Source organism: Pantoea sp. Fr-CA_6, assembly GCF_024520895.1.
Taxonomy (GTDB): domain Bacteria; phylum Pseudomonadota; class Gammaproteobacteria; order Enterobacterales; family Enterobacteriaceae; genus Pantoea; species Pantoea agglomerans.
Window position 1 is genome coordinate 228453 of the sequence record NZ_JALNPO010000003.1, and the last position, 57349, is coordinate 285801.

The following is a 57349-nucleotide window of genomic DNA, read 5'->3' on the forward strand; positions in this document are numbered from 1 at the left end:
CCGTTGAGCGTATCCGGCCCCACGAGATTGAGCGTTTCGACCGGTAATTCTTCGCTGGCCTGGTCGCGCCTTATCAGTTCAATTGCCGCTACTTCAGCAATATTCCGTGTTTCGATGATTACAGTTACGGATTATCAGATCTCTTTACGGCCCAGATAACACTCTTTCATCAGTGACAGTTTTATGCCGATATCCAGCGCCGGCGATGGCGGCATAAAACTGGCCTTACCCAGCGACAGCATATCCGCGATATGCGGGTTGTCATGTTTCATCATGTAATCAGCCAGCAGACTGCCCGCTACGGTCTGTTTTGAAACACCTGCGCCGTTACAGCCACCCGCCGTACAGATAAATTTGTTCAGCATGCCCCATTCAGGCGCGCTGTTTCGCGTAACGCTGATGGTGCCGGACCAGGTGTGGGTTATCTTTACGCTGCTGAGGGTCGGATAGACTTTATGAAATAAGCGCTGATGCAGCTGGGTTGCCTGCCAGGTCTCTGCGGCATTTACCTGACCGCTGAGTGCGGGTATCACGTGCTGGCGAATCAGGAAACGGCGGTCTGAGGTAAAACGGAAGGTTGCACCGGCAATCGCATTAACCGGCGTAAGCCCCCAGCTCTGCATGGGGGGCAGGGTGGCCAGTTGTTCATCCGTCAGCGGATCGGTAATGCTGGCGAAGGTCGCCATTGCTGCCTGACGCGAAAGTCCTGGTCGCAACTCTGGCGATAATGCGTTGGTGGCCAGCATCACCTTTGGCGTTTTGATGATGCCAAACGGTGTCAGCACTTCAGCCATGCTGCCGTAGCGAATCCCCAGCACTGGCGTATTATCGAAGCGTTGAATATTTTCAGGTAAAGAGTGTTTTAGCCCGGCGATCAACTGCGCCGGATTAACCAGCACACAGCCAGGTGTATATATCCCTTTGCTGTAAAAGCGCGTGCCGAGTTTAAGGTAAAGCTCCTCGCTGTCTGACATCTGCCATGGCTCATCCATTAAATCGAGCTGGCTGGCGTACTCTTTTAAAATACGATCACTGCCACGTTCAGCCTGGCAGTGATATTTACCGACCTGTTCCCAGTCGCAATGAAGATGATGCTGAGAAATAACCTGCTCCAGCTGACGAATGCCTTCCTGAAGCAGGTTACGGTAAGCGTTGGCCTTTTTTAATTCAGCTGTGGAGCTGCCAATATTATGAGGCAGACCGATAACAAACCCGGAATTACGTGCCGATGCGCTTTCTCGTGTGCTGTGCGCGTCGACGATGATAATTTTCAGGCCAGGATTGATTTCAGCCAGGCGGCGCGCAAAGGCAACACCTGCAAATCCCGCGCCGACGATAACCCAGTCGGCAGTGATATCCTCTCGCAGCATGGGCTGCGGCGTAAAACAATGCTCACCCGCAGGCCAGCCCAGTTGATTGTGATTAAATGGTATCGATGCGTAGCGCAATTCCCTGTGCCCTTATATGAAAAATAAAGCAATTTTATAAGTTAAAGCGGGATATCTGTGCCAGCGGTAATCTGATTATTGTTGATTTCAGACAAGTAAAATTCAGGTGGATGATTTTTGAGTTAACAACCAAAGGTGGCGCGAATTTTCGAAGAAGAGATGATAACGCGACTGTTATGTGTTTTATTTGCTGGTGTCAAAGACCGAAACCAGTGATCTGCAAAGCGGTATTCATAAAGCGCGAGCAGGGGAGAGCGAAACGGAACAGGTCACGCTGTTAACTGGCAATTTCGAGTGAGAATCAGCCCCTTAAACCAATGCATGCACGGCATCAAAGCGTTTTATAGATTTCAGCAATGACCTGCATCGTTGCCTCTTCTACGGTTCCTTCATTGCGACATAAAAACCAGCCGTGGTTGGTCATCTCCTGCTCGAACGCTCTGGTGCAAGCGACATGCTCTTCCAGCCGGTGAATCACTGTACTCCCCAGCCCACGCGATCGTGCCGCGGCTCGTTCCCATGAAATCTCAGGTGCCGTGACCACCCCGACATGCAGATCTGGCGCTCGCACATTGAGCTTAATGTTTCGCTGCAAAATCTCTGCAAAGGGCACCATCCGCCGAAACGCGGCATCAGACGGATACCAGCGATCCATCAGGATAATGCAGTTCCCGGGCTGTTTAGTGAGTACATTCTGTGAAATCCAGGCACGGCTAACGGCAAAACGTTCACAAATTTCCCGTTCAAGATCCACTGAGGGATTTCTGGCGAGCCTGTTAACCAGCGCCATTGTTTCCGACCTGAAGGGATCGCTTTTTTGCTCGCTAAGTCGGATCACCTTCCTGTTATCTGCTCTTAGCACTTGCGTAATGGACTCCAGCAGGGTGGTTTTACCGGTTCCCTTGGGCCCATCCAGAGAAACAAACAGCTGACGACTCATGCCTGGAATGAGAAGTGAGGAAAGATTTTTGTGAATCGTGCATCCGGTAAAAACATCTTATTTTCCTGGTTTAATAGCTGAAGTTACATCGTTCTCTGTAGCAGTATGGCATGTCAGCGTGAGCATGATTTTAAACAAATACTGATAAACACGCTGGTAACGGTTCTGACTCACGAGTTTATAGAACAGGATGTTAGTCAGATAAGCTTAATAGTTGAGGCCTGTGCGGTGTAGTTTAAGGGAAGCGTCTGGAAAACGGAAAAGATCGTGCCTGTTCTGCCATTTACTCATTCAAACGCATGTCCTTAATCGCAATAACGAGCCCTCAAAGGCAATCCTCCGGTACGTGCAGGAATCTGGCGAGTAGAAATTATCTATATTATGCTCATAAGCCCTTGTTAAATTGATCCTAATCCAATCCTGCCTAAGGTGGTTAAATGTCTGACGAAAGGGAAATCAAACTGGAGACTGCTTTAAAACTGGCGGCCGATCATCCAGCAGAACGACCTGAGTTTTACCGGGTACTGTTAGATTCATCTCTTTACGTCCTGGGTAGTTCCGGAGGGGCAACGGGTGATGGTGAGGTCGAACTAAAGGCGGGTGAGAATATCTCGATTCAGCACTGGGAAAAACCGGATGGAACGCCTGTCATTCCGGTATTCACCTCGCTTGCCATCCTGCAGCGCGCCATCAGCCAGGAAAGTAAATACATGAAGTTGCCTGCCAGAGCCTTTTTTGAAATGACGCGGGGAGAGGGTGTGTTTCTTAATCCCAGGTCGGATTACGGAAAGGAGTTTGTGCCGGAAGAAATAGAAGCCATGCTGGCGGAAGGAACGGGTCGCCTGCCGCAGACAAGGGTGGTTGAGGAAGAAACACAGGTATTAGTGGGAGTACCTGCCGTTGTTCCGGACAGGCTTCTGAAAGAGTTATCTGCCTGGTTTGCAAAATGTCCCGGGGTCAGCCGTGCATTCCTGGTTTTAATGCACGACCCGTCAGTCGATGATAAACCGCATTATCTGGTGGGGGTGGAAATGAGCGGTGATGTGCAAGAGGTGATGCGTGGTGCGGGTCTTGTCGCAGCGGATACCTCTCCGGATGGGCAGGCGGTGGATCTGATGCGCCTTGGCCAGAACGACAAAGGTCTGGACTCACATATCAGGTCGCAGTTTACGCCATTCTATGTTCGGAGCATGAAGCAAAAACTAAAGGGCATGTTTGGACGCTGAGCGCTGAACGGCTTCTGAATGTTGTCTTGTAACCAGCGTAGTAAATCGGGGGTGACTTTGATCTCCGGTTTCAACAGTGCCAGTGATAGTGACTGAAATACGTGATCCAGGGCGGATTTATCTATGTCCGCTATGAGCGAGAAGGGGACTTTATGCTTCGGGCTTAATGAGGCGTAACAGAGCGGCCCTGCACATACGCCTCGTCTATCTGAGTACGTGCGTGAAAGCTCACGGATCAAAGGCTCAGGCCTCGTTAAACCCCTCAATTCGTAAAAATTCTTATCAGCAGTTACCGATCACCGGGTAAATGAAAATCAATAAGACCCACATTAATTGACGATTAGTGCGCTTATGCACAGGATAATCCCTTTATAACTATACGTTGATTGAACAACATTAATCTTTCTTAATACATTCACATGCCTTTACTATTTGCATGAAAGTTGCACTCTTTCCACAGTGTTACAAAGTTGTTTTTCCCTCCGCATTCACCCCGTTTATAACTTTATGGCGGTAACAAAAATAATACCGTTTATAAAAAGATTCTTAAGAGGGATGAATATGAAAACACTGACAAGAAGACATTTTATGGCTTTTGCGGCAGGAGGAACGGTCGCGCTTGCGGCGGGTCAGGCCATGGCACATGACAACGGCGTAAAGACGTTTCCGGCAGGGAGCGGAGGACGAGATCCCGGACCACATGATCCTATTCGTGAGGCAGAAAGTCCGGACATCGTAAATCCGCCCGTTACCGACAGCGGAACGCTGCCAAACCTTCACTTTTCTTTCAGTGATGCGCACGTACGCAAGGGAAGCGGTGGCTGGACGCGTCAGGTGACGCAGCGGGAGCTGGGCATATCTACGACGATTGCGGGTGTGGACATGCGCCTCAATGCCGGAGGTATTCGCGAACTGCACTGGCATAAAGAGGGGGAGTGGGCTTACATGACTTATGGCAACGCGCGGATTACCGCTTTTGACGCCAGCGGAGGATGGTTTGTTGATGATATCGCTGCAGGTGACCTATGGTATTTTCCGCCCGGTATTCCCCATTCGATTCAGGGTCTCGGTCCCGACGGCTGTGAATTTTTACTGGCTTTTGACGACGGAAATTTTGATGAGGATAGTACTTTTCTGCTGTCAGACTGGTTCAGGCATATTCCCCCGGAAATTCTCGCCAAAAACTTCAGGGTTCCGGTATCTTCATTTTCTCACCTGCCTTCACCTGATGATGAGTACATTTTTGCCGGCAACGTTCCGGGCAGCCTGGAATCAGACAGTATAAAAGGCGGGGTGAAGTCGAAAATCCGCTTTACCCACAAGATGCTGGCTCAGGATCCGGTACGCGCGCCGGGAGGAACCGTCAGGATTACGGATTCATCTAATTTTCCGGTTTCAAAAACGATTGCTGCCGCACTGGTAGAAATTGAGCCAGGCGGACTGCGCGAGCTGCACTGGCATCCTAACAATGATGAATGGCAGTATTACCTTGAAGGAGAGGGACGGATGGGGGTCTTTGCATCATCCGGTCAGGCAAGGACTTTTGACTACCGCGCCGGCGATGTGGGATATGTTCCTTTTGCTATGGGACACTACATCGAAAACACCGGTAAGGGACCACTGCGTTTTCTAGAGCTTTTTAAAAGTGATTACTATGCCGATATTTCGCTTAACCAGTGGCTCGCCAGTACACCAGCTGAACTTGTCCGGCAACACCTGCACCTGGATGAAGAGTTTATGAACATGCTTTCACTTAAAAAGAACCCGGTGGTGAAGTAACTGGCTCAGTCGTTACCTGATTAATAAGGATTGACGCTGACTTATTCCTGTTTAAATTAAAGTGTCCGCTTTTAGCATAAAGCGGACACTTATATCGGTAATGCAATATCCCACCTGCCACTTAAAATGGTGCAATAGCATCAGCATTGCTCTTACAGGGATGGGGAAGTCGTTACTAAGCTGAGACAGCAGGGCAGTTAAATCATCAGGAAGCATCTGCTATTAACAGGGGACATTTCCAGATTTTACCTGGTAGCCAGACATGAAAACGAAGTTTAGCTTATGTCTATCCAGCATCAACTATTCACTTTTCCTGACGATACGTCGTTGAAGTCAGTAAAGGTTAATTGAGCCGATGCCCGGACTCTTGCAAAGAATGGTACTTTTTATTTTGCCAGCAGAAATAATCTGTTTTCAAAAACGAATATTTAATCTGGCTCTGGTTATGCCCTTTATTGTTGCTACGAATTGCGTTTAATGCGTTGAGTGCCGGCTCTGCCTCAGCACCTTTATTGGCGCTGGCCGTTGCGTGCCTGAAATAAGTAAAGCGTCGCTTTATTTCCAACGGCATTGCCTACTTAATAACTGGTATATAAGGAGATTTCCATGGCATTTTCAGGAACGGGCCGCGCCACGGTCATATCGCTGAAAAGCGGTCACCCATTGTCTCAGTCCACTGAAGGAAAATCACAATCTATTCTGAGCGAACCCGCTCTTATCACGCTGCAAAGCTCACCTTCTCAGATTTCTTCTTTTCAGAAACAGGGTGACGATCTCATTCTTAACCTGCACGAGAGCGATACGCTTCGCTATCAGAATTTCTTTACTGAGGTTGCAGGCCAGCAGAGTAAAATGCTTTTCCAGCAGGGAAGTTTATTTCAGGAGGCACAGTTCAGCACAGACGTTTCCGGCGATGCTCAGACTGTCACCACGCTGACACCTGTCTGGCAATCTCCAGCTTCTGCAACATCTCCAATGCCATTCCCTGCCAGTCCAGAGTCAGATCCCGCGTTATCAATCGTAGAGTCTACCCAAAGCCAGATTCTGATCCCGTCAGGCACGCCGTTAAACGGAGCAGCTGTCGCCCTGAGGGCGACGACCAGCGAAGCTGATTCAACCTTAACGCTTACGCCCCAGGTTGAGTCAGCAACAGCTTCAGATGCCCCCGCCACCTCCGACGCTATGAAGGCCAGCGCCATTCCATTACCGGCGCTGACTCTTGATCCGGTTACCGGCGACAATGCGGTCAGTTACCAGGAGGGGATATACGGCATTATCTTCACCGGCTCCGCCGCCCATCTCCCCTCCGGCACGCCGGTTGAACTGACCCTTGACGGCAGAACCTGGCAGGGCAGCGTCTACCAGGATCAGTGGCAGGTTCAGCTCTCTGACAGCGACGTGAAAACTATCAAGGACGGCAACCACACCATTCTAGTCAGTGCAACGGATCTGAATGGAAGCAGTACCAGCCTCAGCCAGAATCTGCTGCTGATTACCCACTACAACAGCAGCAACCCAAAAGTCACCGTTAACGACATCACACTGGCGGATGCGGTCCAGCATGACGGTCAGACCTGGTACGTTATCAGCGGCACGCTTGAAGCGCCGCTGCCGCTTAAGACTTTTGCGGTGCAGGTTTCTGATACCTTCCACTGGAATTATGCCGTGGTAGAGGCAGATGGCAGCTGGCGCGCGGAAATCAGCGCGTCGGAGCTTTCCCAGGGCGGCAACTTCTTGTCGTTTGGCGTGCTGGATGGTGCCGGAAACTGGTTTGAGCAGAGTGGCAATGTCACAGCCGACCTTATTACGCCCGTTAAAGGCGGCAATGGGGTTCCGCCGGTTATCGATGACAATCCAACGGATGGTGGCAACACGCCACCCGCCGATGGTGGCACACCGATTCCGCCTGTCAGCACGCCCCCTTCTTTAACCATTAACAGTTTTACTGGTGACGGCGTGTTAAGCGCTGAGGAGAAGCTCTCCCCACAGACGTTCAGCGGCACCACAGCGAACCTCGCCGCAGAGAGCACGCTGACCATAATGCTGAACGGTCAGACCTATACCACAACGCTGGCCGCTGACGGCAGCTGGAGTGTTACCCTGCCGTCTGCCGATCTGCAGGTGCTGCCGGTGGGGTCTAACCACATCAGCGTAACCTTTGAAAACAGCGTTGGCGGTACGACCACCGCAAACAAAGTCATTACCGTAGAGGCGTCAGCACCGCCATCAGACGCTATCCCGCCACAGCCGACTATAGACACGCCGTTTGTCGACGGGTTTATGAACGCACATGAACGCTTCGAGCCTGTTACGCTGAGCGGCTCCACTGGTGTGACCGGGGCGGGCCAGAAGATCGATCTGACCGTAGATGGTGTTCACTATGCGGGCGCTGTGGACAGTCTGGGCAACTGGCTTGTCTCACTCTCCACCGGGCAGCTGATGGAAGCAGATTTAGCCGAGGGGAGTCATTCCGTTACGCTGACCGCCACCGATCGCTGGGGCCAGTCCGGTATCACGGAGACGACGTTTATTACCGATACGCAGGATCCTCTTGTCACGATTAATACCCTGGCAGGGGACGGGGTGATCGACAGTCATGAAATCAGCAGCCCGCTGGTGATCTCCGGCAGAGGCGAAGCCGGCAGCACGATTGAGGTTAGTTTTGGGGCCTCCCACTGGAGCGGCATCGTCGATCAAAATGGCCAGTGGCAGTTCTCAGTTCCCGCGGAAACGCTGCAGGGAATGGAGGAAGGGAGCTACCGTGCCATTGCTGAAACAACCGACGAAGCGGGCAACAAAGGTTATGCCTCAGCAGGTGTGCAAATCTTCGCTACTGAGGCGTTGCCGCAGCTGACCCTTGATCCGATCACCGGCGACAATGCGGTCAGTTACCAGGAGGGGATATACGGCATTATCTTCACCGGTACCGCCGCTCATCTTCCCTCCGGCACGCCGGTTGAACTGACCCTTGACGGCAGAACCTGGCAGGGCAGTGTCTATCAGAATCAGTGGCAGGTTCAGCTCTCTGACAGCGACGTGAAAACTATCAAGGACGGCAACCACACCATTCAGGTCAGCGCAACGGATCTGAATGGAAACAGTACCAGCCTCAGCCAGAATCTGCTGCTGATTACCCACTACAACAGCAGCAACCCGAAAGTCACCGTTAACGACATTACGCTGGCGGATGCGGTCCAGCATGACGGTCAGACCTGGTACGTTATCAGCGGCACGCTTGAAGCGCCGCTGCCGCTTAAGACTTTTGCGGTGCAGGTTTCTGATACCTTCCACTGGAATTATGCCGTGGTAGAGGCAGATGGCAGCTGGCGCGCGGAAATCAGCGCGTCGGAGCTTTCCCAGGGCGGCAACTTCCTGTCGTTTGGCGTGCTGGATGGCGCCGGAAACTGGTTTGAACAGAGTGGTTACGTCACAGCGGATCTGACTTCTCCGGTCAGTGATAACAGCGGCGATCCGTTGCCACCGGTCACCCCCGATAATCCCACCGATGGAAGCAATACTGCGCCAGTGGTCGATATTCCAGGTCAGCCTGCACCTGAAATTGATACGCCATTTGGTGACGGCTGGCTGAACCGTGCGGAGAAAAAAGAGGGCTCGATGCTGACCGGCACAACGGGCGTCACCGGCAGCAGTCAGACGGTATCGGTGATTATTGGTGGTAAACATCACAATGCGGCAGTAAGCGACGACGGTCACTGGAGCCTGCCACTGGCGCCGGGGACGATGAAAACAGGTTTCGGCAAGGGGCAGCATGACATTGTCGTGACTGCTAGCGACGCGGCTGGCCATACGGCTACGATAACGACCAGCTATCAGGTGGATGTCTGCGCACCCAAAATCGCTTTTACTCACCTCACAGAGGGGCAGCAAATCAACCTTGCCTCCAGCCATGATCAGCATGTATCAGGTACGGGTGAAGCCGCTGATATTGTTACTGTCAGGCCTGGCGACCACGAGTGGCAAACCAGTGTGACCAGCAAAGGCACGTGGGCCGTGCAGCTTGAAACGCTGGACGCACTCACGCCTGAACCGGGCGAGCACAGGATAACCGCAACTATTCGTGATGCTGCCGGAAACGTTAACCTCGTTTCGCAAAACGTCGAGCTTTATATGGCCGAGCCGCAGCCGAAGCTGAGTATTGCAACCGCAGCGCAGGACAACCTGATCAATGCCACAACTGTGATCAGCAGCAACACAGAAGATGGCAGCAATTCGGAAAGCCATAGTGCTATCACACTGGAGCACGCGTCTCTTCATCCTGATATGGCTGACAATCTCCATCTCTCTGGAACAGTAAACAGTGAAACGCTCTCGCTTTTATATTCAAATCTGCACACCAGCCTGAACGGTGCTGCCGATGACGATTCGTTTCAGCTGAATGGTGCGCATGAGGCGTTTGATTTTGCCACGCTTGGGCTGAGATCAGGCAACGCTGAGGTCATTAATCTGGGCGCTTTCAGCAGTAATAGCGTCAATCTGGGGCAAAAAGAGCCGTTGCCAATGAACGACAATGCGAGTGAGGCGCCGACGATAAAAGACGCGGACGGCAATGTGGTTACGCTAAGTAACATTGAAGGCGGCGTCTGGAGCGAGGATGGGCAGCGTATTAGTAACGGTCAGCAGTACGACCTGTATCACAATGCCTCTGCCAGCCATGAAGGTTCGCTGGCTGATATCCTGATGCAACATAATCTTCACTTACAACTGGCTTAAATCAGATGGCCGGGGCGGATTTTCTTCCCTGGCCATTTTCCGCAATTAAGATTGCCAGTGAAGCGCATACGAGTGCCCAGCGTAGCTATTCTCTAATGGCGTGCGAACCTACGCTGCCGGTATAGGGAAGACTAACGTCAGGCTAATTTCCGCTATGAGCGAAAAGCGGACATTATGGCCAGATAAAATTCTGCTATCCCAATACATTGATAACTACCAGATATGTTGAACGATGCAGTTCAGATCTTTAGGTAAATAATCAAAAGCATAACCTGTTGAGAATCGATACTATATCTCGGTATCACTTTCTTAAGATGTTGATAGATGGGCGCGTGTAAACAGGAGAAGGATGATGATTTCAAAGGAAAATGCAGAGCATTATTTCTGGGGCGACAATTGCGATGGTTGGTATCTGGTAAACCGTCAGGATATGCTGGTTATTCATGAGAAAATGCCTGCCGGCACTTCTGAAAAGCGACACTTTCACTCCGTTTCCAGACAATTTTTCTTTGTTCTCGATGGTGTTCTTTCAATGGAACTGGAGGGTAAGATGCATAATATTAAAGCCCTGCAGGGGCTAGAAATTCCACCGGGGTCAAAACATCAAGCCAGAAACGACACTGAGTTTCCTGTAGAATTTATTGTAATTTCGCACCCAACGACGCGAGGAGATCGTTCTGACCTTCCTTCATCCTGCTGACGAATTATGAACACCGCAATGGCTTGTCTTAAGGTAAGGACTGCGCGCCAGGTGTTAACTTAACTGAGTATTTGCAACGCCTGCTTCAGGCACAAACCTGACCTGCATTCCGGTAGGTCCGCTATGAGCGAAAAGCGGAACAATAAAATAATGACATTGCTCAGACCCCATGTCCGCAGCTGACTAAAGTGAAAATAAAATGAACAAAAGCAGTCTTAAAGCGTTTTCCCTGTTACGTGTTCTGACGTTGACGTGTGTGCCCATGTTTTTACTGGGTTGCGCCAGTGCACTTTGCCCTTTTGGCACCACTGAAGGCACGATTCCGGACTTGAAAAATAGTTACTGGAGATCCACTGAAAAAAAACCGGCTAAGACTAATGAACAAGTCCTGGAGGAATGCACCCATGCTGCCGATGCTGAGGAGCAACGCCTTTCGCAGATCTATCTGCAGATGTGTAAAACCGGACGTTTAACCACGGAAAATCAACGATTTGCACAGAAATTACTCGGCAATCCACTCTATTCTGGCCTGGAACCAGTAAAAGCCGTCCCCCAGCATCAATCAGATGATTCAGTTGAAGTTCAGCTGAAATGGTCGATGTCTTATAGCGATAATTCTCAGGAGTTCAAAGAAAATTGTGGCTCTTACATTGAAAATAACGCAGCGGAACGGTCCAGCACCATGCTGGGTTTACAGGCGGGCCGTTACAAAGAGCAGGTTTTTAAACAGTGCATGGCAGAAAACCATATGGCGCTCATTGTACCAAGGACTGAATTCAGTCAATGCAAGTTGATAGGGTGGTAATTTACTGGACGAGTAAAAGTAATTATGAGTACGCTCTTTGCATCTGTGGCACGGAAGATGCTATAGGTTTAATTTATACTATTATCTCCTGGGGTTTTTTAACGGAAAAGCCGATGTAAATGGGGTAAATAGAAAAGCGCTATCTTTATTCAGTGGCAAAATACTCCTCAGGTTGGGAATGATGTCATCTTTTTACAGCCCGAAGTGATAAGTCGCTTCTCAAATATGGTTTCACCAGACATGTTTATGTTTGCGTCATCCGAGCGTATTTATCTGTATACTTACAGTAAATTTTACGAAGTGGTTGAAGATGAGACAGGATTACAAAAGAAACTTGTCGAGATGGATAAACAGTATTTCGAGCAGAATCCATGATTATCTGGCAGGCAAAATGTGATCACGTGTTGTCACGTGAACATTATCTAATTAACATCCAGGTGAGTCTGTAATTAAAATTGCTCACATAGGGTTGGAAAACATGGGAATTCCGACACCCTGGACTCACCTGTTTCCATATGTCTGGTTGAAAAATGATACCATTAGTTCTTTTCATTAACGGTCCTGCTGCCCCGATCCTGATTGATATGATACGCATCAATCCCAGTAAACCAGATAAGCAAGTGCGGCAGCTGAACAGAAGGCATAGGGGCTTAAAAGCAAAATATCCGAATAAGGCGTTTCACATATCCTGATAACAGGCCATGCCAGTACAACCAGCCACATGAAGAGCGCAGAGCACACGATAAAAAAACTCCCCTTCAGGGCAGCGTCAGGATAAAATCGCTTTGAAATCATCGCTAATGGCATGCCGATTATCATTGAGCCCATCGTGGTGCCAATAATACTCACCATAACGATGAAAAAATAAGTAAAAATTAAACCCATTACGGGTGTACTGCTTTTTCCCAAGGAAAGATAGGTTAAAACCAGTAATGAACCCACGACACTACTAAATATTGCTGATATCACAGATATCCTAATCCAGTTGTCGTCAATAATGTTCGGCATAATTTTCTCTATGTCTGAGCAGCTATATTGATGCAGCTTACTCGCTTAAATTTTCGGCACGGGCTTGATCGCAAAACAGGCTTCCGGCACAGCATCCTTTTGCTGACCTGTGACGGGCATCCGGCAATAAGGACATTAAGGCCGCCTGCCAGGTTTTTGGGGCAGGTCAGTGAGCGTCTCACATCCTTAAGGCTGAATCACCTTACCCTGCTCATCAAGCAGATCCGTCAGGAGTGCTGTGCCATCGCTTCCCACCCGAAATGCCCCGTAACGCGCCTGCGCGAATCTGTCGGCATGACCTTCCTGAAAGAAATAAGCGTTAGTACCGACGGTCAGCGAGCCATAATGTTGATGGTATTTTACCCGTAGCTGATTCGGCTGCAGAGGTTCACCCTGATCAAAACGGGCCTGAGTCGCATGACGCTGCGCATCGAGGTCAACAATCAGGGTTCCGCTGGTGGGCAGGCATGACGCTGACAGGGTCGCGCCACAGGACTCAGCCTGTTGATACAACGTCAGTTCCAGTGGGCGGGTGAGGGCATAATTCAGCGCCATGTAATCACCCTGCATCAGGGATCGCGGGTCAACCGGGGCAAGAGGTAAAATCATGACCGCGCCTTGCTTCAGCAACTGCTCTTTTTGCCAGATGCTGACATTGACGGCTATCAGCGCCAGCGCTATCACAGCGCCAGCCAGCCATCGGCTCTGTTTATGCATTTTCACTGACACCTCCGATTTGTGCAGGTAATACTTTTTTGACTCCCCATGCCAGCCCCAGTAAAACCAGACCGCTGACCAGCAGCAGCAGGGATTTCTGCAGCAGAATTACCTCCAGGAAGTAATACCAGCCAATGACATATAGCACCATGAAACCGCCACTGACCACCAGCAACCCCAGACTTCCCTGATAACGTGCCATCAGAATTAACCACAATCCCAGCCCTATACCCGGTGCATAGAGGGCGGCAGCCCCGCAGATAAGTGCAGCGGGCAGCGTGATAATCGAAAACAGCGGCTGGCTATGCCTTTTCTGACTGAGCGCACTCAGCACTAAGCCAGCCGCGATCCCTGTGCCTGTCCCAGACTGAAGCGTGGAAAATTGCGATGCTGACCAGAGGAAATCCGTGAGATAAGCCGCGTTAATCCCAAGGAAACTCAGCAACATCAGACCACACGGGATGCCATACAGCAGAGGATGTACCGCGTCAGCATACGGCCCTGCCTGTAACCTCAACTGATGACTGACAGTCCACATCCACAAAAATATAACCGCCGCCACCAGTACGGACACAGCAAGTCGCGCAGCCATCGGAGACAGGCAGATCCGGGCCAGAGAGTAGCCCGCCAGCACCAGGAAAAAGGTCAGGGCAGTGATGGCCATAAACCGATAAGTGCGGTCGGGCATAGCCATCGCCATTGCGGCCAGGATCGGCAAGGCAGTCAGTGAACTCAGCATAATAAAGCTGACGTCATTGCTCTGAATTTGCAGCAGAACACCGGTTATCAGCCCGCACGTTGCCGCAATCGCCCATGCCAGCCCGAGGTGATGTTTACCGTCACGCTGACTGCTTAACAGGCCACGTGCAATGGCGGCAAGCAGCAGCGAAGGAATAATAAGGGTGGCAGCATTCGGGTCTTCCAGCAGATCAGTGGCATAGAGCATCAGTATCATCAATAACAGAATGATGATCGCTGCCACCCAGCCTCCGACGCTTAGCGCCAGCCTCAGATACCAGGGCAGGTCGGATGCGTGACCGCGCTGCTTAATTTCCTCAACCTGCGAGGCGCTCAGCAAACCCTGCTGACGCAAAGTGTCTGTCAGTAAGGTCAGCCTGGCCGGAGCCAGATCAATTGGCCCCTTTTCAACCAGTTTGCGTTGCCATTTCAGCAGAATTGAACCATTTACCGCCACCCATAATGCCATCAGGATGCCGGTTAAAAACAGATCACCGGTATCGTAGGCTAAAAGAAATAACTGCATGATTAGCGCACAGCCAACCACGGTCAGGCTGGCGATGCCCAGCGTCAGCATGCAGAGATCCGGATAGCGGTAACGGTACAGGTAATAACCTGCCAGCAGGGTGATCACCCAACCGCCGGTGATATAAGGAAGGTGGTCACCGCCGCCCCAGTCAGAGAGGTTTTCGGCCACAATGGCGGTCAGCTGAAGCAGTAAAAATCCCGCCATGATTCGCGAGAACCAGCGGCTTGCCAGCCAGCTCTCGGGCTGATGCGTTATCGCGCGCCACGCCAGCGCTTCCCTGACAATCAGGCAGGCTGCCAGCAACGCCAGATATGCGTAGAGCACAGTGGTCGGGAGCCTGGCTAAACTGTCAGACGCGGCGAGATCCAGCAGTGACGACGGCAGGGTGTTGTAATAGAGCTGGAACGCTAGGTTAGCGACCAGCCAGCTGCAAAACCACAGGCTGTTTTGCCGGGCAATCAGCGCCAGCGGCAGAAGAACGTATAACCAGGCCCGGAATAGCTCCCAGCTGTCAGCACCGGTCTGATAAATCTGTCCATACAGCGCAAAAAGGGCACCGAAGCTTAGCCCTGTCGCCAGTAATGCGTTGCGTGCCAGCGTGCTGTACCAGCGCCACCAGACAATCACCGCTAGCGCGACGATCAACAGCTCAGCCAGGGCAAATTTCGCCATTTTCGGCAGCCAGGCCCAGTTCCAGGCAATAAAGAACACCGCTCCGGCAACCAGAGACAGTAATCCCAGACAGGAAAGAACCGGGATAAGAAACTGACGCCACTGAGCATCTGACGGTCTGATTCCACAGAAAGCAAAGATACGCTGGCAGGTTTCCGGGGTCAGGCTTCCTCCTTTCAGCAGGCGTGCGATCTGGCGACAAAGATACTCTGCCGTCCGTGACGGCATCCCGGTGATGCCATCGGGTGCAAGCTCCCTCATTCTTTCCCTGCCTCTGTTAGCGGTATGACTTTGATGATGAAGTTAACGGCTGTTCTTCCCTGCGTTCAATCCGCGTGTCGGTCAGTGACGCTCTGCTAAGCGGCCGATAATTTTGCTGAACAAATGTAAACATCTTTTCCTGGATATAACAGCGTAAATCAAAGGCGAGGGGGGAACTCTGCGCAATCTGCCGCATTATTGTGATCAAGTAGTGTCGCGGCCGTATTTGTGCTGCATGAACATGACATCCGCCCCCGATGAACGCGATCCCCGTAGCCAGGCTTTACTGCTGTACTCTCAGGGGTACCGCATCACCCGCATTGCTGAAAGGTAAGAAGCGTAAAGATTATCGGGTGACCGAGCAGGGGACGCTTACGGTTGATGATAAGCTGATTGCCACGACTATTGGCCAGAAGCCGCTAAAGAAACCGCAGTCGGACAGCAAATTGTGGATTGTTAGCTGCCTGAACCGCTGAAATAAACGCTTTCCTGAACCGAGGTTTCACTCCTTTATCGCAGGTGATGATGAGACACGGCGTAATACTTTTACCCTGGCCCGTCGCGCATTGATTCAAAGGGGTGAGTTCCTGAGTGGAAAAGCACATACGCTACCGGACGCCGCGCCGCATTGGGCGCGCGTGCAGAAAACCGCCCATTCATTGAATCGGATTGCGTGCAGTTGCTATGCTGGCAGAGGTCCGAAGGCGCGGTATGAATCCACCAGTGAATCAAAAAGCGAGATATCTGAGCGACTTCTGGCGATAAGCTGGGCACCAGCAATGGCCGTGAAAATTGCACGTGCTCTGGATTCACTCTCACCTGAATCGCACACCTTCGCAGCCACCAGCAGTCTGTTCAGCCATGCAATGTTCACATCAGCAAACTTCTGTATTTCTGCATTCATTTCAGGAGGTAAGGTCTCTTTTTCAGCGCCCATGAAACTGCCCAGGCAGAGACGATTTTCGGCCTCAAGTGATCTTCGGAAGATTTCAGGAAAGCGACGCAGCGCGTCAATGGGTGATGGGCTTTCTGATTCGATCATCTCGAGTGCGAGCGCACCGTCCTCCCAGTATCGTCTGGCAACGGCAATACCCAACTCGGCTTTGCCTGGAAAATAGTAGTAAATACTCGCCGCTTTGATACCCACATCCTGCGCGAGGTCGCGGAAATTCAAACCGTTATAGCCCTGAGATTGGGCAATTTTCCTGGCCGCCTGCAAAATGGCTTCCCTGGTGTTGACGCTCATCTTGATGCCTTTGGTATTGGGATGATCTCTTAAATAGAGAACGCTAATTTACAGCAAACGCTTACCGGGTTACAGGGTGATTGCCATGGAAAACAGTAAGTTCAATGCATCCAGGGTGCTCAGGCAGACGTCATTGCATCATGGTTTAGCAAGTAACATCGACAGCCGACGCTATCATAAGCACTCTGGTCACCGGGAAAGTCAGTAGATAACTAACCCGGCGTACCGGAGTTTACATCGAGTGGTGCTATTACCGGGCTGGCGAATCCAGCTCAGGAATGCCGCTGTTGCGATCGGCGTAGGCCGCCTGGAAGGCAGGACGTTTTGTCCAGCGCTGCCAGTACGCATCTAAGAACTCAAAACGCTCGTCCAGTGGAGTGGCATTGACCGGGAATTTCGAGAAGGCGATCGCGGTCGCCAGAGTAATATCCGAGAAGGTCGGGGCATCGCCGCCGAGCAGCCATTCGCGGCCGTCTGAAAGATGGCGATTAACCAGCGCGGCGTGAGCCAAAGCTTCTTTACGGCAGTGTTCTCCCCAGGCCTCATTTTTGGTCAATTCCAGCCTGAAGCCGAGGCCGGTGTGCAACACGTGGAACGCTGTAACGATGCGGTACAGGATATGCACCCACACCCGGTTATCCCACATATTATCCAGCCCCTGTTCCAGTGCTGTTTCTCCCATAATCTTGCGGCCCGGATACTCCTGATCAAGATAGCGAACGATGGCAGCCGTTTCAGAAATATAACTCCCGTCAGCCAGTTCAAGGGTAGGTGTTTCGCCCCACGGATTCATATTCAAATGTCGCCAGCCACGCTGCTCTCCTCCAGGGGACATGTCATAGATGGTCTCGGCAAACTGGTCAGCGATGCCTTTTTCATGCATGAAAAGCCGCAGGCGCTGTGGATTAGGAAAGGCCGAAGGTGATGTGAAAAGCTGAAGTTTAGCAGTCATGGTCGATCCTACAGGTTGATGGTTGGGATGTCTAACTAACGTTAGGTAGGCAAACATTAGCGGGCAAATCAACACACGTCAACACCGGTCTAACACTTGTTAGGTTAATTTTTTGGTGACCTTCATGCTTGATACGATATTTCAGCGGAGGCATAGCTGAAGGAGGGGGACAATGACACCCGAGGGTTGAAAAATGCAAATGAGTGGAGAGGCTCGATTCAAACGGTTTTTCAGGTGAGTTACATACTGGCAATTGCTGCCGACTGGTTGCTGGCCAACAGGAAGAGCCGGCTGATAGTCCGGAAGCGCAAGGGCCACGGGGTGAGGTAGTAGCAGTTAGATCAGCCCATGAAGCCGACTGGTGTCGGCATCATCACTGGTCACAAAAATGAGCGGCCGCTGTGAGCCAGGAGCGGACGTGGGGATTTCAAATACCTTAAAACTGCATGTAAAAAGTAATAGGATCGGAAAAAGACTGTTTCATACAGCAAGCATTCTGTATTGACTCATTTAACTCTGATTTCTTTCATGTTTGTCGGGTATGACTATTTTCACCTGTGACAATCCTGGCGTTAAGTTAACGCTGGATATCGTGAAATTCCGTCTCTGACATTCGGTGATCGGTAAACTCCAGCAGGCACACTCTCTCCTGCTCTTTGGCACAGACAAACATAGGCCCAGTGTAGTGGTAAACCAGTGAATGACTATAATCTGAGAGGGAGCTGCGCCAGTGAGCCGCTTGTAGATGTAACCAAACCCACTCAGGGATTCGTAGCCATTGTCCAGTGCTACGTCAGTCGCCGCACGTCCGCTTTTCAGCTCCTGCAGGGCAATATTTACCCGCTGCATTCGCTGGAAGGCCTGAAAAGTGATGCCGTGCTGTTGCAGGAACCAGCGCCGCATCCGCTCCGGGCTGATTCCATGCTGACGAAGATCCGCGTCGGATATACGGGATTTGATATCGCGCCTGACAAGCGCAAGCGCCTGTTCGACAAACAATGGCGCACTGTGCCGTGGTTTTTCACATTATTGATTGTCAAACCCCTTACGATATCAGAACTCTTCGACTGCCCCGCGTAATGTCTCATCTTCTTTAGATGAAATTAAGCATTGCTTTCTTATAAATCTACTAATGATAATTTGCTATAAGCCAGATTGTTTCGTTGTTAGACAGGGGGCGGTGCGGCTTTTATCTTTCGTCATGATTTGTAAATTCCATACAAACATTTGATGAGGGAGCCATTTTGTCCATCCTACTGAAAAGCATAAAAACAAAACCCACGCGTTTTACTCTGGCGCTTAAAATCGCGTTACTCAGCAGTATGGTGGCTTTCTCTTCAGCCTCTTTCGCCGATGTACCCTTAAAAGAGGGCATTACACCAGCCACCGATGCCAGCCAGATTCCGGCAGTGGCTAAGCTGCGTAAAGACACTGTGGTGGCTGGTATCTCTGAACCGCAGGGTATTTTTAACCCTTATTTCTTTGTTAACGGCTGGGACGAAAACGTCACCAACGTGATTTTCTCACGTCTGATTGACTGGGATAGCCACGGCAAGCTGGTGCCAGGCCTGGCCGAAAGCTGGAGCGTTAGTCAGGATAACAATGTCTATACCATTAAGCTGCGCCCACACCTGACTTTCAGCGACGGCTCGCCCCTCACCGCCGAAGATGTGGCGTTTACCCTGACCGTGCTGCATGACCCGAAATATGATGGCGATACTGACATCACCCTCGCCAACATTGTGGGCGGCGCGGAGTATAAAGCCGGAAAAGCTGATAGCGTCAGTGGCCTGAAAGTGATCGACCCGCTGACATTACAGGTCACCACCGGGCAGCCTGGCGCGACAACGCTGGCGAAAATTGGCGGCCCGGTGTTGTCGAAAGCGTATTATGGGAAAGGGTATCAGCGCGGCAATCTCGACTATCTGCGCATGTTGCACGGTAAACCGCTGGGCAACGGACCGTATGTCTATGACAAATATATTCCGGGCCAGGAGATTCGTTTCCACGCCAATACCCATTTTTACCGTGGCACACCACCGACGCCGCGCTTTATCTACCGCGTAACCAACCCGTCCACTAACTTCCAGTTGTTCCAGACCGGCGAAACCGATTACGACTCGTTTACTTCTCGCCCTGATGATATCGAACAACTGAAAATGCTGGGCTTCGCCAATATCAACCTGTTTGGCTCCAGTGACTACAGCAAAGTGGAATTCAACGTACGTCGCCCGGCGTTGCAGGACGTGAAAGTGCGACAGGCGCTGATTTATGGTCTCGACCGCCAGAAGTTGATTGATGTGGTTTATCAGGGCTATGGAAAAGTGGCAATTGAACCTATTGCCCCGATTTCATGGGCGTATAACACAGATGGCGTGAATCCATACAAATTTGACCCGACACAGGCGAAGAAACTTCTTGATGAAGCGGGCTGGAAGCCGGGGCCTGATGGCATCCGCGTGAAGGACGGTAAACGTCTGGAGTTGACGCTGCTGGTGAGCAAGAAAGTGCTGAATGATGCGCTGATCCCCATCGCCAAAGAGAACTGGCAGCAGATTGGCGTGCTGTTGAAGCCGCAGGTGGTGGATTTCAACGCCCTCATGGCACAGCGTAAAGCCGGTAACTATGACCTGGCCTCTTTCAGCACCAGCACACTCAACGATCCACATGATGGCGTGTGGGATTACTACAGCACGGAAGCGAAAGAGTCCGGCTATAACAATCCGCAGGTTGATAAGCTGATCAACGAAGGTAATGCTGTGCTGGATGTGGAAAAACGCAAACCGATTTATCACCAGCTGTATAAAGTGCTGGCGGACGATCCGCCGGTGATTCTGCTGGGTAACCGCGAGATTTTATCGGCCAGTAGTGCCCGCGTCACCGGCTTTAAACCAGATATCTACAACGGGCTGACCGGTAGCCTGCCGGATGTGAAAATCATTAAATAACAGTAACAACTGCCGGGTCTCCCGGCAGTTGTCATGAGAAAGCTATGCGAAATTTTATCCTCAGGCGACTGCTGCAAACCCTGCCAACGCTGCTGCTCGCATCACTGATTATTTTTATGCTTTTCGCGAAAACGCCAGGCGACTTTATCGACGGTAACATTACCCTCACCGCTGCCCGCGCCGCCGAACTGAAAGCTATTTATGGACTCGATCAACCGATCCTTACCCGCTATCTGCATTGGCTCGGCCAGTTGCTGCGCGGCGATTTGGGGTTCTCGCTGCAATACCAAATTCCGGTGAGTCAGCTACTTAACCAGTACATCTGGAACTCGTTCCTGCTGGCAAGCGTTGCGCTGGTGTTTTACTGGAGCATCGGGCTTGCGGTGGGCATTGCCTCGGCGCTGAAACCCAATTCGCTGTTCGATCATCTGGTGAGCGTGTCGGTGTTCGCCGCCATGTCTTTCCCGACCTTCTTTCTCTGCCTGTTGCTTATTAAGTGGTTCGCAGTCGATCTGCACTGGTTGCCAGTGGGCGGCATGACCAACACCGGCAGCGACGATAACGGCTGGGTGTGGGTGATGCAGGTTGCGGCGCATCTGGTGTTACCGGTCATGGCGCTGGTGATGTTGCAGGCGGGCAGCCTGACGCGCTATTTCCGTGCCAGCATGCTTGACGTAGTCAAGATGGATTTTATCCGCACCGCGCGTGCTAAAGGGTTGCGCGAACGTACAGTGATCCTTAAACACGCGCTGCGCAATGCGTTGCTGCCAATCATCACCCTGTTAGGTTTTGAGCTGCCGGGGTTGTTTTCCGGCGCGATCATCACCGAAAAGGTGTTTAACTGGCCGGGCGCGGGGCATATTCATATTGATTCTCTGGCCGCCCGCGATTATCCGGTGCTGATGGGGTTCACCCTGTTTCTTGCGGTATTAACCATTGTGGGCAACCTGATTGCCGATATATTGTACGCGTGGGTCGACCCGCGCATTCGCGTGAGGTCGTGATGTTCGGTTCCCTTTTCTCTACGAATCGCCGCTTACGCAAGGCGGAAATTCCGGCGATGGCGCAGGCCACACCTTCTCCGTGGCACCAGGCGTGGAAAGCGCTGCGCCACAATCATCTGTCGATGCTGTGCCTGGTTCTGCTGGTAATCATGACCATCTGGTGCGTGCTGGGCCCGGTGTGGTCGCCGTGGAAAGATGACGCCACCGATGCGCTGATGATCAACAAACCGCCTGGCGCAGAACACTGGCTGGGCACCGATTTTCTTGGCCGCGATATTTATACCCGCCTGCTGCTTGCCGGTCGTATCTCGCTGATTATTGGCCTGATGACCATGCTACTTTCGGTGGCTCTGGGCTACCTGCTGGGTGCGGTATCCGGCTATGCCGGCGGCTGGACGGACAAACTGATTATGCGCATGGCGGATCTGGTGATGACGATCCCCAGCCTGCCGCTGCTGATTGTTGCCGGAGCGATGTTGTCTGAGCTGGATTTTTCGTCTGATTCGCGCATCTACATGGTAGTAGTGATGCTTAGCTTGCTGGAGTGGCCGAAGCTGGCGCGTCTGGTGCGCGGGCAAATCCTGTCACTGCGCGAACGCGATTTTATGCTGGCGACGCAGGTCCTGGGCCTCTCTTCGCGCCGCCGCCTGTTCGGTCATCTGTTGCCGAACACCATACCCATTCTGGTGGTGATGGCGACCATGGCGGTGGCCAACGCCATCCTGATGGAATCCGCGCTTAGCTACCTCGGCCTTGGCGTCGTACCGCCAACGCCCTCATGGGGCAATATGATGGACGCGGCCAACAGCCTGATCGACTTTCAGCGTCGCCCATGGCTGTGGATGCCGCCGGGCATTGCCATTTTTCTGACCGTCATCGCCATTAATGTGCTGGGCGATGGCCTGCGCGATGCGCTGGATCCGAAGATGAAACGGAGCCTGAAATGAGCGAGCCGCTAATTACCTTTAATAACTTATCCATCTCCTTCGCCAGCGAGCAGGGGCGTGTGCGCGCTGTACAGGATGTCTCCTTTACCATTCAGGCAGGGCAAACCATTGGCGTTGTTGGTGAATCTGGCTGCGGCAAAAGCGTTACCGCCATGTCGCTGATGGGACTGTTACCGCCGCAGGTTGCGCGTATCGACGGCGGAGAAATCCGCTTTCAGGGCACCGATCTGCTTGCCCTGAAGCCGTCGAAAATGGCCGATCTGCGTGGTAATCAGTTAGCGATGATCTTTCAGGAGCCGATGACAGCGCTCAATCCGGTGCTGACCATTGGCGAGCAGCTTTGTGAACCGCTGATACGCCATCGCGGCGAAACACCAAAAGCGGCCTGGACGCACGCCACGCAACTGATCACCGATGTCGGACTCGGGCGTGCGGAGAGTCTGATGGGTTGCTATCCGCATCAGCTTTCCGGCGGCATGTTGCAGCGCATCATGATTGCCATGGCGTTAAGCTGCCAGCCGAAGCTGCTGATTGCCGACGAGCCAACCACGGCGCTGGATGTCACCGTGCAGGCGCAAATCCTGCGCTTACTGCGCGACCAGGCGCGGGCGCAGCACATGGCGCTGATGCTGATCACTCACGATTTGGGGGTTATCGCGCAGATGGCGGAACATGTCGTGGTGATGTACGCCGGGCGCATCGTTGAGCAAGGCCCGACTGCCGATGTGCTACACAACCCACTGCACCCTTATACCAAAGGGCTTATCGCATCGCGCCCTGTTCCGGGCGAGCGCCGACGCCGCCTCTACTCCATTCCCGGACAGGTGCCTGACCTGGCCGAACTGCCGCCGTACTGCGCGTTCTATGATCGCTGCGAACGCAGAACCGCGCAGTGCCACGCGGTCATTCCGCCGCTGATCGGGCATACGCGGCAAGCCGCATGTATTCACAGTGAGTTAGCGGAGCCGATCGCATGAGCCAGCAATATGTTATTGAAGTGGACGAGTTGAAAAAGCATTTCTCGCTACGCGACGGGCTTTTTGGTCAGGAAACAGGACAGCTACGCGCTGTGGACGGCGTCAGTTTTAACATTCGACCTGGCACTATTTTTGGCCTGGTGGGCGAATCCGGTAGCGGTAAAACCACCGTAGGACGCACGCTGCTGGGGCTTTATGACAAAACGGCAGGTAGCGTGAAGTATCGTGGTCAGGAGTTGCAGGATCTGACGCCGAAACAGATGCGCGCGCTGCGCCCGAAAATCCAGTTGGTATTTCAGGATCCTTACAGCTCGCTGAATCCACGCATTCGAATAGGTGATGCAATTGGGGAAGCAATGCTGGAACACACGCTGTGCAGCAAAGAAGAACTGCGCGACAAAGTGCTGGAGGTAATGAAAATCTGTGGACTGGCGCCGCAGCATTACAATCGCTTTCCCCATGAGTTTTCCGGCGGCCAGCGCCAGCGTATCGGCATCGCCAGAGCGCTGATTCTCAACCCGGATTTTATTATTGCCGACGAACCCATCTCGGCGCTGGATGTCTCTATTCAGGCGCAAATCATTAACCTGTTTTCCGATTTGCGTGATGACCATGGCGTCACCTTCCTGTTCATCTCTCACGATCTCGGTGTCGTGGAGCATTTGTGTGATGACGTGGCAGTTATGTATCTGGGGAAACTGGTGGAAACTGCCAGCCGCGATGCGCTGTTCAGCCAGCCGCTTCACCCCTACACCCAGGCGCTGCTGGCGGCGGTGCCGACGCTTGCCCCTGGAAGCTTATCCGTGCCGGTGGTGCAGGGGGAAATTCCGGATCCTTCGCGCCCGCCCTCTGGCTGTCGCTTCTCTTCTCGCTGCCCGCAGGCAACAGTACGCTGCCGCACAGAAATTCCGGAACTTCGCGAAATGCGCCCCGGCCATCAGGTGGCGTGCCACTGGGTGCAGCTGACGTAATAAAAAAGAGAGGATTCATCCTCCCTGGTTGATGGAGTCTGACGTTCAATGATGTAAAAAACACGCCTGTCAGTATCAGAAATTAATCCTGATACGACCCTGTCTGAAAAGGTCATAAAAACCTATCTGACCTGCTCCCAGCAAACTGACATAGCAATGTAAGCAAGTTCCGCTTCTGGTACAAAACTTCCTGCTGAAAAGCGCGGATGACCGCTATGAGCGAGAAGCGGACGTAGTAACCGCATTGATTGTAAGTGGGTCAGGTATTGTTAGTTATGCTTCTGAGCATGTCCAAAATGAGCTTTGCTGCTGTCCCTTCATGATCTAAATCAGGATCATAAATGGTCATTGTAATGCCACAGCAGCGCATATTTCTGAAAAGTTCGCGACAGAGATTTACAAGTGTTTCAGAAGACAAACCGGGATTGCCGGGACAATCAACTGCAGACATTTCAGAACTGTCCAGGACATCCATATTAAGATGAATCCAGTAGGGCATTTCAGGAAAAAGGTTAAGCCGCTCGAATATCACATTGATGAGATGATGATCAGGCAACTTAAGCGCGTCAAAAATAGTTATACGCCGGATATCAGTGCCTACAATGTCAGGCCATTCATAATCTTCCAGGAGCGACTCACGCTCTCCCAACTGAATCACTGCGTCATCCTGAACCAGGGATCCTTCGATACCGGGCCATGCAGTCAGTAATGGCTCTCCCCGACCGGTAACGAGTGCCAAATCCATTCCGGCCGCAGCGCCTGGTCGTGCTCCTGGTTCTCGCTTCCAGTTGCCGGGATGACGGAAATCGCTGTGGCCGTCAATATGCACAAGTGCAAGTTGCCCTAACTGACGCCTGCTGCCCAGCAAGGCTCCGGGCAGGATGGCGCAGTCGCCTCCGATAACAACGGGCTTTAAGTTGCGATGATGCTCCGCCTCTACTTCATCAGCCAATCGTAGATTAAGTTGTCTGAGCTTGTGACCGTTCAGGATATCAGTACCTGGCTCACATTCAGGACTGTATTCAGGGCAGGGAACAGTAACAAAGTTACAAGAGGGAAACATTTTATCGAGTCCGTGGTGCATGAGAACTGCTGGCGCACGGAATGTGCCCGGTATGTGCCCTTCATAAAGAGGGTTGAGACCAAGACTAGACGGGACAAGAATTATTTTTTCCATAAAAATCCTGATCTTAACTGGGTTGAGTACCACATAAACTAAGCTTTCTTACGAAACAGTTTTGTCGCCGAGATAAAATTCGAGGTGTTAACCTGTGCCAGAACGCACAAGGTTCGCTATAAGTGAGAGGCTGACATCCATATTTTAACGTTTATATCGCCGTTTCCACTCATCCACGACATTACCCAAATTCTTAGGGGTAGCATTACTTATCCAGATCATAAATTCACGATTGAATCGGAAATTCTCTCCACACTCTTTGATCATAAAACGGCGAACGTTTTGTGTGTTTTTGTAATTTTTATCAATGATGGTCGAACGTGTTAGTGAGGAGCTATGCCAATTGGTTTCCATCTTTCCAGCTCCCGTAATGAGTGGTTTTAAATAAAAATTAGTACTCCACTTTAGTCAGAGAAGCTGAAATTTCTCAAGGTCCGCTTCTGGCACAAACCGGACATCGGCATCACGTAGTGTCCGCTAAGAGCGAAGAGCGGACCTTGTTTATGCTTATACTTTTTGAATTAGAACCCCTGCTACATGACCTACATAATTGATATGCTATTGAAACTGGCAAATCAGGAAGAAATTCATGGACAAGGACACACTGGTTACACTCTTGAAATTCAAGCGCTGGATTGATGCTGAAGCGCTAAAAGCAGTTAAAGCTATCAGCGAATCTGCTTATGCAGAAAAGCGTCATCTGATGCTAAGATTGATGAACCATATTCATGTGGTAGACATGATTTTCAGAGCAAATATTTCGGGACGGCAGCATGGTTACACTGCCCTGAATACCCCTGAAACACCCTCTGTAGATGAGCTTGAGGTCAAAATGGAAGACTGTACAAACTGGTATATTCAGCACGTCAGCTCAATGGCTCCGGCCGATTTAGGAGAAACAATTAAGTTCAGTTTTGTCGATGGTGGAGAGGTAGAAATGACAGCCATAGACATGCTAAATCATATGCTTTTTCATGGAACCTACCACCGTGGGGCAATAGGCTGGTTAATTTCAGAGTGCGGAGGTGTTCCTCCGAAAGATGTGCTGACGGTTTTTCTAAGGGATCATAATCACTGACAGGTAAGTTCTTCAGCCCATCACCTATCCAGCGGCTTTGAGGGCCGCTTTGGCGAGAAGCCTACCTTAACGACCTGCGATGGCGATAAGTTTGGGCTAAAAATTTTCAGAGATAATGCTTAGAGCTCTCTCAAAAGTCTGGCTGGATTGCCAGCATACACCCCTTTAATTAACACAGGCTTTGTAACCACGCTACCTGCACCAATCACCGCACCACTGCAAATGTCCGTTGTTAAGATAGTTGCTCCGCTCCCCACGGTTACCGCGTTGCCTAATACGATATGTATCCAGCTTTCTGCAGAAGCATCAGGACCGCCATTCTTGAACAGGTCGTTAGCAAAGGTTACGCCATGGCCTATAAAACAGTCCTTACCCAAGGTAACGTTCTCACAGATAAAAGTGTGAGACTGTACTCGGGTTCTGTCGCCTATAACGCATCCCTTTTGTATCTCTACGAATGGTCCTACAAAAACATCATCGCCCAGTTCACACTCATAGATGTTTACCGGCGTGATTACTTTCACATTTTCACCTTGTTTTACGTCACGAATGCCACTTTCAATAACCTTCATATGAGCTGTGTCCTTCCTCGAGATGATTCGGCTAAAAGCTTGAGCAGGTTTTGAACTTCACCAAGTGCCCAAGTTAACCTGCTTTCACTCATTCGCGCACTATGATGATCGCAATGTCCGCTCCTGGCACACAGCGGACTTTTACTGCAGGCTTAGGTCCGTTATGAGCGAACAGCGGACCTTTGACAGCGTTTCTCACTCAATGTGAAAACTGGGATACGTTAGCTCTCAACCAGCGATTAAACGCACAATCAGGGGAAATAGAACCATGCTGTAGAAATGAGGTCATTTTTGATTTCAAAAACAGCAACGCTCTCCAGAGGCTGTTCAGATAAACCATATATTAATTCGTGATCGAAAACTGTATTACCCATTACGATTCTGGAAATAAGTTCTGCTCTAAGCAACGGATTGTTAAAGCGATTATTCATGTAAAACTCACGTAATGATTCTTTACCAACAGTTGAAGGACGCTCACTTGGCATCCGATAACCTTTGAAATCCTCTGAAAAGCAAGACATGAATGCTTCAATATTGTGTGCATTATAGGCTTCAAACTGAGCTTTAACGGGTGAATCGTTAGACATAAAAGCACCTCATATGATTTTATATTCATTTTAATTGCATATAAAATCATATGAGGTGCGTAATAACAAGTTCAAAAATAAACTGAGTCAAATTTTGATGCAGTCCGCTTCTGGCACTTAGCGGACATTGGTGTCAACAACCTGATGGCCCCCTCCGGCTCCCCGGCACGGTCGGGTAGTCAGCCCCACTGAGCTAACCGGCTGGGCCGGTAAGCTCCGCCGAATCCCTGCGGGGTTCGGGTCTGACGGCTAGTGTCTGATGGCAACAGCCAGGTCAACCCCTGCAGCGGGCGTTCACAGGCCACAAAAGGATGTGGCCGCTGAGGACCGGCCCGGCACCGTGCCGTTCCGTTCCGGGGCCGTGCCCTGTTCATCCTTTCGCGTTCTGTTTTTTCCCCTGAGCCTCTTCGCCGTGCAGAAACCTGGCACCGGGGCCTGGCAGGATGTAGACGTGGAAGTTGCCGGCGGCCACTTTAATGCGAAAGAAAATCCGCAGGAAACGCTGCGTGCTTTACCGGCATTTCTTTGCTGAATCCGAAAATGATCTCCGTAACGATGCCGGAGATCTTACTGCTGCTTCCCGGCAGGGGCCGAAAAGTACCCCTGTAATCGCTATGGCATTTTCTCTGTCATCGCTACAGCACTTTGCTGCGGCAAAAGCACGGCAGGTTTAAAAAGAGCGCAATCATGCTTTGACATGCCAGCCTACCTACTAGTAGATTTACTGAAAGCGCCCTGCGTATCTTAGAAAGTCAGCCTGTTATCACATGTAAAAGATAATGGGATGAGCGATAACTCTAACTTCTGCCATGTTGAGTATATTCATGCATAAACGTTCTCTTACAGTCCGTCAGATAATAGTGCGCCTGGCGCTTATTGCCTTGGTCCCTTTGCTGCTGATTGTTCTGTTCCTGTGGGCTGGCGGGTGGCTGAAGACCAGCCGGCTGACGTCCGACAAACTGGTGGCAACGTTAGAAAAATCTGGCGGCCACCATCCGGGCTATCGCCGCAATCATGCTAAAGGCGTCTGTATTCTGGGTGATTTTGCTGCTAACGGTAACGCCAGTTTCCTTTCGCGTGCGGCTCTTTTCGCGCCAGGCGACACGCCTGTGACAGGCCGTTTAGCTATTGCGGGCGGCAATCCGAATGCGCCCGATTATGCGGTACCGGTGCGCAGTATGGCGCTGGCGTTTTATCAGAAAAATGGTGAGCAGTGGCGCACCGGTATGAATGCGATGCCGTTTTTTCCGGTGCAGAGCGTACAGGGATTTTACGATCTCCAGATAGCCTCGCTGCCGGACGCACAAACCGGTAAACGCGACCCTGCCAGAATGCAGGCTTTTGTGCAGCAGCATCCGGAAATCAAAACGTTCTTTGCCTGGGCAAAGCAATATGTGCCCTCTTCAGGCTGGACCCGCGATCGCTTTAACAGCCTGAACGCATTTAATTTTATTGATCCAGAAGGCCACTCACATCTGGTGCGCTGGAGTATGGTGCCACACGCCGACTATCAGCCGCTGGATGAGAAAGAGAAAGAAAACACTGATTTCCTTCAGCGCGACCTTGAGCAGCGGCTGGCGCAGGGGCCGCAGAAATGGGACCTGATTATCACCGTTGCAGGCCCGCATGATAAAAGCAACGACGCATCGATTGACTGGGCAGCCGATCGTCAGAAGATCAATGCTGGCACGCTGACCATTAACAAAATGACGCCACAGCAGCAGGGTGCCTGTAATGACATTAATTTTGACCCGCTGATTTTACCGGATGGCATTACTGCCTCAGATGACCCGCTTCTGAATGCCCGGTCATCCGCTTACGCCAAATCTTACAATGCACGCACTCATGAACAGGCGGAAACTCACTGATGAAACGGCATAACAGATTTCACCCGGCCCTGCGGGTCATCCACTGGCTGATGGCGGCGGCCATTATGGCCATGTTGTTTATTGGCGTTGCGATGGTGTCTACGGTTTCGTCCCTGCACGGCCTGCTGGTTGCCATTCACAAGCCGCTGGGCCTGATGATTTTAGTTCTGGTCATTGTTCGTCTGTGGATCCGGTTCACTACCTCGACGCCTGCACTTCCGGCCACGCTGCCGGGCTGGCAGAAAGCATTAGCGCACCTCTCACACTGGGCGCTGTATGCCATGATGCTGGCTCAGCCTCTGCTCGGCTGGGCGATGCTGTCGGCGGCGGGCTATCCTGTCACGCTGGGTCATCTGGTGCTGCCGCCCATTATTCCGGTAAGCAACGACACCTGGGCGCTGCTGCGGCCGCTTCACAGCTGGGTAGCACTGGCGCTGTTCGTGACCGTCCTTTTACATCTTGCCGCTGCGCTGTTTCACGCGTTGATCCTGCGCGATGGCGTATTCAGCAGTATGGCGGGTATCCGCAAAAGCTCCACGTCAGGGGCTCTTGACAACCCGGCTGACGGTCAGTAGGTTCAGGGCCGTTTAGAGATTTGACGCTATTTTTATTTTTGCTGCCGGAGCCCGGATGAGTACAGAACGTTCACAGAAAGCCGAAGAAATTATGCACCATACCCGGGAACTGCTTACCTCCGGTGGATATAACAGCTTCAGCTATGCTGATTTAGCGGAACGGGTTCAGATTCGCAAGTCCAGTATTCATCACCATTTCCCCGGTAAAGCGGGTTTGGTTCAGGCGGTTGTCAGTGACTATCGTCAGCAGGCACAGGCAGGAATGGCAGCTACCAGTCAGCATTTCGTCGGAGATGCGCTGGGCGAAATAAACAGCTATGTAAACTTCTGGGCAACCTGCATAAAAGAGAACAACTCCCCTTTCTGTATTTGTGTGACGCTGGCTGTTGAATTACCGGTTTTACCCAAAGAAGTGGCTCAGGAAGTCAGTGGTCATTTTGCCGATCTCACGGACTGGCTCACTGGCGTAATGAGCAGAGGCGAGAAGAGCGGCGTATTTACTCTGCGGGAAAATGCAGCCACTGAAGCTAAATCGCTCATGGCGACGGTACATGGTGCCATTATCTCTGCGCGTGCTTTTAATAACGCTGACGTATTTCTGGAAATTGTGAAACCGGCCATCGGAAGATTGGTGAAATCACACTGAGTCAACGCAGATAAGGTGTTGCCTGGCGGATTTAAAGGCCGCCTGACCGGTTTTATTCCGTCAGCAGCCAGGCTCACTGGCTTATTAAAACGCGAAACCGCAGGGCAGTTACGGCGACCGGGTTTCGCAACAATTAAAATGAGCGGTTACATGCCCCATATGAAGCAGGGCATCATCAGCCGGTGTGTTTATCACTGCCGAGCCTACCTTCTGATAGGTAGGATGATTTTACGGTGCGGACCTGAGTTCGCCTCACGAAAGTTAACGATTGAAGAAATACCCTGATGAAGGCTATTTCACTGCACCCTGACTCAGACGGAGAGGTTACAGATGACGACTATTCGAGCACTGTCTTCCATGCCAGATTTTGCAGCATTGAATACCGTAAGAATGAATGATCGGTTTCCCGATCCAATTGCCTCAGGTTTTCAGTCTCAGCTGCAAGAGCAGGTCCGGCTTTCCCGCTCTGAAGCCTCAAAAGAGCCCGTCATGCAAAAACAGTCTGCCACTGAGCCCCCGCGCCGGGCAGATATTGACTCGATGCTTGCACAACTGCTCGCCAGCAGAAAAATGCTATTACAGCCGGCCCGGACAGCCCCTGTTTCTGCAAAACCTATCAGGGAAAATCTAACCGCATGCAACCTGACTGATAATGCTTTCAGTGAAGCGTCTGACGCTAATAGCAGTGAGTCGGTTAAGCAGGCCGATTCAGGGGTATATGAGAAAATAAACAGAAAACATCCTGAATTAAGATGTGATTCCTGTTGTTATTCGCTTGTTTCAGATTTTTTCTTTGCCTGCCCGCAACCTTACCCGCCCGTAACCCTGACACCTTCAATCATTTATATCTGGATCGCACCTGAATTTGTCCGGGCGCCGGTGCCTTTTTACCGCGGCAATCCATTGCGTATACGCCGGCTTCGTCATTTAAACCAGACGGGATATCGCCATGCGGGCCGTGGCTTAAACTGAGCACAGTAATTAAATATGATAACAGATTTTCATCGATGGCTTTAACGGGCACGCCATTCTGTTAATTAAAGGTCTGTTTCTGTAAATACACTATCAGAAATAGATAGCCTGGGGAATTTAGTGCCTGCTTATTTTATTACCTGACGAAATGAATACTGGATTAAATCAGGTGAATCCTCTCACCTGCATTATCTGTAATAAGTAAAATCAATCTGGAGAGTCATCATGCGAACCAACACATTACTATCTGCCAAAGCTCAGAATCAATGGCTTCATTCTTACTACTATATTCGTGCGGCGGGATCGCTTGTCTGGATTACCCTTGCGGTACTGATAGGAAAAAATAATCCCGCGACTGGTGCTGTTCTGCTTGTTCTCTATCCGGCATGGGATGCTATCGCGAATTATCTGGATGCCAGTCGATCCGGCGGATTGTCAGTTAACCCCCCCCAGAAATTTAACTTTATCGTCAGCCTGCTTGTCGCCGCTGCTATTATCTGGGCGCTCTCTATCAGTATGAATGCCACCATTAAAGTTTTTGGGCTGTGGGCCATATTTTCAGGTGTACTGCAGCTCTCGGCGTCCGTTCGTCGCTGGAAACAGGCTAATGGACAGTGGGCAATGATATTAAGCGGCGCGCAATCTGCATTAGCGGGTGTGTTTATGTTTAAACAGGCGAGCAGTAATATGGCTCTGGATGTGACCACGGTTGTGCCTTACGCGGCTTTTGGCGTCTTCTATTTCCTGATTTCGGCCATCACCCTGACCATAAAAAAGAGTCGTCGAAACAGGGCTCACTGCTGAACCCTAAAACTGGCGGTTTAACGGCCACTCATAATCTGGCGGCTAATAGCATTTCGCCGTCAGTCTGACCCACAATTAAATCAGGTTAATGTCAGAGGTGAAGCAATGTGTTCTCATGATCATCAGGCAGAGCTCTTCTCGTATCGGCTGACGATCGATAATCTCGATGCTGCGCTTATCCATATCCTTGCTGAGCGTTTCCGCTGCACGCATAAAGTGGGTGAGCTCAAAGCCGCACATCATCTGCCAGGAACTGACACAGGCAGAGAAACCCTGCAGTTCACCCGATTCAGAGAAATCGGGCAGAGTGCAGGTCTTGACGCGAATTTTGTGGAAGGATTTATGCGCACAATTATTGATGAAGTGGTCCGCAGGCACGGGGAAGTGAAAGCATCTCACACGGAGAGACCGGCCTGAGAAGCGGCGACCTGAGCGACATGACGTTCAGATCAGCATCCTGTCTGCAAGGTCCAGCAAGGCGCGCAGGCGGTCCATATGACGCAGATCCTGATGGTATCCGACCCAGATATCCCGTGAAGGTGGAAAATCGGACGTTGCTATGCGCTGCAGGCCAGGTGTGGTATCACCCAGCGGTTGAGGCAGTACGGCGACGCCCATTCCCCGTAGGCACATCTGTGCCTGCACAGCCCGGCTTGTGCTTTTAAAGGCAGGTCGTGACTGCGGAAACTTCTCCAGCAGCCAGGCGACGTCAGGAAAATGTGACTGTCCGGTATTCATCAGGATCAAACCCACCGATGAGGGCTCTGTCAGCAGCGCCTGTGCCGTTTCTGGCGTCCCGTAAAGCGCGTAGGGCACACTCATCAGGCGGCGCTGGACGATATCCGGATCGGTAAAGGGAACGATACGAAACGCGACGTCCGCATCACGGCGCGACAGATCAAGCAGGCGGAAACTGGCAATCACCTCCGGCACAATTGCCGGATGACGGCGCGTCAGTTCACTCAGCACGGGTGCCAGTACAGTGTTAGTAAACCATTCTGCGGCGGAGATGCGCAGTATTCCTTCAAGACGGTCGTGATTACCCGCCAGACGTCGCTCCAGTGCCAGCGCGGAATTTTCCATCGCCTCTGCCAGTTTCATGACGCCATCACCGGCATCGGTCAGCACCAGACCTTCTTTTGTGCGACGGAACAGCGCCTGCTGCGCCTCATCCTCCAGTGCTTTAATGCGGCGTCCGACCGTCGGATGACTTACGCCCAGACTCAATGCCGCCTTGCCGAACGAGCCGTTACGGATGACGGCAAGAAAGACCTGAACATCTCCCCACTCCATACGCTGAACCCACCGTTCAAAAATGAACGGCCAATATACAAAAGTGTCAGTTCTCAAACAACTTGGCAGGTATCACCATAGGTTCTTTCACTCCGTCGCCTCAGGCGGCTCTTACAGGAAGCGAAAGTATGAACAGACTCAAAGGCAAAGTTGCCCTCGTTACCGGTGGTTCAAAAGGTATAGGCGCCGGGATCGCCCGCCAGCTGGCTGCTGACGGTGCAGACGTTGTCATCAATTACCTCTCAGACAGAAACGGGGCAGAAAAGGTAGTTGCGGCGATTGAAGCTGCTGGCGGAAAGGCAACGGCCGTCGCGGCGGATGTCACCCGCCAGCCAGAGGTTGAGTTACTCATTAACACCACACTCGAATTTTTCGGACGGCTGGACATTGTGGTGAACAACGCCGGTGTTTATCAGTTTGCCAGCATTGAGGAAAGCACCGAGGCGCTTTACCGCAGGCAGTTCGACATCAATGTGCTGGGCCCCTTACTGGTCAGCGCCGCAGCCGTGCCGCACCTGGGTAAAGGCAGCAGCATCATCAACATCAGTTCGTTCGTCACCCGCGTTTTTCTTGCGGAGAGCGCCATTTATAGCGGGGCCAAAGGCGCGATCGACGCCATCACCGGTGTGCTTTCCAGAGAGCTGGGCCCCCGGCAAATCCGCGTCAATGCAGTCAATCCTGGCCTGATCGAAACCGAAGGAAGCCATAGCGCTGGTGCGATGAACTCAGACTTCCAGAGATGGAATGAGGAGCAGACGCCGCTCGGCCGCATCGGACAGGTGAAGGACGTTGCGCCGATCGTCTCCTTTCTCGCCTCAGACGAGGCGGCATGGATCAGCGGTGAGGTGATCCTCGCCTCCGGTGGCATGCGCTGACCGGGACGGCGTTACGTTTCAGCGGGGTGACCTGCCCTGCGAACTCAACATTCCCGATTACCACGTGTCCTTACCTGGGAAACTGTTCCATAAGGAGTGATCTATGTCGGCACACAGCATCCCGCACGCTGAGCCGCGCCGCTGGGCGATGTTTATTATCTTACTGGTCGGGGCATTCTTGCCGCCGCTCGATTTCTTTATTGTTAACGTGGCACTGCCTGCTATTCAGAATGAGCTGAGCACCACTTCCTCGGCGGAACAGCTGGTTATTTCATCCTATGCTGCTGTTTATGCCGTGACCCTGATCACCGGTGGCCGGCTGGGTGATATCTACGGTCGCGGAAAGATGTTCTTTATCGGGCTGATTGGGTTTGCTGCGGCATCGTTGCTGTGCGGTTTTGCCGGATCATCCTGGGTACTGATAGCCGGACGGATATTACAGGGCGCCACGGCTGCCATTATGGCCCCTCAGGCGCTGGCTTCTGTACAGGTCATTTTTCCCGAAGCGGAGAGACCCTTAGCACTGAGTATCTATGGCGCGGTGTTTGGTCTGGCCTCTGTGATCGGACAGGTCCTGGGTGGGATCCTGATTTCAGCCGACCTGTTCCATCTGGGATGGCGGGCGATTTTTTTGGTTAACCTGCCAGTGGCACTCCTGGTCGTTCTTTTTGGTCTGCCGCTGCTGAAAGAAACGCGGGCGCGGGTGGCGCAGCGGCTTGATCCTGTAGGTACACTGCTGGCCACATTAACGCTAAGCGCGCTGATCGTACCGCTGATTGAAGGGCGTGAAGCGGAATGGCCCTGGTGGACGTGGATGTTATTGCTTACCTTCCCGCTGCTGGCCGTGCTGTTATGGGGCTATGAGCAACGGCTCAGCCAGAAGGGCGGATCGCCCCTGCTGGATCCGGACGTATTACGCGCCCCAGGGCTGGGGCAGGGACTCGTAATTGTTTTACTGTTTTATTCCATTGGCACCTTCTTCCTTCTGTTTTCGGTTTATCTGCAGGGCGCACTGCATTTAAATGCGCTGAGCGCAGGCACGATTTTTCTGCCGTTTGGCGTGGGTTTTCTGATCGGTCCGTTACTGACGCCCTGGCTGAGGCGATTTACCGGTCATTACCTGAGCGCAATCGGGATGGGATGTGAAACCGCCGGGCTGGCGGGCATGTCAGGATTGATTGCCATGACGCTGACGGGCAAACCGCCCGCCATGCTGCCGCTCGCCGCGTTGCTTTTTGTGACCGGTATGGGGCAGGGACTGGCGATGCCAACTTTGGTGCGGATGGTTACGGGCCAGGTCGCGCCATCGTTCTCAGGCATGATTGCGGGAATAACCAGCGCCACCTTACAGATCAGCACGGCGCTTAGCGTCGCCGTGATTGGCGGCATTTTTTACAGCATGCTGGGCAGCAGTCACAGCGGCGCAGCCATTACCCATGCCTTTATTGTTGCGCTTCTCACAATGGCCGCCTGCTTGGCTATCGGGGCTGCGCTGAGTACACGACTTATCCGGCACGGCCCGGAGAGTTTCGCGAGCCAGGCCCGCGAATCCCAACGATAACATGACAGCCTCAGCTGGCTGCGAGGCAGCAGCCAGTTGATAAGCCCGCTGTCTTCGCTTACATGGTGCACCGCCTGTGCATTGGAATCTGATTGCTTCGTCATCATTTCACACGCAATATCAGGATGCTGGCTATGCAGTATGTAAAATCAGCCCGCTTTTACCAGCCGCATATGCTGATGGTTCGTCAGCAGATGACTGCGGCCGCAGCAGGATTTGAAAGTCTGTCGACGTTTAATCGGGAGTTTAAATGTCGGTCTGGCCGGTCTCCGGCAGAGAAGATAAAACACATGTAGCGTCATTTTTCTGTTGCGCCCGTACAGCAAACGCCGGTATTTGTATCATCGCCTTAGTAAGACGGGCATTGAATTTCTGACTATTTCAGGGATAGCAAATCTGATAGCCGCTTTGTGCCAGATGTGAGCGTAAGGATTGCAGTCATCTTTTTTATTTATTGTTAAAAGACTGGGCCTGGTAAGAGGGTTAAAAGGTTGAGGCGCGATAGTGGTGTTTATGTAGTTAAAGAAAAAGTAAATTAACGGATTTTCTAAGAGATGGCATTATCCGGCCCGGCTTCCCGTGCGTAATGGATAATGACGTTTAACGACTATTTATTTTTCCCTGTCAAGGGGGCGCCGTCAGGCTTCATCTATTTTCCACGTGAGGTCGATGAGGAGGAACGTAAAGAGTCAAATGCCGGGTAGTCTTGCGAGCTCTGCTAAAGGGCTATCAGTAGATTATCTCACTGGCAATCAGTGTTATGCTAACGATGCAGTTAAATGGGGTAAATCGCTGATGCCAGTCCGGTAATCATACCCCCGGTAGTCAGGTGACGATAGCCAGGGATAAAATAATCAAGAACCTTTTTCTGAGTCAGGCAGAGTAGTCAGAAACAAGCGCTGGCGGAGTCCACTTTTCGCTTCTGACAGACCTCATCTGTATCGCAGGATTTATAACTATTATCCTCTTTTAGCCACAATCCGCATTTCCACCAGTGCATTCTCCGGGATAAATTCCGACACGCCTATGGCAGACCATGCCGGATAAGGCGCTTTTATATATTTATCTTTAACATGAGAAAACAGTGCGCTATGTTTTTTCAGGTCAATATGAAACGTTGTCATCTCCAGAATATGTTCATAGCCTAAACCGGCGGCTTTTAAATAAACGCCAAGCTTATAAAAGGCATCGTGAAACTGTTCTTCTGGATCCTTACTAATGGGTTTATCCTTTCGCGCTGCAGTTACACCTGACAGATACACCGTACCCTCTGTATCGATGACCGGAGAGAAGTGCCAGTCATCGAAATAATGCTTAAAGTCTTCAGGAACGATCGATTTTTTCATGCTTGCCTCAGGTTGATGATGTCATCCTATGCCGATGCTATTCAACGCTTTCATAACGTGCAAAGCGCCGCTGGCTTACTATTCATTTCTCTGACCCGGTTAACTTAATCTAAATGTATCGCCAGCATTTATCTTTTTGCGCCTGAATCAACGTCGTCATTCTGCCCGGTATGCAATGGGGACACCGCTTAGCGTCGCCGGGATGGGCGGCAATTTTTACAGCATGCCGGGCAACAGTCACAGCGGCGTAGCCATGATCCATAGCTTTATCGTTGCGCGTCACATAATGTCTGCCTGGCTGCGGGACAGCGCTGAGTACCCGGCTTATCCGGCACGGCTCGGATTGCTCCGCGCGTCCGCCCCCGCGGATCTCAACGCTGACACAACAGGCTCAGCTGGCTGCGAGGCAGCGACCAGCAAGCCGCTAAACTCTCTGTTTTCGCTTACGTGGTGCACCGTCTATGCATCGGAATCTGATCGCGTCTTCAGTCCGGAAAGTCAGATCAGTGGCCGTCTGTTTCAGCCGTCAGCGGTTGAACGCGTAAGATCCTTCCACCAGACAATTTCCTGATTAAGGGCCGCCAGTTTTTGACCGGCTAACCCCTGGGCATCACTGCCTTACAACAGATGCGCCGGTGGCGTCGGGTTCCTCTCAACGCCAGTATGGTCTGCGCAGGCTTGCCGGAATTTCCGGATTGTTTTCCGCTTTTCGCCTCCCGTGCCTGACGAATATGCCCGAATAGCGTGTCAGGCATCATTCGGGCGCTTCATTCCATCGAACGTCCCACGCGGTCCGTAAGGAATGAGCCGGGTGTCACGGTGGTGACGTGCATGCCGATGGCGCAATATCTTTACCCTGCGTTTCTGAAATACGCTCCAGTGCAAACCTGCCGCCGCAGGAGTCGCTCAGGGGATAGTGCAACAGGGAGTCGTGCTGGCATAAAGCCAAAAATAGTCACAGCCATAAATTCCGGGTACTAATCAGCACGCAGTGAAATGACTATTCCGGGTGCTGACCAGAGACGTCGTGTTCAGCGAAATAAACCAGTTAACCGCCATGTGTTGAAAGTCCGCTCCTGGCACAAAGCGGACGTTATACCAGCTTTGTAAGAAATGAACGAAAGCTGAGAGCGATCGCGCGACAGGACTGATTATCATAGTTTCACGAATGCCAATCCAAGAGTGTAACGTGGCTGAGCTATCGAATTTTCTCCTGGCAGGCAGATTTTGCAGCAGCAATTTCATCGGCAATCTACTGCAAGGTCATTCTACCTGTTAAGGCTGGTAATAACGCTGTATCAGTCTATTTAGACTGAAATATCGAAGATTTAATGGCAATTAAGTAAACTTGCTTCTGATTATTTTTATAATTGAGTATCATTTTATAACTTCCCTGGGCTCACGCTGGTAAGTTACACTAATAGCGATTAAAACAAGCTTAGCGATTTGCTGTGTCGTATAATAATCTGAAATATTCTGGAAAATAGCTTTCTCAAAATCTGTTTTCCCGTCATTGGTATCAACAAACGCTGGCGTGCCGTCCGAAAAGTAACGAAACTCTATATGACGCCGCTTCATTTCTTTTTGCATATTGAAAAAAATACGTTTGTTTTCGCTTTCACTGCCTTCCAGCTTAGCCCAGGTCAGAAAATCATAAAAAGGCTTGAGCCTCTGATTTATGTTTTCTTTAGTAATATTCCCTGTACCAGCAACTAAAAGAAATACGGTACCACCATTTGTAATAAAATTATGACTACCATCAATATTTTCAGACAGTAAAACGGTGTTAGTATATTCTGTGAACTTACGGTGGGTATCATTATATCTTTTAGGATGGATGTCGATATCGTAAAACTTACTGCCCAGTAAAGTACCACAACCGGACAGGCTGAGTGTCATGATGAGGGCCATTATTAATCTAACAAAAAAATTACTCACTTGCATGCACCATTCAAATAAAAATATTATCGGCAAGACAAATCATAACTTTAGGGGTTTCATGCAATAGTTTTTTATTCCCTCCCATCACCTTTGATATCCAAAAAGCTTGAATCTGCTGACCTGAAAAATCATATGCTATATCGCTTCATGATAAAGTTATTATGTCGTTCTCCACCTAGACTGAAAAAGATATAATAATATTTATGTATGTATCTGGCATGAAGCGTACTGAACTGCCCCCAGTTGCTCCTTACAAACTGTTGTTAGCTACGTCCGCTTCTGGCACTAAGCAGACGTTGTGCAGGCCCATGTCCGCTATGAGCGTGAAGCGGACATAGTTACAAGCATTCTGTTAAAATTAACAGGAAGCAGGTTAATCCGCGGCTTCAATTATGCTTAATTATCTAATAAAGGCTTACGTATTTACTCATCAGGTTCCGGCTTCAGCCGGTCGGGAGGTATTTTACACAGTAACTGAGCTATCATGCCGATAATTGATTGGGGCGGGAAACTCTCCCATTGTCCAATATCAGGTTTTGCGTAAATGATATCGCCTTCGGCATAAGGTTTAGTAAACAGAGTCCATCCCATGACGGAACGTTGATTTTTATCACAATTAATAATATTGATTGTTCGTGAGCTGTTTGCGTAAACGGGAGGATGAGAACTAATACGCTTCGTTTCTTTATAATTATTGATCATATAAAATTTGCGCAAATGATTGTTTCCTTGATACATTGAAACCATCCGCAGGTCCGCATAGGAAATGGCATGATCATCTGTCAATACTTTAATCAAGCCTGCAGGTTTTTTTGCGGATGTATCAGGTGATGATGTATTTTTCAAAGCACATCCTGATAGTAAAAAAAACATAAGACATAGTAGAGTTTTCATATTAATTTTTCACCTTCAAATCAGGTCTAAACTCTGCAAGCATATCAGGCGTGACATAACCTTGAATTGAGCAAAGTAATAACGAACCATTCTTATCTTTGCTCAGAATCAAAAGCTTCTCAGTACTTTCTTTGGCGGGTGCAATACCACTTACAGCTTGATTATTGATTTTCCAGTTGCTGTCAGGCCCTTCTTTTATCATTGCCTGAGAAATAGAGTCATCGCCTGTTTTTACCCACTTCAGATGGTTAAGTGCGTTCATCACTTCTTGAGGCGAATTTTGCAAAATCATGCCCCAGTAATAAAATTTCCCGTCATTAATCACGTCGAGATCGCTGGTTTGAAGATAATAGCCTGAAATCGTCAGATTTAGTTCTTTCAAAGGCTGGGCGAACCATATTCTGCCATTACCATCGGCTGGCCCTTTGAACCATGCCAGATGATGCTCGCCTATAGCGAGAGGAACCAAACCTTTAAATTTACTTTTCTGATGATAGATTTCTTGGAAAAAACTCGCGTCGCAACGTGAAAGGCTTTTCGTTAATGTGCTGGCCTGAACAGAAGATACTGCGCATCCCATACTAAGTATCATGGCGGTTATGTATACAATTTTACTCACGTTATATCCTTATTTAGAAAAAACATTTTTTATTATCGGCACGAGTTGATGAAACTTTACAGTTTTCAATTAAATGTCTTTCATGTTGATTATGTTAGTGCAATAACAGTAAGTCTGGATCGTCATTGTCAGACTGTGACCTGCTCCCGGTAAACTAACTTACCATGATCCAAGCAAAGTCCGCCCTTGGCACATAGCGGACTGTGTATAGGCCAATGTCCACTATGAGCGAACAGCAGACGTTGACTGATGACTACTCAGTGAATTCATCGTTATTGAACATACCCTCCCGGCAACGAACTCAATCTCAATCGTTCTCAGACAGCTAGCGCTAGTTGTTGATGACGCTCTATAAATTTCGCTTTGAGGGCGCTATAGCGATGAGCATCGTTCCTGCTGACTAACACAACTGCGTGTTTTATCTCAGCATACTCTTCTGCAATGTCTTTGTTTCTTCGAAGATAATCACGGAAAGCAAGGTGTCTCAATACCTGCATATCTCCGACTGCAAACGCATGGACTTGATGACTACGCTGATCACCACCTTTAATGAAATATCTGCGCCCCGCAATCCCGTTCTCACCGCGAGCAACATACCCGGCGTGGGCCATTGCTGAATGGTACTTATCCAGTTCATTGATGTCTGAAACTTCAAGTAGCATATCAATTACGGGCTTTGCTGAGAGACCAGGAACTGACGTGCTTCCAATATGATGGACATCCTTAGCCATTCCACCGAGCAATGTTTTATCAGTAAACTTTCAGCTTCAAACATCTCAGGCCATCTATCATCGTATGGCACAACAATAATTTTCCGCATAAACCCATTCTCTCTGTCCTAAGTGTGCAACTCAACCCTGAACCCCGGCATTGCCTGCAGCCGGCGTTCCGTGGTGAAAAAACAGAGTCCACTGGCCCTCATCCGAACAAATCCAGCAAGAGGAACGTAATGCATGATGGCTGCCATCAGCGTAAAACGTCACGATAGTGAAGCAGAGGGTAACCGCAGCCCATCTCCGTAAGACAGAAATCGCTGCTGAGAATATAAGGTGCAGCCTTTTCACTTAGCAGCGACGCAATGGTCTCTGACCGGTCGACCGTCACACCTGACAGGGTGATTTCACGGAATTCAGGATGAAGAATCAGTTCCAGCCACTCCGGATCATTGCGCCTGTCGCCGTGAAGGCTGCACTCAAGCAATCTGAGCTTCTCCAGAAGCACTCTGCTTATCCTCAAGTGATTAAGCCGGACGTTCAAATTTACCATAACAGTTCATGCGCTACTTCCGCTTCTGGGACGAAGCGGACTTAAACGTTGGCCCATGTCCGCTATGAGCGAGAAGCGGACTTTTAAAAAGTAATATTTGATAGATTGATTGCAGGGAACTAAATGATTAGCATCTGCTCTTTCGGACAAAGAAAATGACTGTTAACGATTCCCTCTTCGCATTCTCTCTTGCAGCACTGTTACTTACCTGACTCCCGGCCTTGATACGGCACTTATTCTCCGCACCGCTTGTGCTGAGGGCGGCAAAAAGGCTTTTCACGCTGCGCTTGGCATTGATGCTGGCTGTTTTGTATGGGGCGCGCTGGTCGCGTTAGGTCTTGGTGCTCTTCTGGCGGTTTCAGAGATGGCTTACACTGTGCTCAAAGTTTGTGGCGCGGTCTACCTGAGCTGGCTGGGCTTACAACTGCTGATACGTCCTCGATCTTCTTTCAGTAATGGTGATGACAACAACGTTTCTCAGGGGAGCTGGTTTATCAGAGGAATGCTGGGGAATGTGCTCAATCCCAAAATGGGCATTTTCTATGTCTCTTTTTTGCCGCAGTTCATACCAGCCGGTCACTCACCTTTAATATGGACTTTTATCCTGGTCAGCATCCACGTTGCTATCGGGACTATATGGTCAGTCACTCTCATTTTATCCACGCATTTTGCGTCAGCCGTATTGAAGAAAAGTCGCGTTGTCCGGGTGATGGACAGAGCAACAGGGGGCTTATTTTTATGCTTCGCGGCTAAACTTGCTATTAGCACGAGATAGCCCTGGACTGGCTGGCGTCGTACGCTTCTGGCACAAGCGGATTAGCGTCTGGCTAACGTACGATATGAGCGAAAAGCGGACGTCATCATATACCGGAGTTTGCATGTAACTCGCGTAAAACAATCCCCAGTGTTAATTTGTAAGTGAACCTGTTAAGCAAAACCAATGTTTGAATGGTTAGTGGATAGATCATGGGCGTAGAGTTATATATAACACGGGCTGATTTTTGGGCTGAAAATGAAGAAGCAAAAATAACTCCTGAGGAGTGGCTTTCTCTCATTGATAGTGATAACGAATTAACGATAGACCTTAAAAATGGCGATTATCATGCTTTGTGGTCGGGTGCTTCATCGCATGATGAGTCATGGCTTGACTGGAACGATGGCAATATTTACACCAAATGGCCAGACACGCAGCTATATAGAAAAATGTTAGACATTGCCGGGTTCCTCGGCGCTCGGGTAATGGACGACGATGGTAATATTTACAGCGATCCATCTGCCTGGGAATATGACCCTCCTTCTACTCCTTAACGTCCGCTTCTGGCAAAAAGCGGTCTGAAACGCGGCCCCATGCCTTCAGTGCGTTTTAACCTGCCACAACCTGTCAAAAAAGAGGTGCGCTTGTTAGCCGAGCTCAATATCGACTGGCGGGCCTGCTACTGCAGACAATCGAGCGGTTCAGGCATTGACTGGACCTCTTTCAGGAAATCCACAAAAGCGCGCAGAGGTGCTGACATAAAGCGGCTGGGAAAGTAGAGCCAGGGACCTTCAAATTCGGGCCACCACTCCGGAAGCACAGGCAGCAGTTCACCCGTCGTAAAGCAGGGCTGCAGCCAGTTTTCAAAGACGGCGATAATGCCCTGACCCTTTTTTGCCAGCTCAATTGCGCCTGATGCGCCATTGACACCGATAGTCAGGCGACCAGCAGGGTTGACGCTGACGGTTTCTCCGTTGCGTTCAAATTCCCAGGGTATCAGCGCGCCGCTGGAATACTTAAGGCGGATGCAGTGATGTTCGGCCAATGCCGTCGGGTGAACGGGGAGACCGCGCGAAGCAAGGTAGTCGGGTGCCGCCGCGAGAGCCAGACGCTGGCGGCGTGGGCCGACAGGAACGGCAACATTGTCCCGGGCCAGATGTTCGCCATAGCGTATGCCTGCATCGCAGCCTTCCGCCGTGGCATCAACAAGGCGATCGTCCACCATAATCTCCACCCGCAGCAACGGATGGCGATCGAGAAATTGCTCAAGCAGGGGCGGAAGAATATCGACCATCACCGCACCCGTCACGTTCAACCTGAGTAGCCCGCGCACCTCCCGTTGAGAACTTGCCACGTCATTCATCACCGATCTCATTTCGCTCAGCAGAGGTGCCATGCGCTTGGCCAGCATCCGGCCTGCTTCTGTGGGCGTTACGCTGCGGGTTGTGCGGATAAACAGCGGAACGCCCAAAGTGACTTCCAGCGCGGTAATCCTCTCACTGACCGTTGAGGGTGCCAGGCCTAACGTTTTAGCAGCGGCCCGGAAACCCTGACCCCTGAAGACGGCAAGAAATATCGCGACATCATCCATCTCAACTTCCATTACTGTTCGCCTTTCCGAACAGCGTATTCGTATTGCTGCCTCTTATCAAACAGCTCTGAGAGATTTATAACTCAGATACACCTGCATAAATCACTGAGGCAACAACATGAAGAAGAGAACGGTTTTAATTACCGGCGCAAACAAAAGTATTGGCTTTGAAACGGCCAGAGAGATGGGGAAACTGGGATTTAATGTCTGGCTGGGTTGCCGCGATGAGGTGCGCGGTCATGATGCTGTCAGCCTGTTGCTGTCGGAAGGCATTAAAGCGCGGCTGGCTATCATTGACGTGACAGACCAGAAAAGTGTTGATGCGGCCGTCGGGCAGATAAAGTCAGAAGATGGAAAACTAGATGTGCTGATCAACAATGCGGGTATTCCCGGAACCTGGCCCATCGCGCCTGAGTCGCAGAGCATCAGCGATATTATGACGGTGTATAACACCAACGTTTTCGGCGTCATCAGAGTAACGCAGGCTTTTCTGCCGCTGCTCAAACTGGGTGAGGAACCCCGGATTATCATGGTCAGCAGCGGGCTGGGATCGCTGGAATGGTTATCTGACAAAGCGCATCCCTACTCTCAGGTAGCGGCACTGGGCTATACCAGTTCCAAAACGGCATTAAATGGCGTTACGGTGGCATTTGCCAATTCACTGTCTGAGTATGGCATCAGCGTAAACGCAGTTGACCCGGGATATACGGCCACCGATTTTAACGGACATACCGGTTATCGAACTGTATCCCAGGCGGCCAGGGGGATCGTCTGGCTCGCTGCTGAAGCATGCCAGACAATCACCGCAGGATTCTTTTTGGATGGAGAGCGCGCACCCTGGTGAATCTCGTCTAATAAAAGCATTCCACCTGCCTGGATGGGGCAGGTTGGTTGACGGGATGCGGCAGAATGCCTGGCGTGTCGTGCGCAGTCGGTTCTCAAATATGTCCGAATCATCCTGAAGGAAAATAAGCGGCTCAATGTTTCTTAGCGCATCTGAATGTAATTAATGGCCGCCTCAGGCACGGCTCGTACAGAAAGTTAGGTCATAAGGTCCGCTTTGAATGAAAAGTGGACCCAGACCTACAGGCTGGTCATCAGCCGGGGTAGTTTCTGAAGTTAAACGGCAGTTTTGCAAAAGATGACAACAGATAACGATGACCGAATTAATTTATCTGAAAGGCGGTCACGCCAGGAGCGAGATATACACACACACTGCATTTCCTGCCCTGTAAATACACATACTGACCAATTATGGCTGTTCAGGTGAATCAGTCGCCTGCTTCCCATATCCAGACAACATTGCCGTAGCTTCATCCATCCGTTGACGATCAAGTTTATAGAACACCCAGTTCTTGATACGTTTCGATGTCACAATCCCAGCTTTAGCAAGAATTTGCAGATGGCCTGTCACGGTGGGCTGACTCAGACCAATTTTTTCGGTGATAAATCCGACACACACACCATCCTTAACCAGATCGCCGTCCTGCTGCACCGGAAAATGTGACTCTGGATCGGACAGCCATTCAACAATCACGAGCCGATGCTCATTACCAAGGGCACGAAAAATATCGGCCATTAATGTCTTTGAGTTGTGCATATAGCCAATCGCCTATATAGTAATTTTCTTATATAACTTTAGGGGCATACTATGACAAACCACAGACAAAGGCTAACAGACAGTGTCACGCTGAAAGATATTTATGCCGCTTCCGGGCGAATTAAATCAACAGTATGCAAAACTCCGCTGGAGCCTTCCCACTCGCTGTCTGCTCTTGTCGGGACGGAGGTCAGGCTTAAGATGGAAAATCTTCAGCATACGGGTAGCTTTAAGCTGAGAGGTGCTGCAAACGTTCTTGCCAGTCTTAATGCAGACCAGCGACGTGCCGGCGTCATCGCTCCGACGGCAGGGAATCATGGTTTAGGGCTTGCCTGTGCGGGACATGCGGCAGGCATACCCGTATCCATATTCTTACCGTTTTCAGCAGACCCGATTAAGGTTTCTGCAATGAAAAGTTATGGTGCGCAGGTTACGTTTTTTGACGACATTGAAGACGCAAGGCAGGAAGCCATTGTCGCAGCGCAACAGTCCGGCGCAACGTTCGTCTCAGCCTACAATAATCAGCAGATGATTGCCGGAGGCGGCACCGTCGGTCTGGAAATCATGGAAGACTGGCCAGACGCTGACGTTATTCTCGTAAACATTGGCGGCGGCGGGCTGGCCTCCGGTATCGCAACAGCCATCAAGGGCATAAACCCTGCAGCCGAAGTGTGGGCAGTGCAGAGTGAAGCAAGCCCGACGTTTGCGTGCTGGAAAGAAGCTGGTGAGGCGATCCCAGTGGAAATATCGTCGTCAATCGCCGAAGGCATAAGTGGCTATATAGAGCCTGAAGCGATGACCTGGCCACTCATACGCGATCGCGTCGATCGTGTTCTTCTGGTTTCAGAAGCCGAAATTAAAGCAGCGATGCTGTTAATGCTTAATCTGCACAGCCATGTTGTAGAGCCTTCAGGCGTACCCGCAGTTGCGGCAGCCATCCGTTATGCAAAAGAACTGAGCGGGCGTAAAGTTGTCTGCGTGGTGAGCGGTAGAAACATATCGGGTTCCCGCTATCTCAAATTAGTTAATGAGGCGTCACTATGAAGAAACAGAGCGGAGTTAAGGTCGGCTGAGCTCATATTGCGCAACGTTCTTATCATAACGGCTTCATTCATTACGCAGGCTTTGAGGTAGTGCCGCCTTTGACGGCCTGCCGTTTAACAGCCTTTTCGCTTAAAATTCTATGGTTCGTTTAAGGGAATGTCAGGCATCATCAAAAAATATTTTTGTCATACAAGGAGTAAGACTAATGAATATAAATATAAGAACAGCCCGGGCTTCTGATGTTGACAGTATTTTCGAAGTCAGAACCTCAGTGCTCGAGAATTATTTGAGTCGTGAAGAAATGCGTCAGATGGGGATCACCGAAAGCGTCGTGGCGGATATGATTGAAAAGAATTTATGCGCCTGGGTTGCGGCTGAAAGCGAAAAAATAGTCGGCTTTTCAATGATTTTACCGGATGAAGGCTGTCTTTTTGCGGCCTTTGTTCTCCCGGAATATGAAGGCCAGGGGATAGGTCGCAGGCTGGTTTTTCTCGCCGAGCAGGAATTATTCAAACATCATGAGATTGCCTGGCTGGAAACCGATAAAAATAGTCGCGCGGCGAAATTTTACATGCAGCTCGGCTGGGGCAATAAAAAAGAGATTAACGATACCGATATCAAACTGGAGAAATATCGCAGCGTGTAATCTACTGTCATTTTCATAAACGTCCGCTTATGGCATAAGGCGGACATCTGCATCAGGCAAATTATCTTCTGATCAAATATCTGACAAACTATCGTTAGGCTACTCATGTTTCTGGCAAATCTATGATAACCAGTGTGCCAAAACTGCCTTTTTTTACATTATGAGGAATCCCAGCCTTGGCTACGTAAAGCTGGCCAGAAGTTACAGAGATTTGTTTTCCTTTCACGCTCAGTTCAAGACGACCGTCAATGACCAGTAACCCTTCATCATACTCATGTACCTCTTCAATAACAGAGCGTTCATCCATTCGTAAAACTTTGAGATTCGCTGTGCCAATGTGGCCTAATACCTGAGAGTGCCAGGCCTCTGGTAATGCATGTGATTCAATTCTAAGGTCATAAAGCGACATAACGTCACTCCTTTGAGTGTTCTTTTAATGCTCTTATGCCATATATATTTCCTACCGTCATATAATAAATATGGGAAAATAAATCGAATAAGAGACTATACCATTCCTCATTATGCTCTTATTTCTGAAGTGCCAGATTATGCAATCTGGCCTGGTCAGAACCTTGTTTATCAACGGGCCGATAGTTAAATCGCGTCAGCTAATAGCGCAAAGCGGACATTTAGCCGCAATAGCGTGTTTGCTGTCAGACGAACTGTTTGTCCTGCGCAGACCTTTAATCATTAATCGTCATTTTAAATCGCGTATTTTCTTCGGGTCGGCTTACATTCCCAGACTGGCCAGCAGGTCGTCCACATCATCCTGACTGGCAGGAGTCTCTGGTGCGGAGGAAGGTTTAGACGGCGCAGTGCGCTCGGCGGTGCTGTGTGAGCCGGTATTATCGCGGATGACCTGTATCAGCTGCTGCTCAGCCTGATTCAGCACGGCCATCATAGCCTGCACAATCTGTCCTGTGAGGTCCTGGAAGCCCTGTGACATCATAATCGCGTGTAACTGCTGTTGCGTCAGACCCGTGACGCGGGGGACATCATTCAGCAAGGCAACGGTATCTGCCGCTAATGCCTGGGTCTGTTCTTTGTCTGACAGCGTACCGGAAGTGGCATCCCAGCGTTGCGAGAGTTTCTCAGCTTTTTCTCCCAGATCGGTTTGCAGAGGCTGCGTGATTTCCACGCTGTTGATTACGCCCTCTGCTGCTTCGCGGGTCATTGTGACGACATAACCCAGCCTTTCACGGGCGTTTGGGATGCTTCCCGCCACATCGGCGATGGTTTTATCAAGCCCCAGCTGTTGCAGACTGTCGCGAAGCTGCCGCAGGATGAAGCCAGCACGCGCCGTAATTTCGCCAATTTCCTGATGCTTACTATGGGTGTCGGATGGTGACATGGATGTTGTTTCCTGCGTACAGAGTTTCGATACCTGAGGTTATCGGCAGCTCGCGGCGGTTTTTTAAATTTCCTGAGGTTTTTACTCGTGTAAAAAGTGACATGATGTGAATGAGACACCCTAGAGCTAACGACATCAGGGTTGTAATAGGCAGAAAGTGTTGCGCGCAGGCCCTGTTTTTTCAGCCGGAGGGGGTTGTCAGGTATAGAGCGGAATGTGTGCGGGTTAATGACTGTTATGAGCGAAAAAAGGGGCGTATTACCCACTTCTGAAACGTTTACGCGAGGGCAGGCAGTATCTTATTTATCATGTAATTTCTTCGTCTTAATTAATCCGCCAACGAATAACATTTTGTCCAGTTGTAGTTAACCCTCGCCAGTTTTAATTCTCCATCTACATCCCCAAAATTAATGGTCTGACGTTCAAAAATAAACTCACGCACGGGTGCAGGTAAAAAATCAGCGCCGTAGCGCAGAATCGTGCTGTGCCAGAAGGGTGCCGGTAATGGGCTGCCGGTATGACGCATCAGCAACTCATTTTTCCAGTGCGAATCCAGAACTTTTTCGCAGAATGAGTGGCGCATGGCTATTGCCGAACTATCAGGGATCCCTGCAAGCAATAACTGACTGGGCAATGCAACTAACCGCAGATCTCTGATAACAATTTTTATCGCATCAAATCCGCTCCAGATATTCGTCAATTCATCGATTTTTTCGGGCAATGGCTCGTTTTCGTTATAGAGCGGCAGAGTCAGGGGCAGGAAGGTAAAATGGAAACCCTGTGTGGGCAGAATATCGGCAAGGGGATCATCCTTTGTGAGCTGCTGTAATTCACAAATAAGACGTGAGACATCAAAGGTCACCGGCGGCTGAATGCCCGCTGCAAGAGCCAGCCTTACAGGATCGTAGTAATTTCCCTCTTTAATTGCTCCGATTCCTGCATTTTCCGCCCATATGGAGAAGGTGTTCTCGCTGGCAGAGCGATACAAGCTTTCCAGATTTATCGATTTCATTACAGACCTTTGGCATTGGTATGAACAGAGGCGATTCGTCATTAATAGTATTTCTGTCTGGTATTTTAGGCTATTCGATTAATTTTTAAGGGATAATAAGGATTTGAGAAGTGAGTTGTTATTACTGCCCATAACTTATCAGGCATATCCCCTTTGCTGACCGCAAACATATCACCATATGTTCAACGTCTCGCACATCTTTAAGGATAGCGTTGCGTCGATTCGTCCAGTTCACAGGAGATGGCGAACGCAGTCTACCCGTACAGTGGCCACTGATGACCAGTTAGCGACCAGATTTAAACGATTGTATTACATGGTTATTCACGGTCAGGATGACGGGTCAGGGCTGGCTGATGAGTTGGCAATCCCTCAGTAAATGCCAACAGTATCTGGAAATCCCGATTAGCCGCAGCTGTTTCGCGGTCAGGATTACATCCACAAGGGGCACTATCTGATAGATCAGGAAAAGCGCACTGGTACATCATGCTGATCCCAGCTAACCACCCGCTCTGTGGATAATGGACGTTTACAAGTATCACGCGACAGAAAGCCTGCGCTTCACGGGTTTTTTAGTGCCGTTTTCAGGTAAACTTGCTTAAGCTATTCAGGTAATTTTTAAGGATGAAAATCTATGAAAGTGAGTGAAAAAGCACTACTGGAATCCGGCTTTAGTCATGCAGATCTACTAAAACTGAAAAACAATATGGCTAATTATGGTGGCTCACTGGATTCCATGATCCATGATCTTGCTAACCGCTTTAACGCCTCGAAGTGGATTACTATTATTGCCTTTATCATACTTGCTCTTACGCTGATGCTGGCATCCGTAGATACCAGCATCACGCTGGCGGCCACACTTGCGATTGTATTGCCTTTTATATGGTATTTAGCCCCAGCAAAGCTTGCATACAAGTCATGGCGCTATCGCAGAATCACGGCTCATTCAGAGCAGCATCAGTGACATACATAAGGTCAAATATGACCTTAGCTTTAACACCATAACCGACTATATTCATTGTGAGTTTTGGACGGCTCATAGTGCTGACTTTCCTGAAATAATCCGCGGGCAAATATCTGAACAGACGCCAGGTTCCAGGGCGTCTGAACAGACCGAATACGCTATAGGCATTTGCAACAAGCGAGATTGATTTATAGATTCCCAGCCCGCTATCAGGGCTGAACCCCATGAATGCAGCAGTGGACATAGCGGCATCAGCAACCAATCCTTCAGACTGTTTGTTATCCATTACATAGTGCGCAATTTCTTTGCTTATGCCGTTCGCACCATCAGTAACTAAAACTGCACCGGCCAGAACGCCCAATGGTGTCATAGTTCCTATAAGGGTCAGGCCAGCAGCTATTTCAGCCCCCGACAAAACTGCATTTACAGCCGAAATGACATACCCGACAATTTTATTATTTTCCCTGACGAACTCCACTTTGGCATAGAGTTTCGCCGTTTTCATGCGCAGCATTCTGTCCTGCTTCTGAAGGTTTTCCGTTTCTTCCCTCAGATTTTTAATACAGGCTATGCATTCTTCTTCTGATTTTGCACGTCGGGCAGACGCAAACTGCTGCTCAACCAGATCTCTGATCTCCTGAACAAACTTCACCTGAGTCATGCCATTCGAAAGATGGACTGAGGACACATGATTAGCTGTATTAATCAGCTTTCTGGCCTCAAGGTTAATCATTGTTTCAGCCCAGTTTTTACTTCTGCCTGAGCGCATCATTTCGATCAATGCTACATCCATTTATCTTCTCCCTGTACATAATATCGCCGATAATACCCCATTATTTACAGGTGTAAACCGTCGTTACAGTTGAAAATATGTTGCTTCGGATAACACGTTAGAGGATGAACTATCAGGATTTATTTCAAATGATCGTGGCTCTCACACTTATACAGAGGCCATTCGCATGACAGCGAAAACCGACCCAAAGCGAAACTCATGCAATTGAGATCGCCAGCGCATCGGCCGCGTTACGCTTTATCAGCATGTCGCGCCTGTCTGGCTAAGTCAGTAAAAGAGGGCAGGTCATACTGATTGTCACAACCCCGCTCTGCCCCTAAACGGACAACCAGAGGACAGATCAGGACAACAGATGCCTGACGTATAGAATCGATCAACTCTCTCTGATATTGATGATGTCGATGGCGCTAAATCACTTCTGTTGAGAGAGCTAAAATGAATTTTTATTGCAGTAAGGAATTTACCGGTTCGAAGGCCTGGGACTCACAGCATATTGCCAGCTTCGATAATGTCAGCGTGAAACTTCACTGGACCGATCAGCCTTATAAGTGGCACATCAACGATGGTCAGGAGGTTTTTGCTGTCATGGATGGGTGTGTTGAAATGCAATATAAAGAGCAGGGCGAAGTTAAAAGCCGGGTACTCAACGCCGGTGATATTTTTTATGCCAGTGAAGGGACAGAACATATTGCGCATCCACAGGGCGTCGCCCGCGTGCTGGTGATTGAAAAAGAGGGATCGGTTTAATTAAGTTGTGATTCATTATCTGGCTGAGCCAACAAGCCAGTGACAAAGCGGGAGATCTCTTCTCCCAGATTGAGAAGAAAGGCGTCGCGTGATGGGTGGGTGTCAGTGATATGCGGCGGCAGGATGTTCATGAAGGTAAAATGCCCGGCATCTTTAACCACGAAAAGTTTTGTCTCAGTTCGATTATATAATTCTTCTTTGATGAACAGCGCTTGCGATGGCGGTGTCAGGGTGTCCTTCTCGCCAGTCCAGATCCTGACAGGCACTTTCACGGAGGCGAGGGCCGAGGGTGCTCTGAAAAAATCCGCAGGTGGCGCTAACAGCACCAGTTGATTCAAATCCTGTCTGCCTGTATATGTCACCTTCTCTCTGGTGCGAGTCCAGGCCGTCGCCCCGGCGTGCATCAACAGAATCACGGTGCCGAGTGAGTGCCCGACGCCGGTAATCGAGGCATAATGTTGACAAAACGCATCGCGGGCGAGGACAAGTCTTTGGCTGCGTTCCAGTAAGTCAGCCTTTGAGGGTGTGGAAGAGGTTAACCGTTCGAAATGGGGCGCTACCACTGAAATACCATTGCGGCTAAAGGTCTGCAGAAGCTCAAGATGACGCAATGGACTTCCGCCAGCACCTGCTGCAAAAAGGATGCACTGGCTGGCCTCATTCACCTTCAATAACGTGACGTCAAAATTCCTGTCGGCATGCCTGATGACAGAGATTTCCGCCCTGGTGTTGTTAATCATAAAGCCGACTCCCCGCTAAAAGGTCAGTCTGGAGATACTAACCTGTTCCCGGTGAAACGATAAATTTCCGTCCGCTTCTGGCTCCAGACTACTGTTATGCAAGGTGTAAGCAGCAAATCAAAGCGGACCGGTTATTCATACTCTGGCGTCAGGCCACCAATCTGTCCGCGCTTACTGCGTCGCCTCTGCCCATAATGCCGCCTGTACAGCAGGGCGCGCATTGATATTTGCTCTGTACGCCAACAGCGCAGGCCAGCGATCCAGTTCAATGCTGAAGAGCTTACACCAGCCCAGTACAGTGAAAAGGTAGGCGTCAGCAACGCTGAATGATGGCCCCATCAGAAACGCTTTTTCGGCGAGCGTATCCTGCAGAAAGTCGAACCGCCGGAAGAGCTTTTCACGAAACAGTGACAGGACAGCGTCGGGCAGTGCCTGGTTAAACAACAGAGCGGAACCCGCGTGTATTTCACTGGTAATGAAGTTCAGCCACTCCTGCAGTCGAACACGCGCCCAGCTGCCTGCTGGCGGTGCCAGCCCGCTTTCCGGCCTCAGGTCGGCGAGATACTGCACAATCGCCGGCCCTTCAGTCAGTATCTGCCCGTCGTCCAGTTCCAGCGCAGCAACATAGCCTTTGGGGTTGACAAGGCGAAAGTCGCGTCCGTCAGTGGTGAGCTTGCTCCTGTTATCCACTTTAACCAGCTCAAACTCCAGTGCGAGTTCACACAGCACGATATGGGGTGACAGCGAACAGGTATCCGGGGCGTAATAAAGTTTCATGTCTTCTCCGTTAACATTGAAAGCGATGTGAGATTCTCTTTGTCGTTACGTAACAGACTGTGCTTAACGCAGAGGATTCTGTAAAATTAATGCTTCAATAATTAACTATTAGCTGGGCTACTGATAACCATGATGAATCTTCTGCACTGGCGCTTGCTGGTGGCGGTGGCCGATGCCAGTAATATTTCGCGTGCTGCTGAAACGACAGGCATGACACAGTCCGGTGCCAGCCAGGCTATCGCCCAGTTAGAGTCGTCACTCGGGTTCGCGGTATTCGTGCGTGAGCGCCGGCACATCGGTGTTACCGCGCTGGGAGAGCAGGTCATTGAACATGCCAGAATTATGCTGTCGCAGCTCAGCGCGATCCGCGTGCTGGCTGATGAGAGCCGGGGTTTAAAGGGCGGACGCATTCGGCTTGCCAGCTTTCCCTCTGTGACGTCCACACTCCTGCCTGGGCTGTTGCGTAACTTCAGGCGTCTGCATCCGGGCATGGAGGTGGTGGTGCTGGAAGGGACGGATGAAGAAGTTGAGGAGTGGCTTGCAGCGGACACCGTTGAACTGGGGGTGGTAATGAACCCCACACCCGGACGTGCTGATGTGATACTGGGACAGGACGCATGGGTCGCCGTCATGCCAGCCAGCGCTCCGCACATCGGTCAGTCAGGCGCGAACGGTATAACCCTGCAGGAACTGGCAGACCAGCCCTTTGTGCTTGCAACAGGCGGATGCGTCGTTAATGGCAAAAGCCTGATGGAACAGTCAGGATTCCACCTCTCTGACGTGCGCGTAAAAGTCCGCGACTGGATCAGCGCCTGCATGCTGGTGCGTGAAGGCATGGGTGCCGCGCTGGTGCCGGAATCAGCCCTGCCAGCGGAACGGCGCGGCCTGTCAGTGATGCCGGTCATCCCGCCTCTGCACCGTGAATTCGGGCTGGTCTGTTCGCCTTCCGGAAAAGCTTCTGGCGCGACGCAGGCGCTCCTGAACGGACTGCGTAAAGGGCAGGGTAATATCTCCGGATAAACCCACTGCACAGCTGACTTTATCCGCCGTTACCCGATCATAAACAACTGAATGGCTGGCTGGGAAAGAGAGATCGGCAGACTCTCCCGACCGCGATCCTTTCTCAACTCGCGTCTTAACGCTTTGCCGCATAGGGTGATCGGGGCGAATAACGGTTTTATGGCGTGGCGGAACACGCCTGAATCATCGGGATGGCTCAGAATTCGCGTAACTGGTCGAACAGCTGATACAACCGCGGCTGATCCACAAGCGTGGCGCCTTGCTCGCCCAGTTTCTGCTCCAGCGGGTTCAGAACATCGCACAGCACACTGTAGATCTCCTCACGCTCGACCGTCTCAATCGCCTTTGAACGCCGGTCGATGAGATTAAAGGCTTCGGTGTAGGCGGTTACAGCGGCGGTTAACAGGCTCGCCACATCCATGCTGCTATCGATGTTGATCGTGGCAGCCCGCAGGTTTTTGTAAGCCAGCGATGCTTTTTTGGCATAAGTGGCCGAAATATGTTCGCGGCCATCCCAGTCCCGGAAAGGATTGTGCAGATTCTCAGCCAGCCATTCCGGCTTGCGCGCTTTACTCAGCGAGAGATCCAACCCCTGAGTTGTCGCCTTTTTATAAGCGGTTCTGACAGAGCTGATTACGTCAAGCGGGACGCTGGTCATCCACAGGCATGAGAGATTGGGCAACGCTTCTGGTGAGGGAAAGTCAGCCGCGCTGAAGCCAAACAGGTCGAAGAAAGTCAGCATCTGCAACTGTGGCAGTGCGGCAATACGATGCATATTGCTGGCTACGCCGGGATTTCCCCAGATGCGCAGCTCAGTCAAACAGGTAAAGCGCTCAACGACTGGTGCCAGATCAATCTCTTTAACGCCTGTCAATGACAATGCCCTGAGCCGGTCAATACCCTGCAGCACAGGCAAAGTCTGCGAACATTGCAGGCACAGATTGCGTCCCTCCTGATCCGCCTCTACCTGAAAGCCTGAAGAAGGCGTTGCGGTGAGTGACAGCAGGGAGAGATCAGGATTCAGACGCACGCAGCTGACGCCTTCAGGGTTCAGAATAAAACGCGATAGACGGGTCGCCCCGACATCGATTTCGCTGACGACAGCGGATTGCCAGTGCAACTCATTAATGAAGTCATGCTGCTGTATATAGGCCATCAGTTCCGGAGTGCCATGGCGGGTTTCGATGGTCATCAGGCAGGGCAGGCGATCCAGTTCAGAGAGATCGGTCAGGGTTTGCAGGAGGTGGTCATTGATACGGGTGGTGTCCTGGCGAAGTGTCTGGCCGCCGACAACCACGTTGTGCGCGCCTGAAGCAGCCTTGAACCGCGCACGGCTGGCCGGGTCGATCTTCTCCCAGTTTCGCTGACGAACAAGACTGTTTCCCACGTCCCAGCCGAACTTGTAGGCGTTTACTTCCTGATCTGCCAGCGGCGGCAGGTTGGCAATTAATACATGTCCCGGTGGGACATTGGCGGAGACATAACCGTGATCGAAGCTGTCTTTGACAAAATAGTAGCTACAGCGCAAAGGCTGCATACGGCTGGCTTCCGCCCTGTCAGGCAAATGATCACCTGCCCAGTCGAGCTGGAGTATGGCTGCAAGGACTTTGCCTCTGGCACTAGCAGGCTGCTGGAGGTGT

The 57349-nt window shown here is 50.7% G+C and carries 54 protein-coding genes and 4 pseudogenes (2 of these 58 only partly in view); 29 read left to right on the forward strand and 29 right to left on the reverse strand.

Going from position 1 to position 57349, the window contains the following annotated elements; translation table 11 throughout:
- The 3 genes from NR201_RS07115 to NR201_RS07125 all read right to left on the reverse strand — a co-directional run.
- A protein-coding gene (locus NR201_RS07115) for an NmrA family transcriptional regulator (protein WP_236571057.1) crosses the window boundary here: on the reverse strand, window positions 1-23 show its 5' portion. Its footprint begins 256 nt before the window's first position; the window shows 23 of its 279 coding nt (coding positions 1-23); its start codon is at window positions 21-23; its stop codon lies off the left edge, out of view.
- Window positions 24-134: 111 nt separating this feature from the next.
- The gene (locus NR201_RS07120) at window positions 135-1448 is read right to left on the reverse strand and encodes an FAD-binding oxidoreductase (protein WP_256849568.1); all 1314 of its coding nucleotides are present in this window, start codon (window positions 1446-1448) and stop codon (window positions 135-137) included.
- Between the two features lie 331 nt (window positions 1449-1779).
- The gene (locus tag NR201_RS07125) at window positions 1780-2388 is read right to left on the reverse strand and encodes a dTMP kinase (RefSeq protein WP_256849569.1); all 609 of its coding nucleotides are present in this window, start codon (window positions 2386-2388) and stop codon (window positions 1780-1782) included.
- A gap of 437 nt (window positions 2389-2825) precedes the next feature.
- Here NR201_RS07125 and NR201_RS07130 point away from each other — a divergent pair, with 437 nt between their 5' ends.
- The 5 genes from NR201_RS07130 (at window position 2826) to NR201_RS07150 (ending at window position 11629) form a co-directional block, all read left to right on the forward strand.
- Window positions 2826-3614 (forward strand): enhanced serine sensitivity protein SseB C-terminal domain-containing protein, encoded by a 789-nt coding sequence (locus tag NR201_RS07130; RefSeq protein ID WP_256849570.1) that lies wholly within the window; start codon window positions 2826-2828, stop codon window positions 3612-3614.
- A gap of 561 nt (window positions 3615-4175) precedes the next feature.
- Window positions 4176-5393 carry a cupin domain-containing protein gene (locus NR201_RS07135; protein WP_033760914.1) on the forward strand — a complete coding sequence of 406 codons (1218 nt, stop codon included), beginning with the start codon at window positions 4176-4178 and terminating at the stop codon, window positions 5391-5393.
- 606 nt (window positions 5394-5999) lie between these two features.
- Complete coding sequence (locus NR201_RS07140; protein ID WP_256849571.1) at window positions 6000-10124, forward strand: BapA prefix-like domain-containing protein; 4125 nt, start codon at window positions 6000-6002, stop codon at window positions 10122-10124.
- Window positions 10125-10476: 352 nt separating this feature from the next.
- Entirely contained in the window at window positions 10477-10824 is a 348-nt protein-coding gene (locus NR201_RS07145) for a cupin domain-containing protein (protein WP_033761129.1), read from the forward strand.
- A gap of 199 nt (window positions 10825-11023) precedes the next feature.
- Window positions 11024-11629 (forward strand): hypothetical protein, encoded by a 606-nt coding sequence (locus NR201_RS07150; protein WP_256849572.1) that lies wholly within the window; start codon window positions 11024-11026, stop codon window positions 11627-11629.
- Window positions 11630-12223: 594 nt separating this feature from the next.
- Here NR201_RS07150 and NR201_RS07155 read toward each other — a convergent pair.
- From NR201_RS07155 to NR201_RS07165, 3 genes are all read right to left on the reverse strand, one after another.
- Entirely contained in the window at window positions 12224-12637 is a 414-nt protein-coding gene (locus NR201_RS07155; protein ID WP_060678909.1) for a hypothetical protein, read from the reverse strand.
- Window positions 12638-12823: 186 nt separating this feature from the next.
- Complete coding sequence (locus NR201_RS07160) at window positions 12824-13354, reverse strand: GDYXXLXY domain-containing protein (protein ID WP_060678911.1); 531 nt, start codon at window positions 13352-13354, stop codon at window positions 12824-12826.
- The gene (locus NR201_RS07165; protein ID WP_256849573.1) at window positions 13347-15554 is read right to left on the reverse strand and encodes a DUF4401 domain-containing protein; all 2208 of its coding nucleotides are present in this window, start codon (window positions 15552-15554) and stop codon (window positions 13347-13349) included. Before NR201_RS07165 ends, NR201_RS07160 begins: the two co-directional genes overlap by 8 nt.
- Window positions 15555-15795: 241 nt before the next feature.
- On the opposite strand from NR201_RS07165, the gene NR201_RS07170 reads away from it, so the two are divergent.
- Complete coding sequence (locus NR201_RS07170) at window positions 15796-15888, forward strand: hypothetical protein (RefSeq protein ID WP_372340244.1); 93 nt, start codon at window positions 15796-15798, stop codon at window positions 15886-15888.
- Window positions 15889-16236: 348 nt separating this feature from the next.
- On the opposite strand, the gene NR201_RS07175 is transcribed toward NR201_RS07170, so the two are convergent.
- From NR201_RS07175 to NR201_RS07185, 3 genes and pseudogenes are all read right to left on the reverse strand, one after another.
- Window positions 16237-16800, reverse strand: coding sequence for a TetR/AcrR family transcriptional regulator (locus tag NR201_RS07175; RefSeq protein ID WP_256849574.1), 564 nt, complete (start codon window positions 16798-16800; stop codon window positions 16237-16239).
- 250 nt (window positions 16801-17050) lie between these two features.
- Window positions 17051-17752: a glutathione S-transferase family protein gene (locus NR201_RS07180; protein ID WP_031292479.1), complete on the reverse strand. Its 702-nt coding sequence runs from the start codon at window positions 17750-17752 to the stop codon at window positions 17051-17053.
- Between the two features lie 580 nt (window positions 17753-18332).
- A pseudogene (locus NR201_RS07185) lies at window positions 18333-18763 on the reverse strand (helix-turn-helix domain-containing protein); the annotation flags it as partial.
- A gap of 311 nt (window positions 18764-19074) precedes the next feature.
- Here NR201_RS07185 and NR201_RS07190 point away from each other — a divergent pair.
- Genes NR201_RS07190 through NR201_RS07210 form a run of 5 tightly spaced genes read left to right on the forward strand, consistent with a single transcriptional unit; the run spans window position 19075 to window position 24599 of the window.
- Window positions 19075-20700, forward strand: a complete 1626-nt coding sequence (locus NR201_RS07190; protein ID WP_371316178.1) for an ABC transporter substrate-binding protein — start codon at window positions 19075-19077, stop codon at window positions 20698-20700.
- Between the two features lie 44 nt (window positions 20701-20744).
- Window positions 20745-21704 carry an ABC transporter permease gene (locus NR201_RS07195; protein WP_256849575.1) on the forward strand — a complete coding sequence of 320 codons (960 nt, stop codon included), beginning with the start codon at window positions 20745-20747 and terminating at the stop codon, window positions 21702-21704.
- The gene (opp4C, locus tag NR201_RS07200) at window positions 21704-22651 is read left to right on the forward strand and encodes an oligopeptide ABC transporter permease (protein WP_033760940.1); all 948 of its coding nucleotides are present in this window, start codon (window positions 21704-21706) and stop codon (window positions 22649-22651) included. Before NR201_RS07195 ends, opp4C begins: the two co-directional genes overlap by 1 nt.
- A complete protein-coding gene (locus tag NR201_RS07205; RefSeq protein ID WP_250489326.1) occupies window positions 22648-23628 on the forward strand; it encodes an ABC transporter ATP-binding protein in 981 nt (326 codons plus the stop codon). The genes opp4C and NR201_RS07205 overlap by 4 nt, the downstream gene beginning before the upstream one ends.
- Window positions 23625-24599 (forward strand): ABC transporter ATP-binding protein, encoded by a 975-nt coding sequence (locus tag NR201_RS07210; RefSeq protein ID WP_033773706.1) that lies wholly within the window; start codon window positions 23625-23627, stop codon window positions 24597-24599. The genes NR201_RS07205 and NR201_RS07210 overlap by 4 nt, the downstream gene beginning before the upstream one ends.
- Before the next feature lie 259 nt (window positions 24600-24858).
- Here NR201_RS07210 and NR201_RS07215 read toward each other — a convergent pair whose 3' ends face one another.
- Together NR201_RS07215 and NR201_RS07220 are read right to left on the reverse strand one after the other, a co-directional pair.
- A complete protein-coding gene (locus NR201_RS07215) occupies window positions 24859-25776 on the reverse strand; it encodes an arginase family protein (RefSeq protein ID WP_256849576.1) in 918 nt (305 codons plus the stop codon).
- Window positions 25777-25920: 144 nt separating this feature from the next.
- Window positions 25921-26130, reverse strand: coding sequence for a DUF6434 domain-containing protein (locus NR201_RS07220; protein ID WP_072171226.1), 210 nt, complete (start codon window positions 26128-26130; stop codon window positions 25921-25923).
- A 235-nt stretch (window positions 26131-26365) separates the two neighbouring features.
- Between NR201_RS07220 and NR201_RS07225 the strand changes: the two genes are divergently transcribed.
- Window positions 26366-26854 carry a DinB family protein gene (locus tag NR201_RS07225; protein ID WP_256844000.1) on the forward strand — a complete coding sequence of 163 codons (489 nt, stop codon included), beginning with the start codon at window positions 26366-26368 and terminating at the stop codon, window positions 26852-26854.
- Between the two features lie 119 nt (window positions 26855-26973).
- On the opposite strand, the gene NR201_RS07230 is transcribed toward NR201_RS07225, so the two are convergent.
- Both NR201_RS07230 and NR201_RS07235 read right to left on the reverse strand, forming a co-directional pair.
- Window positions 26974-27426 (reverse strand): acyltransferase, encoded by a 453-nt coding sequence (locus NR201_RS07230; RefSeq protein WP_033761045.1) that lies wholly within the window; start codon window positions 27424-27426, stop codon window positions 26974-26976.
- A gap of 251 nt (window positions 27427-27677) precedes the next feature.
- Window positions 27678-28013 (reverse strand): nuclear transport factor 2 family protein, encoded by a 336-nt coding sequence (locus tag NR201_RS07235; RefSeq protein ID WP_256844001.1) that lies wholly within the window; start codon window positions 28011-28013, stop codon window positions 27678-27680.
- 824 nt (window positions 28014-28837) lie between these two features.
- On the opposite strand from NR201_RS07235, the gene NR201_RS07240 reads away from it, so the two are divergent.
- From NR201_RS07240 to NR201_RS07265, 6 genes are all read left to right on the forward strand, one after another.
- Window positions 28838-29881 carry a catalase family peroxidase gene (locus NR201_RS07240; protein ID WP_061704198.1) on the forward strand — a complete coding sequence of 348 codons (1044 nt, stop codon included), beginning with the start codon at window positions 28838-28840 and terminating at the stop codon, window positions 29879-29881.
- Window positions 29881-30456: a cytochrome b gene (locus tag NR201_RS07245; RefSeq protein ID WP_061704199.1), complete on the forward strand. Its 576-nt coding sequence runs from the start codon at window positions 29881-29883 to the stop codon at window positions 30454-30456. Before NR201_RS07240 ends, NR201_RS07245 begins: the two co-directional genes overlap by 1 nt.
- 55 nt (window positions 30457-30511) lie before the next feature.
- Complete coding sequence (locus NR201_RS07250) at window positions 30512-31102, forward strand: TetR/AcrR family transcriptional regulator (protein ID WP_061704200.1); 591 nt, start codon at window positions 30512-30514, stop codon at window positions 31100-31102.
- A 330-nt stretch (window positions 31103-31432) separates the two neighbouring features.
- On the forward strand, window positions 31433-32074 hold the full coding sequence (locus NR201_RS07255; RefSeq protein ID WP_256849577.1) for a hypothetical protein: 642 nt from the start codon (window positions 31433-31435) through the stop codon (window positions 32072-32074).
- A 225-nt stretch (window positions 32075-32299) separates the two neighbouring features.
- Window positions 32300-32878 carry a DUF308 domain-containing protein gene (locus tag NR201_RS07260; protein WP_061704201.1) on the forward strand — a complete coding sequence of 193 codons (579 nt, stop codon included), beginning with the start codon at window positions 32300-32302 and terminating at the stop codon, window positions 32876-32878.
- Window positions 32879-32983: 105 nt separating this feature from the next.
- Complete coding sequence (locus NR201_RS07265) at window positions 32984-33295, forward strand: chorismate mutase (protein ID WP_073999548.1); 312 nt, start codon at window positions 32984-32986, stop codon at window positions 33293-33295.
- A 27-nt stretch (window positions 33296-33322) separates the two neighbouring features.
- Here NR201_RS07265 and NR201_RS07270 read toward each other — a convergent pair whose 3' ends face one another.
- Window positions 33323-34171, reverse strand: a complete 849-nt coding sequence (locus NR201_RS07270) for a LysR family transcriptional regulator (protein WP_061704203.1) — start codon at window positions 34169-34171, stop codon at window positions 33323-33325.
- A 128-nt stretch (window positions 34172-34299) separates the two neighbouring features.
- Here NR201_RS07270 and NR201_RS07275 point away from each other — a divergent pair, with 128 nt between their 5' ends.
- The 3 genes and pseudogenes from NR201_RS07275 to NR201_RS07285 all read left to right on the forward strand — a co-directional run.
- Window positions 34300-35046, forward strand: a complete 747-nt coding sequence (locus tag NR201_RS07275) for an SDR family NAD(P)-dependent oxidoreductase (protein WP_061704204.1) — start codon at window positions 34300-34302, stop codon at window positions 35044-35046.
- Between the two features lie 103 nt (window positions 35047-35149).
- Window positions 35150-36607 (forward strand): MFS transporter, encoded by a 1458-nt coding sequence (locus NR201_RS07280; RefSeq protein ID WP_256849578.1) that lies wholly within the window; start codon window positions 35150-35152, stop codon window positions 36605-36607.
- 104 nt (window positions 36608-36711) lie between these two features.
- A pseudogene (locus NR201_RS07285) lies at window positions 36712-36903 on the forward strand (AraC family transcriptional regulator); the annotation flags it as partial.
- Window positions 36904-37566: 663 nt separating this feature from the next.
- On the opposite strand, the gene NR201_RS07290 reads toward NR201_RS07285, so the two are convergent.
- The 6 genes and pseudogenes from NR201_RS07290 to NR201_RS07315 all read right to left on the reverse strand — a co-directional run bounded on the left by NR201_RS07290 (window position 37567) and on the right by NR201_RS07315 (window position 42673).
- The gene (locus NR201_RS07290) at window positions 37567-37953 is read right to left on the reverse strand and encodes a Rid family hydrolase (RefSeq protein WP_256849579.1); all 387 of its coding nucleotides are present in this window, start codon (window positions 37951-37953) and stop codon (window positions 37567-37569) included.
- A 1377-nt stretch (window positions 37954-39330) separates the two neighbouring features.
- Window positions 39331-39852 carry a hypothetical protein gene (locus NR201_RS07295; protein WP_256844005.1) on the reverse strand — a complete coding sequence of 174 codons (522 nt, stop codon included), beginning with the start codon at window positions 39850-39852 and terminating at the stop codon, window positions 39331-39333.
- Window positions 39853-40317: 465 nt separating this feature from the next.
- Entirely contained in the window at window positions 40318-40740 is a 423-nt protein-coding gene (locus NR201_RS07300; RefSeq protein WP_243207468.1) for a surface-adhesin E family protein, read from the reverse strand.
- A gap of 49 nt (window positions 40741-40789) precedes the next feature.
- A complete protein-coding gene (locus NR201_RS07305; RefSeq protein WP_033760035.1) occupies window positions 40790-41407 on the reverse strand; it encodes a hypothetical protein in 618 nt (205 codons plus the stop codon).
- A 317-nt stretch (window positions 41408-41724) separates the two neighbouring features.
- Window positions 41725-42227, reverse strand: a pseudogene (locus NR201_RS07310) (GrpB family protein).
- Window positions 42228-42373: 146 nt separating this feature from the next.
- Window positions 42374-42673 carry a DUF4440 domain-containing protein gene (locus NR201_RS07315; RefSeq protein WP_306278129.1) on the reverse strand — a complete coding sequence of 100 codons (300 nt, stop codon included), beginning with the start codon at window positions 42671-42673 and terminating at the stop codon, window positions 42374-42376.
- A gap of 155 nt (window positions 42674-42828) precedes the next feature.
- Between NR201_RS07315 and NR201_RS07320 the strand changes: the two are divergent.
- Window positions 42829-43448, forward strand: a pseudogene (locus NR201_RS07320) (LysE family translocator).
- A 191-nt stretch (window positions 43449-43639) separates the two neighbouring features.
- Window positions 43640-43981, forward strand: coding sequence for a hypothetical protein (locus NR201_RS07325; protein WP_256844006.1), 342 nt, complete (start codon window positions 43640-43642; stop codon window positions 43979-43981).
- 125 nt (window positions 43982-44106) lie between these two features.
- On the opposite strand, the gene NR201_RS07330 is transcribed toward NR201_RS07325, so the two are convergent.
- The gene (locus NR201_RS07330) at window positions 44107-45030 is read right to left on the reverse strand and encodes a LysR family transcriptional regulator (protein ID WP_256849580.1); all 924 of its coding nucleotides are present in this window, start codon (window positions 45028-45030) and stop codon (window positions 44107-44109) included.
- Between the two features lie 106 nt (window positions 45031-45136).
- Here NR201_RS07330 and NR201_RS07335 point away from each other — a divergent pair, with 106 nt between their 5' ends.
- A complete protein-coding gene (locus tag NR201_RS07335) occupies window positions 45137-45862 on the forward strand; it encodes an SDR family NAD(P)-dependent oxidoreductase (protein WP_256849581.1) in 726 nt (241 codons plus the stop codon).
- A 408-nt stretch (window positions 45863-46270) separates the two neighbouring features.
- Here the strand turns inward: NR201_RS07335 and NR201_RS07340 are convergent, their stop codons facing one another.
- Window positions 46271-46618 (reverse strand): helix-turn-helix transcriptional regulator, encoded by a 348-nt coding sequence (locus NR201_RS07340; protein WP_022624627.1) that lies wholly within the window; start codon window positions 46616-46618, stop codon window positions 46271-46273.
- 51 nt (window positions 46619-46669) lie between these two features.
- Between NR201_RS07340 and NR201_RS07345 the strand changes: the two genes are divergently transcribed.
- Both NR201_RS07345 and NR201_RS07350 read left to right on the forward strand, forming a co-directional pair.
- A complete protein-coding gene (locus NR201_RS07345; protein WP_181955256.1) occupies window positions 46670-47662 on the forward strand; it encodes a threonine/serine dehydratase in 993 nt (330 codons plus the stop codon).
- Window positions 47663-47867: 205 nt separating this feature from the next.
- Window positions 47868-48308 carry a GNAT family N-acetyltransferase gene (locus NR201_RS07350; protein WP_033773716.1) on the forward strand — a complete coding sequence of 147 codons (441 nt, stop codon included), beginning with the start codon at window positions 47868-47870 and terminating at the stop codon, window positions 48306-48308.
- A 103-nt stretch (window positions 48309-48411) separates the two neighbouring features.
- Here NR201_RS07350 and NR201_RS07355 read toward each other — a convergent pair whose 3' ends face one another.
- The 3 genes from NR201_RS07355 to NR201_RS07365 all read right to left on the reverse strand — a co-directional run bounded on the left by NR201_RS07355 (window position 48412) and on the right by NR201_RS07365 (window position 50671).
- Window positions 48412-48717, reverse strand: a complete 306-nt coding sequence (locus NR201_RS07355; protein WP_010259813.1) for a cupin domain-containing protein — start codon at window positions 48715-48717, stop codon at window positions 48412-48414.
- Between the two features lie 321 nt (window positions 48718-49038).
- On the reverse strand, window positions 49039-49659 hold the full coding sequence (locus NR201_RS07360; RefSeq protein WP_010259809.1) for a protein phosphatase CheZ: 621 nt from the start codon (window positions 49657-49659) through the stop codon (window positions 49039-49041).
- 328 nt (window positions 49660-49987) lie between these two features.
- The gene (locus NR201_RS07365) at window positions 49988-50671 is read right to left on the reverse strand and encodes a hypothetical protein (RefSeq protein WP_256849582.1); all 684 of its coding nucleotides are present in this window, start codon (window positions 50669-50671) and stop codon (window positions 49988-49990) included.
- A 631-nt stretch (window positions 50672-51302) separates the two neighbouring features.
- Here NR201_RS07365 and NR201_RS07370 point away from each other — a divergent pair.
- Entirely contained in the window at window positions 51303-51632 is a 330-nt protein-coding gene (locus tag NR201_RS07370) for a hypothetical protein (protein WP_022624631.1), read from the forward strand.
- Here the strand turns inward: NR201_RS07370 and NR201_RS07375 are convergent.
- Window positions 51604-52425: a DUF4225 domain-containing protein gene (locus NR201_RS07375; RefSeq protein WP_256849583.1), complete on the reverse strand. Its 822-nt coding sequence runs from the start codon at window positions 52423-52425 to the stop codon at window positions 51604-51606. The genes NR201_RS07370 and NR201_RS07375 overlap by 29 nt on opposite strands.
- 435 nt (window positions 52426-52860) lie before the next feature.
- Here NR201_RS07375 and NR201_RS07380 point away from each other — a divergent pair, with 435 nt between their 5' ends.
- Window positions 52861-53172 carry a cupin gene (locus NR201_RS07380; protein ID WP_187500401.1) on the forward strand — a complete coding sequence of 104 codons (312 nt, stop codon included), beginning with the start codon at window positions 52861-52863 and terminating at the stop codon, window positions 53170-53172.
- On the opposite strand, the gene NR201_RS07385 is transcribed toward NR201_RS07380, so the two are convergent.
- On the reverse strand, window positions 53169-53912 hold the full coding sequence (locus tag NR201_RS07385) for an alpha/beta fold hydrolase (RefSeq protein WP_256849584.1): 744 nt from the start codon (window positions 53910-53912) through the stop codon (window positions 53169-53171). The two genes, NR201_RS07380 and NR201_RS07385, sit on opposite strands and share 4 nt — an antisense overlap.
- A 171-nt stretch (window positions 53913-54083) precedes the next feature.
- Window positions 54084-54689 (reverse strand): glutathione transferase GstA, encoded by a 606-nt coding sequence (gene gstA / locus NR201_RS07390; RefSeq protein WP_256849585.1) that lies wholly within the window; start codon window positions 54687-54689, stop codon window positions 54084-54086.
- Between the two features lie 129 nt (window positions 54690-54818).
- Between gstA and NR201_RS07395 the strand changes: the two genes are divergently transcribed.
- Window positions 54819-55709, forward strand: coding sequence for a LysR family transcriptional regulator (locus NR201_RS07395; RefSeq protein WP_256849586.1), 891 nt, complete (start codon window positions 54819-54821; stop codon window positions 55707-55709).
- A 196-nt stretch (window positions 55710-55905) separates the two neighbouring features.
- On the opposite strand, the gene NR201_RS07400 is transcribed toward NR201_RS07395, so the two are convergent.
- Window positions 55906-57349, reverse strand: the 3' portion of a protein-coding gene (locus NR201_RS07400; protein ID WP_256849587.1) for a hypothetical protein. The gene runs 74 nt beyond the window's last position; the window shows 1444 of its 1518 coding nt (coding positions 75-1518); its start codon lies off the right edge, out of view; its stop codon occupies window positions 55906-55908.

Excerpts from the sequence above, each read along its gene's own strand:
- NR201_RS07125 (WP_256849569.1), bottom strand. The coding sequence starts at position 2,388 with ATGAGTCGTCAGCTGTTTGTTTCTCTGGATGGGCCCAAGGGAACCGGT.
- NR201_RS07130 (WP_256849570.1), top strand. The coding sequence starts at position 2,826 with ATGTCTGACGAAAGGGAAATCAAACTGGAGACTGCTTTAAAACTGGCG.
- NR201_RS07135 (WP_033760914.1), top strand. The coding sequence starts at position 4,176 with ATGAAAACACTGACAAGAAGACATTTTATGGCTTTTGCGGCAGGAGGA.
- NR201_RS07140 (WP_256849571.1), top strand. The coding sequence starts at position 6,000 with ATGGCATTTTCAGGAACGGGCCGCGCCACGGTCATATCGCTGAAAAGC.
- NR201_RS07145 (WP_033761129.1), top strand. The coding sequence starts at position 10,477 with ATGATTTCAAAGGAAAATGCAGAGCATTATTTCTGGGGCGACAATTGC.
- NR201_RS07150 (WP_256849572.1), top strand. The coding sequence starts at position 11,024 with ATGAACAAAAGCAGTCTTAAAGCGTTTTCCCTGTTACGTGTTCTGACG.
- NR201_RS07155 (WP_060678909.1), bottom strand. The coding sequence starts at position 12,637 with ATGCCGAACATTATTGACGACAACTGGATTAGGATATCTGTGATATCA.
- NR201_RS07160 (WP_060678911.1), bottom strand. The coding sequence starts at position 13,354 with ATGCATAAACAGAGCCGATGGCTGGCTGGCGCTGTGATAGCGCTGGCG.
- NR201_RS07165 (WP_256849573.1), bottom strand. The coding sequence starts at position 15,554 with ATGAGGGAGCTTGCACCCGATGGCATCACCGGGATGCCGTCACGGACG.
- NR201_RS07170 (WP_372340244.1), top strand. The coding sequence starts at position 15,796 with ATGACATCCGCCCCCGATGAACGCGATCCCCGTAGCCAGGCTTTACTG.
- NR201_RS07175 (WP_256849574.1), bottom strand. The coding sequence starts at position 16,800 with ATGAGCGTCAACACCAGGGAAGCCATTTTGCAGGCGGCCAGGAAAATT.
- NR201_RS07180 (WP_031292479.1), bottom strand. The coding sequence starts at position 17,752 with ATGACTGCTAAACTTCAGCTTTTCACATCACCTTCGGCCTTTCCTAAT.
- NR201_RS07190 (WP_371316178.1), top strand. The coding sequence starts at position 19,075 with ATGGTGGCTTTCTCTTCAGCCTCTTTCGCCGATGTACCCTTAAAAGAG.
- NR201_RS07195 (WP_256849575.1), top strand. The coding sequence starts at position 20,745 with ATGCGAAATTTTATCCTCAGGCGACTGCTGCAAACCCTGCCAACGCTG.
- opp4C (WP_033760940.1), top strand. The coding sequence starts at position 21,704 with ATGTTCGGTTCCCTTTTCTCTACGAATCGCCGCTTACGCAAGGCGGAA.
- NR201_RS07205 (WP_250489326.1), top strand. The coding sequence starts at position 22,648 with ATGAGCGAGCCGCTAATTACCTTTAATAACTTATCCATCTCCTTCGCC.
- NR201_RS07210 (WP_033773706.1), top strand. The coding sequence starts at position 23,625 with ATGAGCCAGCAATATGTTATTGAAGTGGACGAGTTGAAAAAGCATTTC.
- NR201_RS07215 (WP_256849576.1), bottom strand. The coding sequence starts at position 25,776 with ATGGAAAAAATAATTCTTGTCCCGTCTAGTCTTGGTCTCAACCCTCTT.
- NR201_RS07220 (WP_072171226.1), bottom strand. The coding sequence starts at position 26,130 with ATGGAAACCAATTGGCATAGCTCCTCACTAACACGTTCGACCATCATT.
- NR201_RS07225 (WP_256844000.1), top strand. The coding sequence starts at position 26,366 with ATGGACAAGGACACACTGGTTACACTCTTGAAATTCAAGCGCTGGATT.
- NR201_RS07230 (WP_033761045.1), bottom strand. The coding sequence starts at position 27,426 with ATGAAGGTTATTGAAAGTGGCATTCGTGACGTAAAACAAGGTGAAAAT.
- NR201_RS07235 (WP_256844001.1), bottom strand. The coding sequence starts at position 28,013 with ATGTCTAACGATTCACCCGTTAAAGCTCAGTTTGAAGCCTATAATGCA.
- NR201_RS07240 (WP_061704198.1), top strand. The coding sequence starts at position 28,838 with ATGCATAAACGTTCTCTTACAGTCCGTCAGATAATAGTGCGCCTGGCG.
- NR201_RS07245 (WP_061704199.1), top strand. The coding sequence starts at position 29,881 with ATGAAACGGCATAACAGATTTCACCCGGCCCTGCGGGTCATCCACTGG.
- NR201_RS07250 (WP_061704200.1), top strand. The coding sequence starts at position 30,512 with ATGAGTACAGAACGTTCACAGAAAGCCGAAGAAATTATGCACCATACC.
- NR201_RS07255 (WP_256849577.1), top strand. The coding sequence starts at position 31,433 with ATGACGACTATTCGAGCACTGTCTTCCATGCCAGATTTTGCAGCATTG.
- NR201_RS07260 (WP_061704201.1), top strand. The coding sequence starts at position 32,300 with ATGCGAACCAACACATTACTATCTGCCAAAGCTCAGAATCAATGGCTT.
- NR201_RS07265 (WP_073999548.1), top strand. The coding sequence starts at position 32,984 with ATGTGTTCTCATGATCATCAGGCAGAGCTCTTCTCGTATCGGCTGACG.
- NR201_RS07270 (WP_061704203.1), bottom strand. The coding sequence starts at position 34,171 with ATGGAGTGGGGAGATGTTCAGGTCTTTCTTGCCGTCATCCGTAACGGC.
- NR201_RS07275 (WP_061704204.1), top strand. The coding sequence starts at position 34,300 with ATGAACAGACTCAAAGGCAAAGTTGCCCTCGTTACCGGTGGTTCAAAA.
- NR201_RS07280 (WP_256849578.1), top strand. The coding sequence starts at position 35,150 with ATGTCGGCACACAGCATCCCGCACGCTGAGCCGCGCCGCTGGGCGATG.
- NR201_RS07290 (WP_256849579.1), bottom strand. The coding sequence starts at position 37,953 with ATGAAAAAATCGATCGTTCCTGAAGACTTTAAGCATTATTTCGATGAC.
- NR201_RS07295 (WP_256844005.1), bottom strand. The coding sequence starts at position 39,852 with ATGACACTCAGCCTGTCCGGTTGTGGTACTTTACTGGGCAGTAAGTTT.
- NR201_RS07315 (WP_306278129.1), bottom strand. The coding sequence starts at position 42,673 with ATGGTAAATTTGAACGTCCGGCTTAATCACTTGAGGATAAGCAGAGTG.
- NR201_RS07325 (WP_256844006.1), top strand. The coding sequence starts at position 43,640 with ATGGGCGTAGAGTTATATATAACACGGGCTGATTTTTGGGCTGAAAAT.
- NR201_RS07330 (WP_256849580.1), bottom strand. The coding sequence starts at position 45,030 with ATGGAAGTTGAGATGGATGATGTCGCGATATTTCTTGCCGTCTTCAGG.
- NR201_RS07335 (WP_256849581.1), top strand. The coding sequence starts at position 45,137 with ATGAAGAAGAGAACGGTTTTAATTACCGGCGCAAACAAAAGTATTGGC.
- NR201_RS07340 (WP_022624627.1), bottom strand. The coding sequence starts at position 46,618 with ATGCACAACTCAAAGACATTAATGGCCGATATTTTTCGTGCCCTTGGT.
- NR201_RS07345 (WP_181955256.1), top strand. The coding sequence starts at position 46,670 with ATGACAAACCACAGACAAAGGCTAACAGACAGTGTCACGCTGAAAGAT.
- NR201_RS07350 (WP_033773716.1), top strand. The coding sequence starts at position 47,868 with ATGAATATAAATATAAGAACAGCCCGGGCTTCTGATGTTGACAGTATT.
- NR201_RS07355 (WP_010259813.1), bottom strand. The coding sequence starts at position 48,717 with ATGTCGCTTTATGACCTTAGAATTGAATCACATGCATTACCAGAGGCC.
- NR201_RS07360 (WP_010259809.1), bottom strand. The coding sequence starts at position 49,659 with ATGTCACCATCCGACACCCATAGTAAGCATCAGGAAATTGGCGAAATT.
- NR201_RS07365 (WP_256849582.1), bottom strand. The coding sequence starts at position 50,671 with ATGAAATCGATAAATCTGGAAAGCTTGTATCGCTCTGCCAGCGAGAAC.
- NR201_RS07370 (WP_022624631.1), top strand. The coding sequence starts at position 51,303 with ATGAAAGTGAGTGAAAAAGCACTACTGGAATCCGGCTTTAGTCATGCA.
- NR201_RS07375 (WP_256849583.1), bottom strand. The coding sequence starts at position 52,425 with ATGGATGTAGCATTGATCGAAATGATGCGCTCAGGCAGAAGTAAAAAC.
- NR201_RS07380 (WP_187500401.1), top strand. The coding sequence starts at position 52,861 with ATGAATTTTTATTGCAGTAAGGAATTTACCGGTTCGAAGGCCTGGGAC.
- NR201_RS07385 (WP_256849584.1), bottom strand. The coding sequence starts at position 53,912 with ATGATTAACAACACCAGGGCGGAAATCTCTGTCATCAGGCATGCCGAC.
- gstA (WP_256849585.1), bottom strand. The coding sequence starts at position 54,689 with ATGAAACTTTATTACGCCCCGGATACCTGTTCGCTGTCACCCCATATC.
- NR201_RS07395 (WP_256849586.1), top strand. The coding sequence starts at position 54,819 with ATGATGAATCTTCTGCACTGGCGCTTGCTGGTGGCGGTGGCCGATGCC.